This window comes from Streptomyces sp. NPDC029674 (genome assembly GCF_044903205.1).
Lineage (GTDB): Bacteria > Actinomycetota > Actinomycetes > Streptomycetales > Streptomycetaceae > Streptomyces.
Window position 1 is genome coordinate 363,460 of record NZ_JBJDPY010000006.1, and the last position, 54,980, is coordinate 418,439.

The following is a 54,980-nucleotide window of genomic DNA, read 5'->3' on the forward strand; positions in this document are numbered from 1 at the left end:
GCTCGGCAGTTTCTCTTCGAGTCCCATGCTCTTTGACCCCTCAGACCCTTAGTCCCATTCCAGGCCGCCGCGACGCCATACGTACGCGTAGGCGACAAAGACGGTGAGCACGAAGAGCAGCATCTCCACGAGCCCGAAAATCCCCAGCGCGTCGAAGGTGACGGCCCAGGGATAGAGGAAGACGATCTCGATGTCGAAGACGATGAAGAGCATCGCCGTCAGGTAGTACTTGATGGGGAATCGCCCGCCGCCTGCCGGCGTCGGTGTCGGCTCGATGCCGCACTCATAGGCCTCTAGCTTCGCGCGGTTGTACCGCTTTGGACCGATAAGCGTGGCCATGACCACGGAGAAGATCGCAAAGCCTGCCCCGAGGGCTCCCAGCACGAGGATGGGCGCATAGGCGTTCACGCTCCTCGCTCCTCTCAGTCGGCACTGACTGTTGGCGGTTGCGTCGGGCCGGCCCCCTGCTCCCCATCGAAGATCGCTTACATGTGAAGCAGGTCACAAGCCCAACTGCCCCGCATCCTATGCCTGCCGGTCTGTGATCTGCGACACGGGGTGCGACAACGGCTTTGTGATCTCCACCACCTGACGAAGGATCATGAAGTCGGATGAGCGGTGATCTTCGTACGCGAAGCGCCTGAGTGATCACTAGAGGTGACATCTCAGCGCGTCGTGCCTGGTCGAAGGGGTGTCGCCCTATCAAGAAGTGGCGGGTACAAGCAAATTGGCGCTGGACGCGATCACTTGGTAGAGGGCCCGCGTTCACACTTTGGCGGCAGAGGCGTGGACGGATGTGGACACGTGCGCCGATTCACGAGCGGCCGGCCCCTGGGGGCGCGGGGTGCCGAAATATGCGGGAGATCTCAGGGAGGTATCAGCGAGATCTCAGGGAGATCCCCAGGAGGGCCATGCTGTGACCTGCGCCACAGAGGCAACTTCCGTGAATAAGCCGGGCTTGGCCAACGGACTCAACCGGTGGTAGACCGCGGGCAATTCGGGCGTATCGCAGAAAACCCATGATCACAGGCGTGATCATCGCTGTCCGCATTGCCCGTTACGGCGTCAATAAGAAGCGACACGCCCGGGATTCAGGGCCGAAATCCGCAACTGTGGCGCAGCACACGTTTCTTGAAGGGAACCGTGAGTCCCTGATAGCGGTTGTTCTCATGTCCCACACCGCTCACATACCCAGCCACCGGAAGCCCCGTCGCAGCGCCACCAAGGTCGCCCTGCGCGCCGGAGTTGCCGGTGGCGTCCTCAGCACCCTGGCAGTGGCCGCGGCGGCCGGTACGGCGAACGCGGCCGAGCCGGTGTCCGAGACCATCGAGATGCCCACGCTCACCACCGATCTGTCCGCACAGATCGCCCAGTCGGCGGACGCCACCCAGCAGGCCGCCGACACCTACGAGTCGCGCGCCGAGCGTGACGCGGCCGCCTCCAAGGCCGCCAAGCAGGCCAAGGAAGACCTGGCGAAGGCCGAGAAGAAGGCCGAGGCCGAGCGCAAGGCCGCGGCCGCCGCGAAGAAGAAGGCCGAGCAGGAGCGGGCCTCGCGCTCCACCGAGCGCACCACGCTCTCCACGCAGTCCGCCCCCGGCTCCGGCTCGTCCACCGCCTCGGACTCGGTCGCCCCGGCCAGCGGCAGCGTCGGCGCCGTCATCGGCTTCCTCAAGGCGCAGCTCGGCGACGCGTACGTGATGGGCGCCTCGGGCCCGAACGCCTGGGACTGCTCCAGCCTCGTGCAGGCCGCGTTCAAGCAGGCGGGCGTGGACCTTCCGCGCGTCTCGCAGGACCAGTCGACGATGGGCACCGAGGTCGGCACCTCGAACCTCCAGGTCGGCGACATCCTCTACTGGGGTGGCAAGGGCTCCGCCTACCACGTCGGTGTGTACATCGGTAACGGCCAGTACCTGGACGCCGCCAACCCCAGCAAGGGCGTTGTCATCCAGGACCTGTCGGGTTACCCGGCCTCGGGCGCCGTGCGCGTCCTCTGATGGCCTCTTAGAGCAGCGAACGAGGGCCGGACCCCCCCTGGTGGGGTTCCGGCCCTCGGCATGCCCTGAGCGGGCCTCTCAGCCGTTCTTGGGGGACAGCTCCGCCATCGCGGACCAACCGGAGCCCTCGATCTCGGTGTTCACGATCTGCGGCACGGTGGCGATGAGCTCGCCCATCGTCTCCAGGCCGGCCTTGAAGTGGTCGGAACCGACGTGCGCGGCGCCCGCGTCCCCGTCGGCGAAGGCCTCCAGAAGCACGAACTGGTTCGGGTCCTCGACGGAGCGGGACCACTCGAAGAAGAGGTTGCCCGGCTCCGCGCGCGTGGCGGCGGTGAATGCGGCGGTCCGCTCGATCCAGCTGTCGCTGTGCTCGGGGCGGACGGTGAACTTGACGGCGATGAAAATCATGCGGCCAGCGTCCGCCCGGCGGCCGCGCCCGGCAAGCGGGACCCGCCGCTATTCCGACGCTGCCGGAAACCCGTGCCGCGCCGCCCGCGAAAGGACCCGCGTCAACTCGCCCCGCCGCCCGCGGAACCGCTCGGTCGGCAGCGACACCGACAGCGCCCGCGCCCCGTCCGCCAGCGGTACGGCCACGCAGGTGTACGCCGGGTCCGTCTCCCCCACCGACACCGCGACGCCCGCCGTGCGCACCCGGCGCAGCTCGGCCTCGAAGCGGTCCGGGTTCGTGATGGTGTGCTCGGTGAGCCGCGGAAGGCCGTGCTCGTCGAGATAGCGGCGCCGGGCCGCCCGCCCCAGCGTGGCGAGCAGCACCTTGCCGTGCGCCGTGGCGTGCGCGCCCCGGTCGACGCCGACCTCGAACGGATCGCCGTCGCACCCGGACGCCGTGGAGTCGACGACCGCGATCCGGCCGCCCCTGCGGGCGCTGAGATACGCGTGGGCGCCCGCCAGCCGACGTACCGCGTGCAGCATCCCGTACGTCTCCTCGTCCAGGCCCGTGTGCCGGCGGAAGGAGCGGTACAGGGCCGGGACCCGCGGGCCGAGCACATAGCCCTGCGGGGTGCGGTCGACGTGGCCGCGCGCGACGAGCGGACCCATCAGGTGGTACACGGTCGACAGCGCGCAGCCCGCCTCCCGCGCGAGGGACTTGGCGGGGACGGGACGCGCCGACCGGGCGACGGCCTCCAGGAGGTCGAGCGCCCGGTCCACCGAATGGGGCACGCTCACGCCTTCGGTGCCACCTTGCTCAGCCCGTTGATGATGCGGTCCATCGCGTCGCCGCCCATCGGGTCCGTGAGGTTCGCCAGCATCTTCAGCGTGAACCGCATCAGGACCGGGTGGGTCAGGCCGCGCTGGGTCGCGATCTTCATGACCTTCGGGTTGCCGATGAGCTTCACGAAGGCACGGCCCAGCGTGTAGTAGCCGCCGTAGACCTCCTTGAGCGTCTTCGGGTAGTTCTGCAGCGCCAGTTCGCGCTGGGCGGGGGTGGCACGCGCGTGCGCCTGCGCGATGACGTCCGCCGCGATCTGGCCGGACTCCATGGCGTACGCGATGCCCTCGCCGTTGAAGGGGTTCACCAGGCCGCCCGCGTCGCCGACGAGCAGCAGGCCCTTCGTGTAGTGCGGCTGGCGGTTGAAGGCCATGGGCAGGGCGGCGCCGCGGATCGGCGTCGTCATGTTCTCCGGGGTGTAGCCCCAGTCCTCCGGCATCGAGGCGCACCAGGCCTTGAGGACCTCGCGCCAGTCCAGCTCGCGGAACGACTTGGAGGAGTTGAGGATGCCCAGGCCCACGTTGGACGTGCCGTCGCCCATGCCGAAGATCCAGCCGTAGCCGGGCAGCAGCCGGTCCTCGCCGGGGCCGCGGCGGTCCCACAGCTCCAGCCAGGACTCCAGGTAGTCGTCGTCGTGCCGTGGCGAGGTGAAGTACGTGCGGACCGCGACGCCCATCGGGCGGTCCTCGCGGCGGTGCAGGCCCATGGCCAGCGAGATCCGCGAGGAGTTGCCGTCGGCCGCGACGACGAGGGGCGCGTGGAAGGTGACCGGGGTCTTCTCCTCGCCCATCTTGGCGTGCACGCCGGTGACGTGGCCGGTCCGGTCGTCGATGATCGGCTCGCCCACATTGCAGCGCTCGTACAGACGTGCGCCCGCCTTCTGTGCCTGCCGGGCGAGCTGCTCGTCGAAGTCGTCACGCTTCCGTACGAGGCCGTAGTCCGGGTAAGAGGCGAGTTCCGGCCAGTCCAGCTGGAGCCGTACACCGCCGCCGATGATGCGCAGGCCCTTGTTCCGCAGCCAGCCCGCCTCTTCGGAGATGTCGATTCCCATGGACACCAGCTGTTTGGTGGCGCGGGGCGTGAGCCCGTCACCGCAGACCTTTTCCCGCGGGAAAGCGGTCTTCTCCAGGAGGAGTACGTCCAGCCCGGCCTTTGCCAAGTAGTACGCCGTCGTCGAACCGGCGGGGCCGGCTCCGACGACGATCACGTCCGCGGAGTGTTCGGAGAGGGGCTCGGTCACGGCGGGTTCTCCCCAAGGCTCGAAATCTGTGTGCCGGCCGGCACGGGATATGGGCAGTCTATGAGGCGGTACTGATCAGCCAGCCGAAGGGCCACACGTGACCGAGCAGACCGATACCCTGCCCGCGCTCCACCTCCCCGCCGTGGAGTTGCGCGTCCCCACCCACGAGGACGCCTTTGCCTGGCACCGGCTCTTCGACGACCCCGAGGTGATGCGGTTCTTCGGCGGCACCTCGGCGGAGCCCTCCATGTACGAGGAGCTGACCGCCCGGCAGCGCAGACACGACGCCGAACTGGGCTACTGCCTGTGGACGTTGCTCGACGCGGCCGGTGAGCCGATCGGCTTCGCGGGCGCCCAGCCTTGGCCCCGCAGCTACGGGCCGGTCGGCGAGACAGAGATCGGCTGGCGGCTCGGCCGGGCGGCCTGGGGCAAGGGGTACGCGACGGCGGCCGCCCTGGCGACGGTCGACCGGCTGCGCGCGGCGGGCGTACCTAGCGTGGTGGCGGTGGTCGCCGACGGCAACGAACGCTCCGTCGCGGTGACCCGGCGGCTCGGCATGGAACTCGCCGAGACGTTCACCACTCCCCCGCTGGTCCCGGGTGACGAGACGTCGCGGCGCACGTCGCACTGTTACCGGCTCACGCTGTAGCGGGGCTGCTCACGCTGTAGCGGGGGTGCGGGAAGGGTAGGCCCTCAGTCCGTGAGCCGCCAGGTGTCCAGTGCGGTCGTGTGCGTCTTCACGCCCTCTCCGGCGGGCCAGAAGTCCTCGCGCCAGGAGAGCTGGATGGCGTACTCCGTGCCGTTCTCCGCGACGTAGCTCTGGTTGACGGCGTGGATCGTGCGGCCCGCCTCGTCGGTGTACGTGTACTCCCAGATCGCGCCGTCCCGCCCCTGGAAGGTGTTCTCCTCCATCCGAATGCGCTCATAGTCCGACTTGTCCGGAGCCGACTTGGTGTGCTGCTCGATGTCCGTGAAGTTCTCGTACGAGGTGTAGGGGGCATCCGTGACGACGCCGACGAGGAACTCCTCACGTCCGGTCGACCCCGCGTAGGTGATCTGTCCGGGGCGCTCGGGGTTGACGGACTGCCGGGTCCACCCCTCGGGCACGGCGAAGGAGAACCCTTCGGGGTCGGTGACGCGCTCGGATCCGTCGGGGACCTCGGACGTCTTGGAGTTCTCCGAGTCCTCCGGGCTATCCGGGCTGTCCGAGCTCTCCGGGCTCTGTGACGCGAGCGGGGTGGGGGTGTCGTCGTTCGGGCTTCCGGCGGGTTCCTCGGAGCGGCTGACCGAGGGCCTGTCGTCCTTGCCCGCGCCGTCCGCCTTGTCGTCACCGGTGTCCTTCCAGAGCAGGACACCGGCGGTCACCCCGCCGCCGAGGACCAGGGCGCCGACGAGCGTGGCCACCCATACGCCGGCGCCGCCGCGCGGTTGGGGAGTCGTGGGCGGGGGCGCCGGTGCCGCTGGGGTCGCAGATACTGCAGGAGCTGCGGGGGCTGCCGGTGCTGCCGGGGCTGTCAGTGCTGTCGCCGTCGCCTGTGTCGCCTGTGTCGCCGGTGTCGCCGGTGTCGTCGGTGTCGCCGGTGTCTGTGGCGTGACCGGCGGTGCGTACGCCGGCGGGGCGGGCACATCGCCCCCGCCCGTCATCCGGAGCAGATACGGCGCCAGCAGCACGGCCGGGAAGATCCACAACAGGCCGAACAGCAGCATCTCGGGAACGCTCAGCCCGAGCTCCACGTTGCCGCTTCCGCTACTGCTGCCACCGCCTCCGGAACCGTCGAATCCGGACCCCCCTTCGAAGGCCCGGCCGGACAGCTCGACGCCGAAGCCGCTGAACCCGGCGAGCAGCAGGACGAACCCGAAGAAGATGCCCGCGGCGAGGAGCTGCTCGCCACGGCCCACGCAGCGCCGTGCGGCGAGCACGCCGAGGGTCAGCGCGCAGACCAGGCCGAGCGCCAACGCCCCGACGATCGCCCAGTCGTTGGTGACGTCACCCAGTTCGGAGAGGCCGAAGGACTCGCTCTCGCGCCCGCCCCCATACATCGAGCTGCTGCCGCGCACCGAGGCCTCGGCGCTCGCGCCCCATCCGATGCCGAGCGCCGTGACCGCGAGGTTCGGCAGGACCAGGAGTGCGACCAGGAGCGGCGAGATGTCCGCGTCGTCGAGGTCGGTGAGGTCGGCCAGGTCGTCGACCTGGGCGAGGCTGATGAAGGCGACGACCGAGCAGAGCACGAGGACGACGGCGAGGGCGCGCAGCGCGGTGCCGGTGGCCCGGATGACGGACTGGGCACCGGGACGCGCGGTCAGCGTCGCCCAGGCGGACGGCTGGACCTGCCCCTCCGCCCCGTATGCCGCCACGTCCACGCGGTGCAACACCCCGCAGGACACGCCGAGTCCGAGCAGCAGCGCGCCCAGCGCGGCGAGCGCCGGGGACGACGACAGCTCGACGCCCTCGATCTCGGGCTGGGCGAAGAGCGCGAGCGCGAGGACGCCCACGGTGACCAACAGCGCGACGCGGACGGCCGCTTCGAGGCCGGCGGTGCCGCCGCCGGCCTGACCCGCGCCCCGGGCCACGAGGCGGTTGCGCAGTACGCGTACGCCGATGAGGAGAGCCACGATCCACAGCGCGGTCATGGTGAGCGGGACGAGGTGCAGGGAGGCGGTGCCTTCGAGCGCGGTCTCCGTCGTGTCCGACCCCATACCCAGACCGTCGGAGCCACTGGAGCCGCCGAAGCCCGGCCGCTCCTCACGGCCCGTGAATTCGAAGCCGCCGCCGACCGATTGGAGCAGCAGCGCGAGGGCGACCCGGAGTCGGTCGGTGAAGTCGAAGACGGCCTCGTCGTCCTGGCCGTACGCCGGGGCCGCCAGCGAGGCGGCGCCGATCAGCAGCAGCACGACCGGCCAGAGCGCGGCCTGCGCGGCTCCGGCCCAGTCCCCGCGGAACGTACGCCCGAAGAAGGCGCCGACGGGTGAGGGGGCGACGGGGGCGAGGGGCGGGGGTGGGGGTGTGGCTGGGCTTGGGGGTGGGGTGTAGGTGGGTGGGGGTGGTGAGGTGGGGGGTGTGGGGGTTTGCTGCTGGGGCTCGGGAAGGCGTTCGCGCCCGCACTTCATGCAGAAGCGGGCTTCATCGGGGCTGGGTGCCCCGCAGTGTGGGCAGTACGACGCCATCAAGACGCTCCGTGGGACTCAGGAGTTCAGCAGGGAAGCGGACCGGCCCATAAGCGCCGCATAAGTAAACGGCAGGGTCGTATCAACGGACACATCTTGCCCGGTGGCCGGTTCCCTCGGTCCGCGGAATCCGAGTCTCAACTGGAGCGTTATGAAGCGGGCTTGCTCAGCTCCGCTTGAAACCGCGGTGCAGCGCCACGACGCCGCCCGTCAGGTTCCGCCAGGCCACCTTCGACCAGCCGGCCTCCTGCAACAGCGCGGCGAGCGCGGGCTGGTCGGGCCAGGAGCGGATCGACTCGGCGAGATAGACGTACGCGTCCGGGTTCGAGGACACCGCGCGTGCGACCGGCGGCAGCGCGCGCATCAGGTACTCCTCGTAGACCGTGCGGAACGGTCCCCACGTCGCGTGGGAGAACTCGCAGATCACGACCCGGCCGCCGGGCTTCGTCACGCGGTACAGCTCGCTCAGCGCGGCGCCCGTGTCCTGGATGTTGCGCAGCCCGAAGGAGATCGTGACCGCGTCGAAGGTGTCGTCCTTGAACGGCAGCTTCGTCCCGTCGCCCGCCGTGAACGGCATCCACGGGTGTCGCTGCTTGCCGACGCGCAGCATGCCGAGGGAGAAGTCGCAGGGCACGACGTACGCGCCGGCCTGCGCGAAGGGCTGCGAGGAGGTGGCGGTGCCGGCCGCGAGGTCGAGGACCTTCTGCGCGGGGCGTGCGTCGACCGCCTTGGCGACCTCCTTGCGCCAGAGGCGGGCCTGGCCGAGGGAGAGCACGTCGTTGGTGAGGTCGTAGCGTTCCGCCACGTCGTCGAACATCGTGGCGACTTCGTGCGGCTGCTTGTCCAAGGAGGCTCGGGTCACCCGGCCATTGTGTCAGGCCGGTCTTCTCTCTTGACGGCACCCTCTTCCGCCTGCGGCGGGCTTCCTCGCCTGCGGCGGGCTGTCTCGCCTTCGCGTGTGCCGGGGGTGGATTCTTCGCGGGTGCGGGTGCGTGGTGGCTGATCGCGCAGTTCCCCGCGCCCCTAAAAGCCCACCGGCGCCCCGCCCCACTGAAAAGCCGCCCGGCGCCTCGCGTCAGCGGGTTTCTTTGCAGGTGCGGGTCGCGTCGTGGCTGGTCGCAGCGCGCCTGCGGACGCCGGACGGCAGGCGAGGGCAGACGGGGGTGCGCAGAGACCCAGGAGGGGCGGGCCTAGCGGGATCGGTAGACCAGTCTGCCGGTCACCACCGTCGCCACACACGTCCCCGCACCCCGCCGCACCAACTCCCCGCGGTCGGGGACGTCGAAGACCGCGAAGCGGGCGGGGGCTCCGGGGGTGAGGGGCGGGAGGAGGATCAGGGGGGTCGGGGAGAGGGCGGGCGGGCCGGGGAGGCGGGGTGGGCGTTGGCCTACCGCGAGGGTCGCCCTGCGGACGGCGTCCAGGGCGGGGCGGGCGTGGAGTTCGCCCGCCACCGCCACCGTGCCGTGCGCCAGCATCCGCTGTACGCCGCGGCGTGCGCTCGCGCCCAGGCGCGACGGATCGGCGCGGAAGATCGCCCGCGCGCGCTCCCCGCCGATGGGCTCCGTGCCGAGGCGGTCGGCCTCGCGCGGGTCCGGGTGGTAGGTCGCTTCGAGGAGTTCGGGAGCGTACGGATTGAGCAGGCCGGGCGTGAGGATGCCGGGCCAGCGGCGGACGCGGGCCGACGGGTGCGCCGCGGCCAGCTCCTCGTACGGGCCGACGGCGGCGACGGTCGCGCCGTCGACCAGGACCGCCGCCTCCGGTGAGTGTTCGGCGACGTGGAAGGTGAGCAACAGGGCCTCAGTTGGCGGCGAGGAGCTTCAGCTCCGGGTGCGCCGTGCCGCCCTCGATCGCCGTGGACGAGATGTGCGAGGCGACGCGGTCGTCGACGGGGTCGTTCGCCGGGTCGTCGTGCACGACGAGGTGCTCGTACGTGGTGGCGCGCTGCGCCGGGACCCGCTCGGCCGTGCGGATCATGTCGATCATCTCGCGGAGGTTCGAGCGGTGCTTGGCGCCGGCCGACGAGACGACGTTCTCCTCCAGCATGACGGAGCCCAGATCGTCCGCTCCGTAGTGGAGGGTGAGCTGGCCCGCCTCCTTGCCCGTCGTCAGCCAGGAGCCCTGGATGTGCGCGACGTTGTCGAGGAAGATCCGGGCGATCGCGATCATGCGGATGTACTCGAAGATCGTCGCCTGCGTGCGGCCCTTGAGGTGGTTGTTCTCGGGCTGGTACGTGTACGGGATGAAGGCCCGGAAGCCTCCCGTCCGGTCCTGTACGTCGCGGATCATCCGCAGGTGCTCGATGCGCTCGGCGTTGGTCTCGCCCGTGCCCATGAGCATGGTGGAGGTGGACTCCACGCCCAGGTTGTGGGCGGTCTCCATGATCTCCAGCCAGCGCTCGCCGCTCTCCTTGAGGGGGGCGATGGCCTTGCGCGGACGCTCGGGGAGCAGCTCGGCGCCCGCGCCCGCGAAGGAGTCGAGGCCGGCGGCGTTGATCCGCTGGATGGCCTCTTCGACGGAGACCTTGGAGATGCGGGCCATGTGCTCGACCTCGGAGGCGCCGAGGGAGTGGATGACCAGCTGCGGGAAGTTCTTCTTGATGGCGGAGAAGTGCTCTTCGTAGTACTCGACGCCGTAGTCCGGGTGGTGCCCGCCCTGGAACATGATCTGGGTGCCGCCCAGCTCGACGGTCTCCGCGCAGCGGCGCAGGATGTCGTCGAGGTCGCGGCTCCAGCCCTTCTTCGTGTCCTTCGGAGCGGCGTAGAAGGCGCAGAACTTGCAGGCCGTCACGCAGACGTTCGTGTAGTTGATGTTGCGCTCGATGATGTACGTCGCGATGTGCTCCGTACCGGCGTAGCGACGGCGGCGTACGGCGTCGGCGGCGGCACCCAGCGCGTGCAGCGGGGCGTCCCGGTAGAGGACGAGCGCCTCTTCCGGAGTGATCCGGCCACCTGCGGCGGCGCGGTCGAGGACGGACTGAAGGTCGGCCTTCTCGGTCACCGGGGCGTCCCTTTCGTAAGTTTCGTAAGGGTTGTGGACGGACGCTGCCAGCGTACGCCAGGGCCCTCCGGCGCCCGACGCGGGCTGCGAATCGGGGCGGCTGCGACTCAGGCCGCGTACGAACCGAGCAGCAGACCCACGAACGCGCCGCCGATCAGGAAGGGGCCGAAGGGGATCGCCGTCTTGCGCCCGGCTCGGCGGGCGACGACCAGCGCGGTGCCGTACAGGGAGGCGAGCAGGAACCCGGCGAAGGTGCCGAGCAGCAGCACGCCCCACCCGTACCAGCCGAGCACGGCCCCCAGAGAGAGGGCCAGCTTCACGTCGCCGAAGCCCATGCCGTTCGGGTTGATGAGGAAGAGCACGAAGTAGGCGCCGGCGAGCGCGAGCGCCCCGTAGAGGGCCCCGGTCCAGGAGCCGCCCCGCTCCGGCAGCAGCGCGGCGCCCCCGAGCAGCGCGAGCGCGGCACCCGCGAGCGGCAGCGTCAGCACGTCCGGCAGCCGGTGCACGGTGAAGTCGACGAGCGCGAGCAGCACGCCTACGGGGGCGAGCAGCAGCCACACCCCGAGCTCGGGCCGCGCCCCCGTGGTCGCGGCGAGCGCGCCGCAGACGAGGGCGGTGGCGACGACGACGCCGGAGGTCCGTGGCCCGTACCCGCCGCCCTCCGGACACCGGGCGAGCCCCAGCCACGAGGTGAGGGGGTGCCCGTCGGGACACTCACCGCGCCACGTCTCTTCGGGCCGCACGGAGAGCCGGTAGGCGGCCCGCGGCACGAACAGCCCGGTGAGGGCGCCCCAGAGGGCGCCACCGAGGATGAGGATCAGCAACAAGAGTGACGACTCTCAGCCCGCCGCCGTGGCGCCGCTGCGCCAGGCCGGGAGCAGTTCGTCCAGGAGTGCCTCCGTGCGCGGGGGCAGGCCGCGGGCGCCGCTTCGGGCGACGAGGTCGGCCGCCAGCTGCTGGAGCCGGGCCGGGTCCTCCGTCGCGTGGGTGGCGCGGAGCAGTTCGTTCCAGAGCCGTTCGTCGCCGGGCGCGGAGCCCAGCGCCGCGTTGAGCGCCTCGATCGCCTTCTCGGCGCGCCCCTTCTCCAGGTGGAACTCGGAGAGGGCGAGCCCGATGTCGGCGACGAGGAGCGGCAGCTGGGCGTCGATGATCTCGTGCGTGAGCCACCCGTACCGCCCCTGCTGCCGGTCGGCGAGCAGCGGTCCGCGCACCAGGACGAGCGCGTCGGTGAGCATCCGGCCGCGCACCGCGCGGTTGCCCGCGCCGCGGCCCTGCGTCGCCTCGTAGTACAGCGACCGCAGCACGTCCAGGTCGGAGACGACGGACTTGGCGAGCGTGAGCCGCCCGGTCCGGTCGGCGTGCAGCCGGGGCGATCCGTTGGGGTCGGTGCCGAGCCAGTCGCGGAGCCGCTCGACGAGCGCGTCCCGCACGTCGTCGGTGACGCCGCGCGGCCACAGCGCGGAGGCCAGTACACGCGGGTGCACGCCTTCGCGGTGCAGCAGCAGGAGCGCGAGCGCCTCGTGCATCAGCGCGCTGCGTTCGCCGTCCGGCGTCTCGAGGCCGATGATCTCGTACGTACCGACGAGGCGGGCGTAGACCGCGGGCCGCCCCTGCTCGGTGACGTCGACGAGGAACGGCGGCGCGGCGCCCGTGGGGCCGTCGTCCGGCCCTGTCGGGCTGCCGGAGCCCTCCGGGTCGGCCTCCGTGAAGAGCTGGACGACGGCCCGCTGCTGGGCCTCGGGCAGCGTCTGCGCAGCTAGTTCGAGCCCGAGCAGCGGCGCGAGCAGCTTGCCGTCGCGGGTGATCTCCATCTCCCAGGCGGCGCCGGGCAGGTCCCCGGACTCCGTGCCGACCAGGTAGCCGATGCCAAGACGGCTCGCGTCCGCGGCGAGTTCGGCGAGCTTGACCGCGTCCTCGGCGCTCGGCTCGGCGGCGAGCAGGACGAGGTGCGGGGCCCAACGGGTGTGCTGGGCGGGCCCGGTGCGACCGGTGAGCACGGAGTCGTGCCCGGCGGCGCCGAGCGCCCCGCGCCGCTGCCGCGTCTCGGCCTCCATCGTCTCGATGAGCGCCTCGACGTCCTCCAGGTGCCGAAGCCGGTTGGGCGCGAGCGGCGTGAGGTCCTGGCCGAAGCCGACGACGGTGATGGTCATGCGGTCCGACCAGCCGTTGGTGGCGAGCTCGGCGGCGACGGAGGCGAAGACGGCGGCACGGTCGCCCTGGCTGCCGCTCAGCGAGACGATGCCTGGCACCGCCTCCAGGTTGAGGAGCAGCCGCGAGTCGTCCAGGGTGCCCAGGCAGACGAGGCCGGGGTAGGGCGCGGCGGTGTCCACGGCCTCGTACCGCTCGGCGTCGGCGCGCGAAAGGACCCAGAACGTCTGGTCCTGCCCCAACTGCCAGGGCGCGGGCGGCCGCCCGGCGGGCTGGGCGAGCTGCAGGTGCAGGTCGCCGTTGGTCAGCCAGGCCGCGTACACGGTCGGCAGTGCGCGGTTCTCCTCGGCGAGCGACGCGGCGAGCCCGCGCAGCGACAGGTCGAGGAGGCGTACGCCCTCGGGGTCGGCGCCCACGAGCAGCGCGTCCTGCACGTCGGCTGCGGCACCGGTCGGCGTCGGCGGCTGCATGCCGCCGCGCCCGCCGACCGCGCCCATCGCCGACTGCCACAGGGCGTGCCGGCGCCGGCGGCCGAGCGCGCCGAGGAGGCCCGCGGCGAGGAGGGGCGCGCCGAGGAGGGCCTCGGGCAGCCCGAAGTCGAAGCCGTCGGAGTCACTGGCGGCGGACGCCTCGGGAGTGGCCGGGGCCTCCGGCATGGCGGGGGTGGCAGGGGTGGCGGGCCGCTGCTCGGGAAGGACGATGTGCGCGGTGTCGCGATCAACGGAGCTCCCGCTCCCGCGACCGCTGCCACCACTCCCCTGTCCCTGCTCGTGGCCGCCCTGCTCCTGGCCTCCGCTCCCCTGCCGCTGATCGCCGGTCTTGGAGTAGTCGGAGATCTGCTCCTTCACGTCCTCGGAGACCTTGGGCGCCTCGTCGGGCATCTCGACGAGCTCGCCGCCGTACGCGTCCGCGGGCATCTCCATGATCCAGCCCGGCCGGATGAGGCTGGCCTCGGACAGCTTCGAACCGTCGGGCTGCTCACGGTCCTTGTTCAGCTGGTAGATCTCCTTGTACCGGCGGCCGTCGCCCAGGTGCCGCTCGGCGACCTCCCACAGGGAGTCGTGGTGGCGCCCCTCGGGCGGCTGGATCCGGTAGTACTTCGTGTCGCCGTCCTTGGCGGTGCCGCCGTCGGCGCGCGCGGCGGCCTGGTCGGCCTGTGCGGCGAGCGCGTCGGCGGCGGTCGCCGCGGCCTGCTGCTCCTGCCCGAAGAGACCGGGCGTCTGCTGGGCGCTCGCGGCGGAGGCGGGCTTCTGGTTCCCCTCGAGCGACTGCCCGAACTGCGAGAGGCCGGGCGCGAAGCTGGCTGCCGTGGCGCCCACGAGCAGCACGGTGGCGACGAGTTGCCGCGCGAGCAGCTGGCTGCCGCCGGCCCCCGGCACCCGGCCCGGGATCCCGACCCCGGAGAGCGCGGCCTTTATCTCCACGAGCACGCAGGCGGTGAACTGCGCCCAGGCGAACCAGACGACGACGGTCAGTACGTTGATGAACGTACTGACGGTGATCTCCTGCTGCAGCCAGCTCAGCGAGGGCGCACCGCCCGGCAGCGGCCACCCCACGAAGACGGCGAGGGCTCCGGGCACGCCGACGAGAAGCACGGCCAGCGCTACGAACGCGAGGAAGGCCTTGACGAAGTCCCCGAAACTGCGCCGCCGCCGCGGCAACGGCTGCGGCGTCCGGTTCCGCGGAGACTGCGGATCCGGCGGGCTCGTCGAGCGTGAGGTGGTGCGCGCCATGGCAGGTGTCCTGGTGTCCTGTGGGGAGAAGTGGGTGGGCAGAGGGGTCGGGAGAGCCTACTGAGGTGATGGTACGGAAGGGGCCGGAGGTCAGTCAGTGCCGGAGGCCTTGCCTTTCCCGTCGCCTTTCCCGTCGCTCTTGGCACCGCCCTTGCCGACCCTGCCCGCCTTCCCTTCCTTCACCGCGTCGTTCACCTTCTTCGTCAGGTCGTCGTCCAGCTTCTTGAACTCGCGGACGACCGCGTCGGACAGGTCGGCGAGCTGGTCCAGCTGCTGGCCGATGTCTTCGCGGCCGTCCTCCCAGTTGGACTCGAAGTCCTCCAGGGAGTCGTAGACGCCGCCGTCGCCGATGTCGTCCTTGTAGGACTCGAAGGTCTTCTTCGTGCGGTTCATGCGGGTCTTGATGGAGCGCAGCCGGCTGCCGTAGTCCTCCAGGTCGGTGAGTGGGATCGAGAGGTCGCTCTTGCCCTTGCCGCCCATTTCCGATGTCCCCCTGAGTCGTTCTGCCGTCGGATACCGATGCCGTCGGCGTCAGCCGACCTCGTTCTCCGCCACGGCCCGCCCCTTCACCGTCACGTCGCCGCCGTAGAACATGCCGGTGAACACGGGGCTGTACGTCATCTGGACCTCGACCTCGACCTGTTGCGGGTTCGCGGTGACGCAGTGGGTGTTGGCCACGTCCGCGCCCTTGAGGCCCGCTTCCTCGACGAAGGCCTTGACGCGGGCGCCGCAGTTCTCGAAGTTGATCGGCGCGCCCTTCGCGCCCTCGTATATGTCCTCGAGCTGAAGGTCCTGCGCGGCGTAGCGCGCGGCCTGTTCCGCGATGTCCGCGGCACGCTCCCGCTTGGAGATGGAGAGGCCGCCGTCGATGACGAACGCCGCGAGCGCGAGGAAGACGAGGCCGAAGATGATGACGGCGCCGGCACCCGAGCCCCGGTCGTCGAGGCGCGCGCGCCGGGACGCGGCCCAGTCGCACAGGGCACGGCGGGCGGCAGTGCTTGCCGCGGCGTGGCGTCTCACGCCGACCTCCGGTACGGGTCCAGCGGTGAGCTGAAGGTGGCCTCCAGCGTCGTCGGGATGTCCAGGCCGAGCATGGCGAGGCCCCTGACCTCACAGCTGACTTCCACCGTGAAGAACGGGTCGACCTTCTCGTCGAAGCCGGTGCTCTTCTGGACGACCGAGACCGGGCCCGAGCAGACGTCGGCGAGGTTCGCCCGCGCCGCCTTGCGCGCCTCGGCGAGCGCGGTGCCGTGTTCCTTCTGGATCGAGCCCGCGCGTGCCGCGTCGCGGGCCGCGCCGTCGATGGCGCCCCGGCCGTCGACGAGCTGCCCGAAGGCGACCAGGACCAGGATGAAGAGGATCATCACCGGGGCGAGGATCACGACCTCGACGGTCGAAAGGCCCCGGTCGTCGCGCAAGCCCCTGTCGTCGCGCAAGCTCCTGTCGGCACGGAAGTTCCGCATCAGCCGTTCTCCTCCACGAACCGCTCCACAGGCCCCGCCGACCGCGCGTGCACGTTCAGGTCGAGGCCGGGGAAGACTGTGGGGACCCGGGCCGTGATCTCCACGCCGACCGTGTTCTGCTCGGGCTGGATCGTCTTCACGTCCGGGCCGAGGACCAGCTTCGGGCCGAGCTGGCGGATGTACGCGTCGGCCGTGTCACGCGCCTCGCCGCGCCAGCCGCCCGCGTTCTCGTCGGCCGTGGCGCGGGCCTTGCGGGCGCCCGCCTGGGCCGCCGCCTGGGCGACGTGGTCCGCGAAGAAGTACAGCGCGAACTGCACCGTCGCGAAGATCATGAAGAACAGCACGGGGGTGAGCAGCACGAACTCGATCGCGGTCATGCCGGATTCGCCGCGGGTGGAGGCGGCCTCCACCCTGCGGCGCACGAATCCCCGCACTCCCCGCAATCCCCGCACCCCGTCGCCTTTCACCATGCGATCCCCGCGATCCCCCGCGATCCCCTCGCGCCCCGAGAGCAGCCCGTCAGCCGTCAGCAGGTGCTGCCGGCGTCCGCGCCCTCGATGCAGTCGCTGACCTTGTCGGCGCCGCCCTTCAGCGCGGCGTTGATGACCGCGGCGACCACGCCGACGATCGCCACGACGACCGCCGAGATGATGACCCACTCGACCGCGGACGCGCCCCGGTCGAGCTCGCCGGAGCGGGCACGCTGGACGCGCCCCTGGAGGAAGGTGATCATGAAGTCCAGCCCGGGGACACCGGTGCTGAAGTTACGTCCGTTCTGGCTGTCCATGGTGAGTTGTCCTCTCAGATGTGGTGGGGGGAAGAAGCGCCGGCCCCCGTTGTCGCCGACGCCGTCTAGACCTGGAACACGCGCATCGCCGCCGGGAAGATGAGGAAGACCAGGAAGCCCGCGCACAGGAGCAGCTGCGCGACCAGCATCGACTGGGATTTCTCGCCCGCACTGCCCTCGATCTCGGCCAGTTCGCGGTGTCGCATCGTCTCCGCGCGGGAGGCGAGCGACTCGCGCACCTTCGCGCCGTCGTCCGCCACCAGCGCCAGGGACGCCGACAGGTCCTTCAGCTCTTCCACGCCCAGTTCCTCGCCGAGCGAGCCGAGGGCCTGCCACTGGCTGACGCCGGTGATGCGGGCGTCGGCCAGCGCGCTTCGGATACGTTGCGTCGCCCATCCGTCGGAGACTTCCGCCGCCGCCATGAGCGCCTCGGGGAGGCCGCGGCCGCCCGCGAGGCTCATCGACACCAGGTCCAGATAGGCGCCGATGACGCGGCGCAGGTCGCGCCGCTTTTCTGCCGCGTCCCTGCGTACTTCGAGGTCCGGCAGGAAGAAGAAGAGCGCGCCGAACATCAGCGCGAGCCAGACCGGGATGATCGGGCTGCGGCCGACGCCGAGCGTGTAGATCACGGCGAAGAGGAACGGGCCGAAGAACACACCGGCCGCGGCGAGCAGCACCTTCGTCGCGAGGAACTTCTCCCAGCTGCGGTCGAGGACCGCCAGGTCGGCCCGGAGCGAGCGCTGCTCCCAGCCCTGCTGGAGGTAGAAGTCGGCGACCCGCTGGCCCACGCGGCCGCGCATCGTGCCGAAGCGGCCGGGGCTCTCCACGTCCGACGTCGCCCGGTGCGACTCGTACGCCGCGCCGCGCGCCCGCATCGCGTCGATGCGGGCGACCGTCGCGACGGCGCTCCGCTTCGACGGCATCAGGGCGCGTACGAGGGCGAAGACGCCGAGGCCGAGGACCGCGCCGATCACCACCGGCATCGTCAGGCTCATCGACGTACCCCCTCGGACGGGTTGGTGTAGCCGGGCACGACCTGCTGGGCCGCGCCCGGGCGGCCGAACTGCGGCGCCTGCTGCGGGTCACCCGCCGCGGGCGTGCCGCCGGGGCCCCGGGGACGTACGAACTGCACGCCCGGCTCGTCCTTGACCAGGAAGCGGTCCGGCGTCTCCACCGTCGACAGCTTCCGCAGCCACCAGAAGCCCAGCGCGAACAGGGCACAGACCATGGCGAGCACGAGCTGGCCGACGGGTGTGCCGTACGGCTCGACGAACTCGCGGTTGAAGATGGAGAGGCCGAGGACGAAGGCGATGGAGACGGCGACCACGATCTGGACGGAGCGGCGGGTCGAGGCGCGCTGCGCCATGACGCGCTGGCGCATGTCGACCTCTTCGCGCGCCGACTTGGCGAGCGCGCCGAGGACCTGGCGGAGGCCAGGGCCGCGCAGCTTGGCGTTGAGGATGAGCGCCGCGACGATGATGTCCGCGGACGCGTCGTCGATCTCGTCGGCCAGTATCTGCAGGGCCTCCGGGAGCGGGGTGCGGGCGCGGAGGCGGTCCACCAGGGCGTCGAGGTGGGGGCGGAGCACCGGGGCGGCGGCGCGCGCGGACGCGGGGATCGCCTGCTCCAGGCCGACCGCTCCCGCGATGGTGTCGCGCAGCGATTCGGTCCAGGCGGCGAGGGCCTCGACCCGCTTCATCTGGGCGCGTTCCTCGGCGGCGCCGCCGAACAGCTTGTCCCAGAAGAAGACAAGGATGCCGGAGGCGATGCCCGCCACCGCCCAGCGGGTGAGGAGCAGGACGACGAGGCCCACGCCGATCGCCGCCGAGCCGCGCCGGCCGATGAAGCGGACCAGTTCGCTCGCGCGCTCGCTGGCGCGGTGCTTCTCGTGGGCGGGCTTGGGCGGCAGGCCGCGGATCGCGACGGCGAGCAGCGCGATGCCGCCGCCGGCGGCGACGCCGCAGCCGAGTGCGTAGAGGACGGGCAGCGAGAACAGCCCGCCCATGGAGCCGAGGCCGCCCTGAGCGGCGAGTGTGTTCATGTCGTGCTCACCCCCACTGCCCGGCGGGGCGGTAGCCGAACGCGGCCAGGTCGTCCATGCAGGAGATCGGCGCGTGCGCGACGACCCGGCCGTCGGGGGCCTCCGCGAAGACCTCGCTGGACAGGACGCGGCCGTCGACGCCGTTGACCTCGCGGACGGAGGTCACCATGCGCTGGAGCTTGCCGCCGGACTGGTAGTTGTTGCGCCGCTGGATGAAGACGACGAAGTTGACCGCTCCCGCGACGAGCATCTGGCTCGCCTCGATGGGGAGGCGTTCGGAGGCCTGCAGCGCGTACGTCGAGATGCGGTTGAAGACCTCGCTGGAGCTGTTGGCGTGGATCGTGGAGAGCGAGCCGTCGTTGCCCTGCGACATCGCGTTCAGCATCGTCACGATCTCGTCGCCGAGCACCTCACCGACGATGACGCGGGAGGGGTTCATACGGAGGGACCGGCGGACCAGCTCCGCCATCGTGATCTCGCCCTGGCCCTCGGAGTTGGGCAGCCGTTCCTCGAAGGCGACGACGTTCGGGTGCAGGTCGGCGAACTGGTCGAGGCCGAGCTCCAGGGCGCGCTCGACGGTCACGAGGCGCTCGTGCGGCGGGATCTCGTTGGCGAGGGCGCGCAGCAGCGTCGTCTTTCCCGCGTTGGTCGCGCCCGCGATCATGATGTTCTTGCGGGCGCGGACGGCGCAGGCCAGGAAGTGGCCGATCTCCGGCGTCAGCGTGCCGTTGCCCACCAGGTCCGACATGAAGACCTTGCCCATGCGGGCGCGGCGGATGGAGAGGGCCGGGCGGCGCGTGACGTCCATGACGGCCGACAGACGCGAGCCGTCGGGCAGCCGCAGGTCGAGCTGCGGGTTGGCGGAGTCGAAGGGACGCGACGACAGGCCGGAGTACGCGCCGAGCACCTGGATGAGCTCGACGAGCTCCTCGTCGGTCTCGGCGACCGGGTCGGCCTTGGTCTCGCGGCCGTCGGCGTAACCGACGAAGACCTGGTCGCAGCCGTTGATGTCGATGTTCTCGACCTCGGGGTCGTCGAGCAGCGGCTGGAGCCGGCCGACGCCGAAGAGCGCGGCGTGCACGGCGGCCGCGTACTGCTCCTCGGTCTCCGCGTCGAGGGGGGTGCGCCCGGCGTTGATCTCCGCGCGCGCGTACTCCTCCAGGATCTGCGCGATGACGGCGCGGGCGTAGTGCCGCTCGTCCTCGCCCGACATCGGGGTGACGCCGGAGACCTGGTCGAGACGGCGCTGCTCGGCGATGCGGTCACCGGCGTCCTGCCGGAACCGCTTGACGAGCTGGTGATCGACGGGTGCGCTCATCGGCCCGTCCCCGGCTGCTGCGCGACGGGGTTGCTCCAGGCGGCGCCGTACTGCTGGTAGAGGTCGACGGTCACCTTGCGCGCGGAGCGGATGAGCAGCGACTTGTCGAGCCGTCCGCGGCGGCGTCCGGCCAACTGGTCGGAGCCCGCGGGGTCGTCGGCGAGCGTGCCGACGACGCGGGCGCCGGTCTGCGCGGCCATCAGCATGTCGTTGACCTGGTGCACGAGCTTGGCCGACGTCGACGGGTCCGCGATCAGGAGTACGCCGATGAGGGGCTGCGCCAGGGACGCGGCGCCGCGCGGGCCGCCGTGCAGCTTGGCGGCGAGGGCCGCGGCACGGTCCCGTACGCGCGCGATCGCCTCGGGCTCGGTGCGCGAGACGAGCAGCACGAGCGCGGCGTGCGGAAACAGCTCGATGGCCGGTCCGTCACCGCTGATCCGCCCGCAGTCCGCTATGACGTCGGCGGGCGCGTGCGGCGAGTCGGCGAGCTGGGAGAAGGCACGGCCGAGCGTGGGCCAGAGCCCGGCGAGCCCGGCGGCCTGCTCGGCGATGCCGAGCCCGACGAGCACCTCGAGGCCGCCGCTCAACGGCTGGGTGTGGTCCCAGAGTTGATCGGGCACGAGGCCGCGGCGGGCGGTGGCCGCGATGGACAGCATGCCGGTGTTGGGGTTGAGCGGACCGCCGTGCGCGGCGGCACTGCGGTAGACCAGGTCGCCGCCGGCCGGGTCGGTCTCCGCCACGAGCACGCGGCGCGGCCAGACGGCGGCGAGCGCGACCGCGGCGGTGGTGACGCCGGGGGACCCCTTGTCGGCGGCGAGTGCGATGAGCGCCATGTCCCTTGTACTCGCCTTTAGTTGTTGTCGTCGGAGACGCGGGCCACGACGGCCTTGCCCTCGGACGCCGCGCTGGCCAGGGCGGCGGCCTCCTCCTGCGGGACGAGGAGGGTGATGTTCTGGTTGCCGGTGCTCACGGTGGCGTCGCTCTTGGCCGCGATGGTGTTCACCTTGGCGGCGGCGACGAGCGGCGTACCGGAGGCGGAGCCGCTGCTTCCGCTGCTCGATCCCTTGCCGGTGGAGGTGCCGGAGACGACCGGGTAGACGGCGACGGTGTCACCGGGCTTCAGGTCGCTGGGGTACTGGCCCTCCTTGAGGGAGAGGCCCACGGAGGCCTTGCCCGCGGGCAGGCCGCTCTTGGCGCCGAACATCTCGCCGACGGCGACGGCGCCGCCGGGAATGGTGCTCTTCGCCTTGAGCTTGGTGAGGGCCTTGGCCTTCTCCCACGGGACGTAGTTGATGGAGTCGTCCTCGGCGACCATCACGGACCGGATGTTCCCGTCGATGACGGGCGACTCCCCGGCCGGGATCTCCTTGACCACCTTCACGACCTCGATACGGTCACCGGCGCGCAGCACGAGCACGGTGGCGCCGAGGGCGCCGACGAGGATGAGGAGGACGGCCAGCGCGGCCAGCGCCGGTTTGCGCTCGCGAGGCGGCGTAGGAAGGCGCTCACCGACTCCCGGCTGAACCGGCGCGGCGGAACGGTTGCTGCCCGCCCCCGTACGCTCCTGGATCTTCACGCAACTGCTCCCCGCACACCCAAGAAGATTCGGTCAAATTCCGTCATTTGTGACACTCGCGGCTTTCTCGTCGCCGCCTCGGACGGGCTATTCAGCCCATTCAGTCCCAGGCTCAGTGTCAAGTCATCGCACCGTATCAGCAGCACATAAGCCCCTCAAGACGCGTTAAAGATCGCGAACCTCACAGCGCTCATCGTTATCCACGTGCAATCCCCGTCGCCCGGTTTCCACTTGGTTCCTACGTGACGCCTACGTGGCGCCTACGCGGTTCCGCCGCCGGACCCGCGGCTCGGGAGGCGGCATATGTGTGCGTACGCGAAGTGCGGCGCCGAGGGCCAACGGCACCGCGCCGCGCGCCGTGCCATGATCCGTCAGCCCCAAGGATGACGCCTCGGGGGCGGGATCCGGTTCCCGCCCGCATCACATACCGCACCGCTTCGGCAGGGCACTTGCCGCACCACTCGTGAAGGGACACGGCCCACCATGGACACCCCCACCGAACACCCCTCACTCCTCCCCATAACCCACGCAACTCTCGCCGCCGACCCACGTCTTCTGGCGGCCGTACGGGAGGTCGGCACCAGGCACGGCTTCGACTACACGGACGACGCGGCGACGGCGGGGCTCCTGGCGGAACGCCGGAAGGCCGTGCGCGGGGCGGGCCGGGGCGCACCGGCCTGGCTGGGCCTGACGGCGATCGTCGCGGGCGTCTGCTGGCCCCTCGTCTCCGAGGCGATCCCCGACCCCGTCCCCGCCCTGACGGACAGGTCTCCGGGCGTCGTCCTGGCCGGCCCGGCGGTCCTCCTCATCGCGCTGGGCAGCTGGCTCTGGACGCTCGTATGGCGCCGCTGGAAGCGGGAGTTGCGGCATCCGCAGCTCGCCGGGTACCGCGAGGTGCTCGGGCTCGCGCAGGCGTACGGGGCGCCCGTGACGCATGTGCCGGACTGGTTGGTGGGGCGGTCGGACGGCGGGAGCGGGAAGGGGGCGGCGCCGATCCCTTCGTACGGGACGCCGGCCCCTTCGTACGGGACGCCGGTCCCTTCGTACGGGCAGGCGGATGTGACGAGGGCCGACGAGGGGGGACAGGGAGAGGCCCCCATCCCCGTCCCGCACAAATCGAGCGCGGTGTCCGCATACGAGGCGCGGGCGGACGAGGGCGGCTGGCACGACGAGGCGGGGTGCCTGCTGCTGGCCGCGGGCCTGATCGGCGTGGGCTGGGGCGTCACGCAGGACGTCCCCGCGGCGTACCTGGCGGGCGCGCTGGTGCCGCTGGCGGTCGTCACGTGGCTGGCGGGCCACCGCCAGGGCAACGAGAAGCAGGAGCTGCGGGAGGCGGCGGTGGCGTACGTACGGGCGCTTGCGGCCGCGCAGGCGGCGGGGGCGCGGCTGCCGGAACTGTCGCCGGTGCTGCAGAAGTTGCTGGCGGAGGAATCCGCGCGTGCCGGGGAAACGGGGCCTGCGGCGCCACCCGGCTGCACGACGGACTGAACCCGCGCCACGGACTGAACCCGCACGGCACATTCCCCCTCTCTCTTTTCAGCGCGAGGGGAACCGTGCGAGTTCGTTGAACGGCTAACAAATCCCGTCTGACTCAAGGCCGTTGACGGCATTCTGGTCCGGACCTTTCGCGCGTCAAGTGAATACGCAATTCCTGCCGTACGAAAGAGAAGCCACCCCCCATGCGTTTCAAGAGAACCCCCACCACCCCCGCCAACCCCACCAGCTCCGCCCGCCGGACCTCTGTGGCCGCGGGCCTCGCCGCGACGACCGCGGCCCTGGCGATGGTCGCCACCTCCGCCCCCGCCGCGCACGCGATCATCGGCGGCACCGAAGTCCCCAACGACTCCTACCCCTTCATGACGGCGGTCCTGGAGAAGGGCCCGGGCGGCGCGCGTGACCGCCAGTTCTGCGGGGCCGGCCTGGTCACCCCGGACACGGTCGTGACCGCGGCGCACTGCCTGGTCGACGAGGCGGGCAAGCCGGTGAAGCCGAAGACCCTCCAGGTGGCGGTGGGCCGTACGGTCCTGTCCTCGCGGCAGGGCCAGATACGGAACATCGCCAAGGACGGCGTGGTCGTGCACCCGCGCTACCTCAAGGGCAAGGAGGCGTACGACGTCGCCTTCCTCCAGCTGGAGAAGCCGGTCCGCGGCATCTCCGCGGTCGCCCTCCCCACGCAGGGCACCGACGCGCTGATCCGCCCGGGCCAGAAGGCGACGGTCGCGGGCTGGGGCAACACGGACACGGACCTGACCCACACTCCGGACCGCCTGCGCCAGGTGCGGGTCCCGATCCTCTCCCACGCGGAGTGCGGGACGAGCTACAAGGAGTACGACGCGAAGGTCAACTTCTGCGCCGGCGTCGAGACGAAGGACTCCTGCCAGGGCGACAGCGGCGGCCCCATCTTCCGCAAGGTCCCCGGCCGCGAGGCCCCCATCCTGATCGGCGTCGTCTCCTACGGCGACGGCTGCGGCGCACAGGGCGCCCCCGGCGTCTACACGTCCCTCAGCTCGGACAAGCTGTGGAAGACGCTGGACGAGTCGCGGTCGGGCAAGAAGATCAAGCGGGCGTTGAACCGCCGCTGACGCTCGGCTGAGGCAGGCGGTCGGCCCGGGGCGTGAACTCCCACGGCCCCGGGCCACTCGGCATACATCGGCATGCCGGCGAATTCAGCGCCATTCGGCAGAATCGAGCGCAGCCGCCACGAACCCGTCCCCCGCCGTGACGATCAGGTCGGGCTGCCGAACCCTGAGCGCGATCTCCTCCGGGTCGAATTCATTGAACTCGAAGACGAAGTGCTCGGCGATGGCGGGGCGGTCCAGGGGGTCCCCGTCGAGGTCGACCGCGGAATTTGCGCGGTCCGCTCCTTGACAGAGGACCGATACGAACAAGGGGAAATGGTCCGCCTCAAGCAGTACGTCCGCGTCGCGGATGACACCCACCACACCGACACCCCGCGTGACCGCCCCGCACAGGTCGTCCAGGCAGTCCACCAGGGCGTCCCAGTTGTTGCCGTAATACCCGGGGAATCGGAAGGACTTCGCGAAGGCGCGGTGGATTTCTTGCTCGGTGAGCAGGTCGGCGGCGGAGAAGTGGTGCACGGTGCCACCCGTCGTCTCCAGGGTGCGCAGCTGCCGTTGGACCTCGGCCGTCCGCTCGGGTACGAAGACGACCCAGGGGCCGGAGGTCCCCCTGATGTCGAACCCTCGCCGGAGCCGCACGCTCATCTGCCCTGCCGTATTACCCACGCCGTCACCCGGTCCACGGCCCCGGCGAACTCTCCCGCGTCGGCCAGGCACAGACGCTGCTCGGCGACGTGACCGTCGGCTAGGTCGCCGAGGGACGCGGCCTGCTTGGGCCGGTCGGAGGCGGGCCCCTGCCAGACGACCTCGTTCTCCGAGGTGGCGAGCCGGGCCGACAGCCGGTCGTACAGGGTGCGCAGCTCAGTCGGATCCACCGGTGAAGCCTCCTTATTGCTCGTGCCCGTAGGAGTGGTGGGTCGGTGCCGGAACGAGGCCGAACCGCTCAGGACACAAAGCGGAACGTAGAGGTCACCGCGTCGAAGATGTCGAAGAACGCGTCCGCGAGGTCGAGGACCTGGCTGCTGCCCGAGACGAGGGCGACCTTGCCCTCCTGGCCGGGGACCGGGATGAACGTCTGCATCAGGACGACGCGGATCGTGCGGTCGTCGCCGTCCACGGAGATGTCCTCGATGCCGTGCGTGCGGGCCGCGAGGCCGACGCCCGGGATGTCGACCGTCGTGACCTTGCGCCACGCGTCGCCCTCCCGCTTGGCCTCGCGTACGCCGAGCTGGGCGACGATGCGCTCCGGGTCGGTGGGGAGCACGTCGCCGTTCGGCGTGCGGGCGCCGACCAGGGAGACGGTCACCGAGCCCGTGACCGGCGTATCGCCGCCGAAGCTCTCCGCCATGCAGCCGCAGTACAGCGCGCCGGACTGCCACGCGTCCTTCGACGCCTTGCGCAGGAACGCCTCGAAGGTCTCCCGGTGCGGGGCCAGCTCCGGGCGGGCGCGGACGCGGTCGTTGATCATCTGCCGGATGGCGGCGTCGCGCGACTCGGGCCGCACGTCGAACTCCCACCACGTCTCGGGCACCTTGATGCTGAAGCCGCCGCGCGCGATGGTCTGCGGTGGTGTGTAGCGGGCCATGGCTGGCACTCTCCCCGTCCCCCGGTACGTCTGTTTCCGGCCGCCAGCCTACGGGGGCTACTCGCCGGTGGCTCCGTCGATCCGTTCCCTCAGCAGGTCTGCGTGGCCGTTGTGGCGGGCGTACTCCTCGATCATGTGCGTGAGGACGTAGCGCAGCGAGTACGTGTCGCCGCGGAAGTCGACGGTGACGTCGAGGGAGTCGAGGGCGTCCACGATGGCGCGGGAGCGGGCGCACTCCGCGTGCCAGCGCTCGAACGCCTCGTCCGGGTCGGCATCCGCCACGTCGAAGTCGGCGGGCTCACCGGGGACGCGGCCCTGCCAATTGGCGCCGACCGCCTCGCCGTTCAGAACGTTGCGGAACCAGCTGCGCTCGACCTCGGCGAGGTGCCGCACCAGCCCGAGCAGCGACATGTCGGACGGCGGCACGGCCCGCTCCTTGAGCTGCTCACCGGTCAGCCCCGCGCACTTCATCGCGAGGGTCTCGCGCTGGTACTGGAGGAAGGCGGTGAGGGAGGTGCGTTCGTCGGTGGGGGCGTGCGGGGGTTCGGTGCGGGGGTGGGGGGCGGGCGCGGAAGGTGCGGAGGGCGCGGTCTGCGTGGGCGACGCGGGGGGCACGGGAGTGGGGGTCTTGTCGGGCATGGAGTCATCATGCCGACGGCGGGCGGGCGGCGCTCGGGGATTACGGCCGAGGACTATGGCCGAGGCTTATGGCCGGGCCTTCGCGTACGCCCCGTCGGCACACTCCGTCAATTCCCGGCAAAGAAGTTGCACAGTACACGCTAATGGGTTCAAAGATCTCGCCAAGTCCTCGGCTCGGACTTGGATCAAGGCGGATCGGCAGCCGACGATCGACGGATCCACGCGCGCCCGTGCCGTCGCCCGCACCGGCTTCGCCTCGCCTCGCCTCGCTCCCAGCGATTACACAGGGAAACCGGTTCAACACATGAGTGACCTGCGGCTCGACGGAACGGTCTTCGAGGAGCTCAAGAGGACGTTCTCCTCGGTCAGCGACCGGATGGATGCCGCCCGCCGCACCCTGAAGAACACCGACGGCTCGGCCGTCGGCGCGGGCAAGCTCGTCGAGGACGTGCACGAGTTCGCCGACGAGTGGGGGTACGGGATCAAGCAGCTCGGCAAGCACACTCAGGGCGCCGTGAAGATGATCGACAAGATCGACGAGGAATTCAGCAAGCTGGACCAGGCCCTCGCGGAATCACTCAAGGCGGCCCAGAAGAAGTCGGCCAAGGAGAAGTCGGCGCAGAAGAAGGGCGACTGACGTGGGTACCAAGCGGCCCGCGTTCCCCCACATAGGCTGGGACCCCACTCCGGGCGATGTCGAGGACACCCGCGAACTGGCGAAGAAGCTGGGTGGGCTCGCATCGGAACTGGGCACAGCTGTGCGGGATCTGGAGCGGATCGAGTGCGGTGCCTGGAAAGGCAAGGCAGCACTCGCCTTCACCGAGTACATAGGTGAGGACGTCACCCCGCTCATCCGCAAGAGCCACCAATCCTTCGACAAGGCCTCCCGCGCACTGCACCGCTGGGCGCGGCAACTCCAGGAATTCCAGGACGAGGCCGACCGCCTGGAGAAGAAGGCGGGCGACAAGCTGGACGCCCGCTCCGAGGCGAAGCCCAACAGCAAGGAGTCCGCCAAGGCGTCGGGCGACGTCGACGGAGTCATCGGCGACGTCCACGACCTGGAGGACCGCTACAGCAGAGCCGCCGGGGCGATCAGCAAGGAGCTCGACAAGGCCGGCGACATCGCCCCGAACGAGCCCGGCTTCTGGGACAAGCTGGGCAAGGGCATCGCGGACGCGTGGGACGCCACCGGGGAGTGGTTCGAGGACCACGCCGACATGATCAAGGAAATCGGCGACGTGCTGAGCCTGATCAGTAATGCCCTGGGCGTCCTGGCCATCATCACCGCCCCCTTCGAACCCCTCGGCGCCATCTTCGCCGTCGGCGCCATGGCGACCAGCGGTGCGGCGCTGCTCACCCACCTGACGGCCAAGACGGCCGGGGCCGACGTCAGTTGGACGTCCATGACGTTCGACGCTCTCGGCGTCCTGCCCGGCGTCAAGGGGCTCACCGGAGGGGCCGCGCTGGCCAAGGGCACGAGTGCCGCGGCGCGGGCCGCCCAGCTCGGTTCCGGCTATCGCGGGGTGACGAGCGTCGGCAAGGCGTACAAGCTCTTCGGGCCGCTGAAGGCCACACCCGTCGTCAAACTCGGAGAGGGCGGCAGCCGCCTGAGGCTTGCCGCGGAGAGCGGTCTGCAGAATTTCCGTGGCGGGCAGCTGGCCGGCACCAAGACGCTCAACACGCTCGGCTCCAGACTCCCCTTCGTCAAGAGCGACGAGTTGCTCGCTCCGATGAGTAACGGCGGCCGCGCCTTGGATGCGGCCATCAAGAGCGGCTTGACGGGCTACAAGGGGTACACCATCGCGCACACCGATTACGGAAACTGAGGGCCGGCTCCATGAACGACACGGCATCAGTGGGGTCAGTCCCTGTCGGGTCGGTCCCTGTCGGGTCGGCCTCCCTGCCGCCCATGACGTTCGACCTGCCCGAAGGCATGCACGCGATCGAGGTGTCCCTCGACGCCGACGAACGCGCGGAAGCCGTCCGCCACTTCGTGCGTGCCATCTATCCTCGGGGCGAAGAGCCGCTGTGGGAGGCTCTGAGCGCGTTGTACGGCGAGACGGCGGACGGCATGCTGGCCGGCGGTGTCGCCTTCTTCGGACTCGGGTTGTACGAGGTCGACGACGGCGGCATCGCACACTGCTCCCTGACCTTGTCGGTCTTCGAATCCGGCTCCGCCGATCAAGAGGTGACAGCACAAGGAATTCGGGCCACCTTCGCCTCCGGCCCCCTGTACGACGTGACCTGGCTGGACCTGCCCTGCGGCCCCGCCGTTTCGGTGATCTCCACACGCCGCCTCGTCATTGACGGCGAATTCACGCGGAGCGGTGCGGACGAGGAACTGGTGATGGGCCAGTTCCAGGTGCACATCCCCTTTGGAAACGGCCCTTACACCGCGGTTTTCACGCTGGATACGGCGGCCGTGGAACAGTGGGAGGAATTCACCCATGCCGTCGCGGGCATCGTCGGATCCGTGGCGTTTCCCACTGCCACTGAGAACAGAGAGAGCCGAGAGAGCCGAGAGAGCAGAGAGATGACGCGCTGATGGACTGGTACCCGAACGCCGACGAGCAGCTGCTCCTGCGCACCACGGCCCGGTTCGCCACTGGCCTGGCTCCCGCGGTCGCCGGCTCGCGGTGGTTCCGGGACACCGGTCGCCGCGACGTGCAGGGCGAGTTGGAGCTGGCGGGGTGGCCTTCCGGACCGACGTACGAGCTGCGTTCCACCGGCGACAAGGCGGCCCGTCGCACCGGCCGCGCCCTGCTGGTGGGCATCCCGCTGGTCGCGAACCTCATCGCGAACCTCGGCGGAGCGGCGGGCACTCCCCTGGGAGAGGTTCCGGGCCGGGGCAGGCCCGACGAGCCCGAGAACGAGGTACGGGACTTCCCCGTCATGTGGGCCGAGCCCGGGACCCTCGCCAGGACCGTCCCCTGGCAGCTCGACCCCGGGCGGCGTCCCGGGGACTGCGTGACCGATCTGGTCCTGACCGACCGCCGTCTGCTGTTCCTCGCGACCCGCAGGGGCAGCCTGGACGAGGCCGACGTGCTCGCTGAGTACGCACGCGATTCCGTCACCGAGGCCCGCCGCATGAAGTTCAGCGAGCTCAACGCGGATGTGCGCGTCACGTTCGCCGACGGTTCGTGGGTGCGGCTGGCGGTCGGCAATCCGGACGACGCCGAGCGGCTCGGCCAGGTACTCGACGGTGCTGTCCGCATGCTCACGGAAAGCGAGTTGTCCGAGGGCCAGCGGGACCGGGTGACGCGCTTCATGGCCGACCTCCCGAAGACCGCTCACCCGCCGACGTACAGCCGCCTGCGCAGTGGCGTCACGCTGGTCGAGGCGCGGGTCCCGGTGAAGGCCGGGACGGGCCTCTTCGAGACTCACTCGATCCTGATGGATGAGTCCGGGGGCCCGGCGGAGCCGGCACCGGGCGACCTGTGAGACGGGACTCCGTGCGACCTGCTGCCTGTTGCCTGGCTGCCTGTTGCCTGTTGCCTGTTGCCTGTTCCCTGCTGTCTACCGTCTACCGTCTGGGACCGCCGTCTGCCGCCCACGTCTGGCGCCGGTCGGACCGCAGGCCGTCAAGCGCACGGGTGAGCCGCGCATAGCCGCCGCCTCAGGGCGCCGTACCGCGTGCGTCGCCCCAGTCACCCGCGAAGTAAAGTGCCGCGGACGCTCGCCGAAGCCGCCGACGCCCGCCCACCGACAGGAGCCTCAGCCCTCATGATGCGGACCCGAACTGCCCTGGCTGCGCCCGTACTTGCTCTTGTGTCCGTCGTGGCCCTCGCCGCATGCGGAAGCTCCGACTCGGATTCCTCTTCCTCCTCCTCTTCCTCTTCTTCGGGCGGCTCCGCCGACAAGCCGAAGGGATCTCCGGACAAGCCCGCCGACCCGGTCGCCGAGCTCCGCCGCGCCGCCCTCGCCAAGAGCGAGGTCAAGGGGTTCACGGTGAAGAAGCCCGACCAGGAATACGCGTTCGCCACGTCCCAGGACGAGGTCAAGCTCGACAAGGCTGTCTGCGCCCCGCTCGCGTACGCGACCAACCAGCTCCCCCTCGGTACGCCGAAGGCCGACCTGGTCCGTCTCGCCACGGGAGCGAAGGGGCCCGGCGACTTCACGTACATCACGCTCGCCACCTACTCGAACGGTGAGGCGAAGACCACTCTGGCCGGCCTCTCCAAGGCGATCCGTTCCTGCGGCTCGGGCTTCGCGGCGAAGGCGAACGGCAACACGGGCTCGTACGCCTCCGTCATCACCGAGTCCGCCCCCACGCCGCGCGGCGCCGACGAGTCGGTCGCCTTCAGGGTCACGACGGAGTACAAGGGCGTCACCCACACCATGCGCGCCCGGGCGGCCCGCCACGGCGACACCCTCGCCCTCTACTACGCGGTGGACGGCATGGCCTTCACCCAGGCGCGCCCCGGCAACGCGAAGGTCGGCGAGGCGGTGGTGGAGGCGCAGAGCGCGAAGCTGTCGTAGGAGCCATACATACGCTCCCTCTTCCTCAGCAGCCTCTTTCGCTCGCGTCCGCCGCCTTCGGCCCGGGGCCTTCGCGGCCTCAGCCGGCTGCGTGGGTGGAGGGTGACTTGTCGCGGTAGCGGGATGGCACGGAGCGGCTGGTTCTCGCGGGGCGCGGCTGGTTCTCGCAAGGCGCGGCCGAGAGCGGACGCGGGGTTTCGGACACTCGGACACGGGGCGGGCCCAATCCGTGACTGGACCCCCTCCGTCCCTCAACCGATCGGCCCCCAATCCCTCCGCGGCCGCTCAACCTCCCCCGTGGTCCCCCTCGCGGGAGCAGCCGTACGCTGCCGCCCGGCCCGCGCATCGCTGACCAGGCCGTACAGCACCCCGGTCAGCGCGCCGATCGCGGGCATTCCGAAGAGCCCGGCGACACCGATCGAGAACCAGCCCTGGCTGTCACCGGCGTACAGATCGCGGATGCCGGTGACGGCGAAGGACGTCACCACAACGGCCCAGGGCAGCAGCCACGGCCAGAAACCGGGCTCGGGGACCGGCTCCTCACGGCGGCCCTCGCAGTACGCCGCGTACCAGTACCGCACGCACCACCAGGCCACCGTCCAGACAGACACCGCCCCGGCCCCGAGCCCCACCCGCATCAACCGTCCGACGCCGTCGCCGAACGTGGCGAAGGTCAGCGCCGTACCGATGCACAGCGTGAGCAGGAAGAGCATCGTGCCGACGGCGAGACGGTGTCGGCGGCCGCCTTCGAGAGCGCGGGGTGAGATGTACATGCAGCCACCCTAGGGAGCGGCCGGCCGACTCCGGAACGGTCGCCTCCAGGGCTCCCCCACTTCCCCAGGACATCCACAGATCAGGCCCTGAAGGCGAGGCGTGATCATGGCAAAGTAGTGGCCCGTGCAATGCGGGCCCTCGCTTAAGTACCGTATGGATCGCGCCAACGAGGCCGAGACGCGACACAAATCCGGCAAGCGGGGCAAGCACGGCAGACAGTGAGAACGGGGGAGACATGTCTGGATCCGACCTGGTCGTCGACTTTCAGCTGCTCAACAAGTCGGCCGGCCAACTGAGCGCCATCGAGACCGAGTTCAAGAACCTCGGTGAATGGAAGGACGACATCAAGTCGGCGGTCGGCGCATCCGACATCAAGGACGCGATGGGCGACTTCGTCGACAACTGGGACAAGAACCGCAAACGCCTTCTCGAGTCCCTCGGCGAGGTCGGGAAGATGGTCGAGAACACGCGGGACGCGTTCAAGAAGCTGGAAGACCAGTTGTCGAAGTCGGGCAAGAAAAAAGAGAAGTGAAGTAAGAAAAGTGAAGAAAGAGAAGTAGCGCCCGGCTCGGGATCTTTCAGGAACATTCGGGGGAGAAAGAAATGGCACGGCCCAAGGACTGGCAACCACTGCGCGAGAGCGACCCCGTACCGGGCGACCCCGTGGCGGTGCGCGAGCAGGTCAAGCACATGAAGAAGATCGCCGAGTACCTGCGTACGCAGGCCGAGGCGCTCAACGCCATGGCGGACGCGGACAACCTCAAGGGCAAGTACGCGGAGAAGCTCGGCGAGGACTCCCGCGCCCTCGGCCGCAAACTCGACGAGGCCGAGGACCGCTACCGCGAGGTGAAGGGCCACCTGTCCGGCTGGGCCGAGGATCTCGAGGGGTTCCAGAAGCGCGCGGACAAGGCGCTCGGCGACGCCAAGGAAGCCCAGCGCATCATCGACGCCCACGAGAACAAGCCCGACGCCGACAAGAAGGCGAAGGACGGCGACGACAAGGACAAGAAGGGCGACAAGGGCGACAAGGGTTCCGACACCGAGGATCCGGCCCTGAAGAAGGCCAAGGAGGACCTGGCGGACGCCCGCGGGCGCCTCAACTCCGCGGCCGGGGACTACGACGAGCGCGCCGGCCACTACGCCGGCAAGATCCGCAAGTCCATCGACGACGACATGAAGGACAGTTGGTGGAACGACTTCAAGGCCTGGGTCGCCGACGCCGACTGGATCGGTGACTGGGCGGACAAGCTCAGCTGGCTCGCCACGGTCGTCGGCGTGGCCGCCATGTTCTTCCCCGCGCTCGGCGTCATCGCGCTCGCCCTGACCATCGTCGTGGCCGCCGCCCACCTCCTGATGGCGGCGACAGGCAACGGATCATGGTTCGACGTCGTCATGGACATCGGCGCGCTCAAGATGGCACGCAACGGCGTGAAAGCCGCCAAGGCCATCAAGGCGTTGCAGCAGAGCTCCCGCAAGACCGCCGCGGGGGTGGCGAAGGAGGGCGCCGAGTCCAGCGCGGCCGCGACCCGCAAGAACGCCATGAAGAACGCGGCCAAGGGCGAGAAGAAGGGCGGCGGCAGGTCGGGCGGCGACCGCCAGCGGAACCGGGCCCGCCGCCTCAAGATGGAGCAGAAGAACCGCACGGCCGGCAAGAAGGCGGGCGAAGAGGTACGCGAGGCCGAGATGCCCCAGATCACCGCGCAGGAGAAGGCCGGCGTCCTCGGCGACGCGAAGCTCGGCCAGCAGATGAAGGACATCAACAAGTGGCGTGACACCTACCCGGACAACACCAAGCTGGCGGACAACGCCCGCGAGGCCGCACGCCAGAAGGACGTGCTCCGGGGGTCGTGGGCGGTCGGCACCGGCCTCGACACCGCGGACAAGAGCGGCGACGCGGTCTCCGACGGCGAGTACGGCAGGATGAAGGACCGTATGACGCAGCCGGTGGGCTCGCGGTGGTGAGGAAGACGGCAGGTTGATGGCCAAGAAACGTTCCGCCGGGGCGGATGGCTCGCGGGGGGCCGCCGGTGGTGACCGGCAGGAGACCACCGGTGCGGACCGGCACGCGACCACCGGTGCTGACCAGTGCGCCACCACCGGTGCTGACCAGCGCGCCACCACCGGTGCTGACCGGCACGACGACGCCACCGCCGAACGGCGCCTCGCCCTGCGCCTCGGCATCTTCCGGTGGGTCTTCCTGCTGTCCATGCTGCGCATGTTCGCCGCGCCCGCGAGCAAGGACTTCTTCGACGAGCAGCTGGTGCCGTGGCCGACGTGGGACTGGGTGCTGTGCGCACTCGTACCCGTACTCCTGATCTACGTCTCCCGGCGTCCGGACGACTGGCACGACCTGCGGGGCGACCACAGCCTCATCAAGTGGGCCCTCGTCCTCTTCCTCTTCTACGCCCTCCTGGGCGCCATCGGCATGGGCCACGCCGTTCTCTGGATCGCCGTCGCCACGTCCCTCGCCGGCCTGGCCGGAATGTGGCATCTCAACCGCAAGGAACAAGCACGTGCTGCCTGACCAGTCCGCACCGTCCCCGGACCCAGTTCCGGACCCAGTTCCGGACCCAGTTACGGACCCAGTTACGGACCCAGATACGACGCCGGCCACCGGCTACCGCATCCTCCTGCCCTCCGAATGGGCCCAAGTCCCCCTGCGCCACGGCACGGAGGACGCTGTCCGCCGCATCCTGGAGGAGGCGTACTCCCGCATACCCGCGAACGCCCCGCAGGACAAGATCGGCCCGTACAAGCGCGAGCTGGAGCGCCGCTTCCGCGCGTCCGTCGACGAGGCCCGCCAGAGCAAGGCCCTGGACCTCTACCTGCCGGTGAAGCCCATGGGGGGTGACTTCACCATCGGCGCCTCGATCCTGGTGTCGGAGTCGGTCGTGCCGCGCCGCCCCGGACAGCGCGAGGCCGCCGCCGAACCCACCGAGGTGGCCGTGCAGTTGCTGTCCCGCGACGGCGTCGAGGACGCCGACCTGAGCTCGGGCGACATCGACGGAGCGCTGGCCGTACGGCGGGAACACGTGGCGGACGCCGCCCCCGGCAAGGGGGCCGAGCTCGCCTCGCGGCGGGTCGAGTACATCCTGTCCGTGCCGGGCGACCCGGACCGCTGGTTCGTGGCCGCGTTCTCGACGGTCGGCGGCGGGGATCCCCGCGACGAGCTGGCCGAGGCCCTCGTCGAGTGGTTCGACGCCGTGATGGCCAACTTCCGCTGGAGCCACGCATGAGCGAGCTGTTCTGGCCGATCATCGACATCGACGACGTCGACGACGACGCCTGGGTCATGGTCCCGCCCCGCACCGGGCGCGCGGCGCCCTTCCCCGAGTGGGACGACATCGGCGCGTGGGCCCGCGAAGTCGCCGAGGACCTGTGGACGGACAGCGACCTCGACCCCGGCCCCAAAGGCGTCGACTTCGTCGCCGGCACCCTTCAGCGCACCGCCGAGGCCCTGTCCCCGCCCGGCTCGGACCACTGGCTCTTCCTCCACCTCGACCACCCGGCCGACGTACCGCTCCCGGTCTGCGCGGCACTCGGCCCGGCCTCGGGCCCCCGCGAGAAAACCCTCCGCGCCCTCACCGAGGCCGACGACAAGACGGCCGTCGAGCCCCCTGTCGTCAAGCCCATCAAGTCCGACAAACTCGGCAAGGGCATGACCACCTTCCGCTACGTCCCCCAGGAGGACTCCCCGCACCTGCTCGCCTGCGTGCGGTACGCGTGGCAGGTCGAGGAACACGGGGCGGACGTCGTCATCTGGACGGCGTCCGAAGACATCGCGCACGTCATGCGGGCGGCGGAGGACCTGGAGGCGCTGGCGCGGGCGCTGGGGGTCTGGGCGCCCTGACCGACTCCGCGGAATCCGCACTGAGCGTCACCTTCCGCGTCACGACACGGTGACAGTCGGCCAGGATGCGGCGCCTTGCCCCGCTATGAACCCTGGCGGAACCCGCAACCCCACGGTTAACGTCGGCTCGCTGGAGACACCCCTCGCCCCACCGGGAGCCGACCGTGAACCGCCGCACCATGCCCGTCACCGCCGCGCTCGCCGCGACCGCTGCCCTGCTTCTGACGGCCTGCGGCAGTGGGGACGACGGCGACTCGAAGGACAAGGACAAGATCGCCGGAGCCGATGAGGCCCCGGCGAAGCCGAAGAAGTCGGCGGACCCGTCAGGCGCCCCGGCCGCCGACAAGCCGGACGGCGTCGACGTGTCGCTGCCGAAGAGCATGAACCTCGTCTTCGACTGGGACAGGCCGAAGGACGCGGATGAGGCGGCGGCGATGAGTGACGCCGCGAACTTCTTTCGCGCCATCTACCGAGGTGTCGACAAACGTACGACGAAGGACGCGTCCTTGACCGTCTACGCCACCGGCGACGGCCTCCACTACGCCAAGGTCCAGATCGACAGCTGGATCGACGGCGGGTGGACGGCTGACGGAACCCTGCGCCATTACCGCGCAACCACTCGGTCCGCGCCGAACGGCAAGTCGGTCGAGGTCGCGTTCTGCGCCGACGCGAGCAAGTTCTACGGCAAAGAGATCAAGTCGGGGAAGATCCTGAAGACCGAGAACAGCATCAAGGACTTCGACTACTACAAGCTCGTGATGGTCAAGTACCCGACAGGGCGGGACATGTGGCAGGCGTCCAAGGTGTTCGTCGAGACAAAGGCGGGGAAGTGCCAGTGATCAATTCGCGCCGTGCAGCCTTCACCACCGCAGCCCTGACCCTCGCGATCAGCGCCCTCGTCCTCACCGAAGCCGCTTACGCGGGGAAACCGGTGGGGTCCGGCAAGGGCGCCAACGCGAAAGAGGAGGGCGGCACCGACAAATCAGGCACCGGCATCTACGCCGCCGCCCAAGTCAGGTACTCCGGAGCGGTCGCCAAGGGTGGCGGCAGCGGCAACGTCGCCTCGGCGGACGTCAACTGGAATCCCCCGCCCTGCTGGTACGCCCCGACCTACGGCGCCAAGGAATTCAAGAAGAAGATGTCCAAGGAGCTCAAGGACGCCGCGAACGCCCCCGGGATGACCGGGCACGCGGGCGCGGCGATCAACGAGCTCCAGCGCCACTACGAGGACGACTACGGCTGGACGGACACCCCCGGCTACAAGGACTACAACGTCGACAAGGACGGCGAGGGGATGTTCTGGGCGGCCGTCGAGAACCCCAACGAGCCGGACATCCTGAAGCGCTCGTCTTGTAGCGAGATCCCCTTCTGGGTCGAGAACGGCGAGACGCCCCCGCCCCAGTACGAGGAAGCCATCTCCCCGGAGATCCTGGCCGCGCTGGCCTACCAGCACATGGAGCTCCCGAAGACCAAGGTCACCCTCGCGCCCGACGGCAACACGAAGGTGAACCTGCCCACTTGGGCGTGGCTCGACAAGGCCACCTTCGACGAGGTCGAGGCGACCGCGGCGATCGACGTCCCCGGTTTCAACATCCAGGCGACGACGACGGCCAAGCCCAAGTCGCTGACCCTGGACCCCGGCACAGAGGACGCGACCACTTTCCCCGCGAACGGCGAATGCCCCATCGACGGCGACAAGATCGGCGAGCCCTACGCGAAGGGCAAGTCCAAGGAGACCCCGCCCTGCGGCATCACCTACGGCCGCTCCTCCGCCGGCGCCACCTTCCCCCTGAAGGCCTCCCTCACCTGGGAGATCAGCTGGACGGGCACGGGCCAGGACACCGCTGTGGGCATGCCCGACGGAAAGATCGAGGCAGTACAGGACATCACGGTCGAGGAAGTCCAGGCGATCAACCGTTGACGGAGAACACACCGGCTCAGGGCCGCCGGACCACTCGGCACCGCTCTGCCCCCGTCGGTTCCCGTTCCGCCGGTTCCAGGAGCAACCAGCGCATGATCACCGACCGCCTCGGCATCCGGGCCGAGGCGGCGGGCTGGTGCACCATCGACAAGATCCCCGACCCTCCGGCCGAGGTGCTTCGGGCAGCCGGTGATCCGCGGCTGCGCCCGGCGACCATGCCTCCGTTGGGCATGCTCGGCACGGCACTGGCCATACCGCTCCTGCCGTTCGTCACGCTGCTGGCCCTGCTGGACCAACTTCGGGAGTGGTTGTTCGAGAACAAGGGAGCGGAGAACCGGCGAGCGCGCGAGGACGAGGCGCGGCTCAAGGAGCTTGCCGCCGAGCAGGGCCTCGACCGTGTCTTCGACGGCGACTGGCAAGGCGAGGCGGGCCGGTTCCTGCTGGGCTGGTACGGCCACTCCTCGCACCATCAGCGATTCGTCGTCGTGACCCACGACGAGATCGTCCTGGCGGCTCCGCCGCGTCGCGTTTCGATGGGGCGGGAGAAACACATGGAGATCGTCGCCCGCCTGCCCACCGGGACAGCCGAGCTCGTCGACCCGTTCCACGGTGAGTTCAGGTCCCAGCTGCTGGTCCTGAAGTTCCCTGACGCGTCCTGGCTCAGGCTCATGACGGAGGAGTTCCGCAGTCAACTACACATGCATGCGCTAAGGCGTTCCTCATCGACCGACAACGGCCGGGCGAGATAACAGGGTTGGCCCGTCGGCCTCATCCGCCTCCGTCGTTAATCCTGGTCCGCTGCTTCGGCCACGTTGCCCGTACCTGGGTCCGCGGGGACCGGCAGGAGACGCATGGTGGTCATGAGGCGGTCCACGAGCTGCGTCAACTCGTCCGTACGGAAGGACTGCAGCCACCCCGCCTCGACCACCAGGATCTCCTCCGTCCCGTCCGGCCAGACCCCGTATCGGAGGGAAAAGCTGCGCTTCTTGCCCCACCAGAAGCGGCGCCTCTCGGCCAGCGCAGCCTGTACGCGCACTGCCTCCCCGATCGGGAGTCGGACGTCGGAAACCTGCGGCTGACCGTCCACCTCGGTGTAGGTCCACTTCGTCAGCCGGGGAAGGTACTCCTGCGGTGACGGGCGCTGGACACCGTCCTCGCCGTAGGCGTAGACCGCCAGGTCCGCCATGACAATGCCGCCCACCGTATACATGACCGATGCCAGGACCGGACCGCTCTCGAACGCAGTGAGGGCGCGGTCCTCCAGGTCCTGCTGCAGCGCCGCCTTGCTGACGCCGAGACGCGACGCGTCGAACTGCTCGACAAGGTCCGCGGCGATCTGTCGCGCCTCCGCCCGAGTGCCTTCGTGGAGCGTCAGTCCGAGCCAGTCGCCCTCGAAGTCGAAGTCGACGACGTAATCGTCCTCGGGGGCGAGTGGGCTCTCAGCAGACACCATCTGCTCACGCTCCATTGATCGGTTCACGCCGGCCGAAGCCAAGCATCCGTTTCATCTCGAGCATCGCCTGGACGCGGACGGCAGGACCGGCCGACAGGTTCAGGTGCGTCACGGCGGGCTCGCCCCTGACCTTTGCGTTGCCCCAGTCGAGAAGCATCGGCTGGACCTCTTCAGGTGTCGGCCGGGTCACCCCCGCTACACACGCCTCTCTCCCGTTTTCCCTCCGTGCCCGGACGCGAGAGCGGGGCGGCAAGAAGCACCCGCTCCCCGTCACCCCGCTCCCCAACCAGCCACGCCCGTCAGTAGCTCCCGCTCCCGCTACTTCCGCGCCGCGCGGCCCAGCTCGTCGTCGATCTGCTCGTACTTGTCCGCGGCGTTCGTCAGGTAGTCGCCCATGCCGTCCAGGCCCTCGAGGGTCTTCTTCGCACCCTCGACGAAATCGTCGAAGTTCTCGTCGAACGCCTTCGAGGCGCTCTTCGTGACGAATCCCGTCTCGACGAGGTTCTTGATGTACTTCTTCAGGCCGTCCAGCTTCTCGTTGAGCTTGTCCTTCTCCTTGACGACGTGCTTCGCCGCGTCACGCATGTCCTGATATGTGACGTCAAGGTCCTTGGCCATGAGGCTCTCTCCTATCAACTGGCCGCAGGGCCAACCCCCGTGGCTCCACTTTGCGGATGGTGCGATCTTCCGCTCTTGCGCCAGCAGCTTACGGGTGGGGCTGATGGGAACGCAGCCCGGTTGAGTCACAGGTCTGCTATGAGCAAGTGCGAAGCGGTGCCGGCCGCGGCGTGTGCGGTTCCGGCCGCGGCGGGTGCGGTTCCGCCATGAGACCGGGTACGGGCCGTTGCCCGTGGGAAGGGGGGAGCGGATATCGTCAGGCGCATTGTTCAGCTCCGGGGAGGACGATCGTGCGCCTGACTCTGACCGTCGTCGATCCGTTCGGCGGGGACTCCGCCGACGTGGTTCTCGACGCCGATCCCGAGTCCACCGTGCAGGACATCGCGGTGGAACTGGCCCGGCAGGTCGGGCACAGCGGCGCGCAGATCATTCCGATCGGGCAGGGGCAGCAGGCCCCGGGCGGCGGTGCTCCGATGATCTACGTCGACGGGTACGCCGTCGATCCCACCGCCACCGTCGTCACCTCGCCGCTCCGCGAAGGCGCCGTCGTCAGCCTCAACGACCCGGCAGGATGCCTGCCCGGCGAGCCGTCCGGGCTGGTCGAGCTGCGCGTCGCGAGCGGGGCCGCGGCCGGTGCCGTGCACCGGCTCGGCATCGGGCGGTACGACATCGGGAGTGGGCCCGCCTCGTACATCCGGGTGGATGACCCGGAGATGCCTGCCCGCGCCCTGACGTTGTCAGTTGCAACCGATGGGACCTGTCAGGTCACCCTGCACGGGAGCAGCGAGGAGAAGGAAGGTGTGACCCTCGACGGCGTCCCCTTCGGGGAAGAGAAGGAGGAGGCCGAGCCGGCCGCGGGCGTCCCGCCCGAGGGGGAGTCCAAGAAGGACAGGAAGGCACGGGAGAAGAGGGAGAAGCAGGAGCGGAAGGAGTGGAAGGAGCGGAAGGAGGCCCGGGCCAAGGCGCGGGCCGCGGGGCCGCGTGACACCGTCGCCTGGCCGCTCGGCGCCCAGATCGCCCTCGGCAACACCCTCTTCGAGCTCGTCAGGTACACCCCGCCGAACGCCGCGTTGAAATGGTCCGAGGACGGCGCCGGGCTCGACTACAACCGGCCACCGCGGCTCCGCCCGCCCGAGCGGCAGACCACCTTCCGGCTGCCCTCCCCGCCGCGGGAGTTCGAGGCGCGGCCGCTGCCCTGGCTGATGGCGCTGTTTCCGCTCGTCGGTGCCGTCGTCGCCGCCATGATCTTCAATCGCTGGTACTACCTGATCATGGCGGGGCTGAGCCCCATCATGCTCTTCGGCAACTACTTCATGGACAAGAAGCACGGGCGCAAGTCCCATGCGAAGCAGGTCAAGGAGTACAAGGAGACCAAGGCGCGGATCGAGAAGGACGCGCAGGACGCGCTCGTCGCCGAGCGGCTCGACCGGCGCAACGCCGTGCCCGACCCCGCCGCCGTCCTCGCCCTGAGCACCGGTCCCCGTACGCGGCTGTGGGAGCGGCGGCGCACGGACGGCGACCACCTCCTCATGCGCTTCGGTACCGGTCGGCTGCCCTCCGAGGTCGTGCTCGACGACCCGGAGAAGGACGAGCACCGGCGGCAGGTGACGTGGCACATCGAGGACGCGCCCGTCGCGCTGCCGCTGAAGGGGCTCGGCGTCATCGGCATCGCCGGCCCCGGCGACTCGGCCACCGCGCTGGGCCGTTGGGCCGTGGCGCAGACGGCGACGCTGCACAGCCCGATGGACGTCCAGTTCTACGTCCTGACCGAGAACGGTTCCAGGGAGAGCTGGGACTGGGTGCGGTGGCTGCCGCACGCCAGGCCCTCGGGCGGCCAGGACATCAACGTACTCATCGGGACGGACGCCGAGACCGTCGGCGCCCGCATCGGTGAGCTGACGCAGATCCTCGACGCGCGGGTGAAGGCCGCGGAGGAGAACAAGGGGCAGGGCGCCAACTTCAGCGACCCGGACATCGTCGTGGTGTGGGACGGGTCGCGGCGGTTGCGGTCCCTGCCGGGTGTGGTGCGGATCCTGCGCGAGGGCCCCGCCGTGCACATGTACGCCCTCTGCCTCGACACCGAGGAACGGTTCCTGCCCGGTGAGTGCCAGGCCTTCGTGGTCGCCGAGCCGAAGCCCGACCCGAATGTCTACGGCCAGGCCCAGCAGCGGCCCATGAACGCGCCCGCGCCGCCCCAGCAGGCCCCCGGCGCCTTCCCCTCCTTCCAGGCCTGGCACACCGCCGCGCCCGACACGGAGCAGGCCAACACCCCGCGTGAGCTGCGGCTGCGCGTCGAGATGACCGGTGCCGAGCGGCTCAGGGACGTACGGCCCGACTTCGTGACGCCCGCCTGGTGTCTGCGTCTGGCACGGTCCATCTCGCCGCTGCGCGACATCAGCGGGGAGACCGAGGACTCCGCCCTTCCCGGGTCCAGCCGGCTGCTCGACGTGCTGCAGCTGGAGCCGCCGACGTCCGGTGCGATCACCGCCAGGTGGCAGGCGGGCGGGCAGTCGACGATGGCCGTCATCGGCGAGTCGTACGACGGGCCGTTCGGCATCGACATGCGCAAGGACGGCCCCCACGGCCTCATCGCCGGTACGACCGGTTCCGGTAAGTCGGAGCTGCTGCAGACCATCGTGGCCGCGCTCGCCGTGGCCAACACCCCCGAGAACATGACCTTCGTCCTCGTCGACTACAAGGGCGGCTCCGCGTTCAAGGACTGTGTGAAGCTGCCGCACACCGTCGGCATGGTCACCGACCTCGACGCGCACCTCGTGGAGAGGGCCCTGGAGTCCCTCGGCGCCGAGCTCAAGCGGCGCGAGCACATCCTCGCCGACGCCGACGCCAAGGACATCGAGGACTATCAGGATCTCGTGCGGCGCGACCCGTCGCACGCGCCCGTGCCCCGACTCCTCATCGTCATCGACGAGTTCGCGTCCATGGTGCGCGACCTGCCCGACTTCGTGACGGGGCTCGTCAATATCGCTCAGCGTGGTCGTTCGCTGGGCATTCACCTGCTGCTCGCCACCCAGCGGCCCTCCGGTGTCGTGTCGCCCGAGATCCGCGCCAACACCAACCTCCGCATCGCGCTGCGCGTGACGGACGGCGGCGAGTCCACCGACGTCATCGACTCTCCCGAGGCCGGGCACATCAGCAAGAACACGCCAGGTCGCGCCTACGTCCGGCTCGGGCACGCCTCGCTCGTGCCCTTCCAGTCGGGGCGCGTCGGTGGGCGCAGGCCCGGCGCCGCCGACCCGACGCTGCTCGCGCCCTGGGTCGACGCCCTGGACTGGTCGGCGCTCGGCCGCGCCTCGCTGGTGAAGCCGAAGGCGGAGGCCCGCGAGGAGGAGGAGATCACCGACCTGAAGGTTCTTGTCGATGAGATCATCGAGGCCAACCGTGTCATGGGCATCCCCGCCCAGCACAGCCCGTGGCTGCCCGCGCTCGGCGAGACCGTGCTGCTCGACGAGATCCCGGCGCCCGCGCCGCGCACGGCTCCCGGGGCGCTCACGCCCGCCCCGTACGGCGTCGAGGACCTGCCCGCCGACCAGGCGCGCCGCCCGGTCGTCGTGGACTTCGCGAGCTTCGGCCACCTGATGATCGGCGGCGCCCCGCGCTCCGGCCGCTCGCAGGTGCTCCGTACGATCGCGGGCTCCCTGGCGCGCACGCACTCCTGCGCCGACGTCCACCTGTACGGCATCGACTGCGGCAACGGCGCGCTCAACGCGCTGACGCGGCTGCCGCACTGCGGCGCCGTCGTCGGGCGTAACCAGACCGAGCGCGTGGTGCGCCTCATCAACCGGCTCAAGGGCGAACTCTCGCGCCGCCAGGACCTCCTCGCCGACAAGGGGTACGCGGACATCGGCGAGCAGCGGGCCGACGCCGCCGAGGACGAGCGGCTCCCGCACCTCGTCGTGCTGCTCGACCGGTGGGAGGGCTGGCTGCCCACGCTCGGCGAGATCGACCACGGCTCGCTCACCGACGAGATCACGACGATCATGCGTGAGGGCGCGAGCGTCGGCCTCCACATGGTGATGACGGGCGACCGGCAGATCCTGGTGGGCCGCATCTCCTCCCTCACCGAGGACAAGTACGGCCTGCGCCTCGCCGACCGCTCCGACTTCTCGATGCTCGGCATCCCGGCCCGCAAGGTGCCCGAGGAGATCGCGCCGGGCCGCGCCTTCCGCAACGAGAGCGGTACGGAGACGCAGTTCGCGCTGCTCTCCGAGGACTCCACGGGTCAGGGCCAGGCCGCGGCGATCGCCGCGATCGGCGAACAGGCGGCGGCCCGCGACGCCGACGTGCCGCGCCACCGCCGCCCGTTCCGCGTCGACACGCTGCCGAGCCGCATCTCCTTCGAGGAGGCGTGGGAACTGCGCGACCCGGACGCCTCGCGCTCGAAGCTGTGGGCGCTGGTGGGCATCGGCGGCGACGAGGTCATGGGGTACGGCCCCGACCTCGCGCAGGGTGTGCCGGCGTTCGTCATCGCGGGCCCGGCCAAGTCGGGGCGTTCGACGGTCCTGATGAATATGGCGCGTTCGTTCCGGGCGCAGGGTGTACGTCTCGTCGTCGCCGCCCCGCGCCAGTCGCCACTGCGCGAACTGGAGGGCAGCGAGGGTGTGTTGAAGGTGTTCACCGGTGACGACATAGACGAGGACGAGTTCGAGGAGCTCATCGACGAGGCGGACGCGTCGCCGGAGGAGCCCGTCGTCGTACTCATCGACGACGCCGAGATCCTGGAGGACGCGGACGCGGCGAGCCAGTTCAAGCGCATCATCCAGCGCGGCGCCGACCAGGGCCTCGCGCTGGTCCTCGCCGGTGACGAGGAGGACGTCTGCAGCGGCTTCTCGGGCTGGCAGGTCGACGCGAAGAAGGGCCGCCGCGGCATTCTGCTGTCGCCGCAGGACAGCTCCAGCGGCGACCTGATCGGGCTCAGGATCTCGCGCAGCGTGGTCGGCGGCCCGGTGACGCCCGGCAAGGGCATGCTGCACCTCGGCAACGGCGAACTCGCCACGCTGACCACGCCGTTGTAGAGGGGGGCAGGTCATGGGCGGTTCGACGCGGAGGCCCCGGCGGCGGGCGGCAGGGCCCGCGCTGCGGTACGAGCATGTGCCGGGGGCGCGGACCTCGGGCCGGGCGACGGGGCGCGAGGGGAAACGGGTCGGGTGGCGTGCCCGGCTGCGCTCCGTCGGCTTCGGCTGCACGGTGGCCGCCTGCCTGGTGGTGGGCTCGGCGGCGCTCATCTTCGGGCCCGTCAACTGGGCCGGCCAGATGTGGCACGAGCTCGCACCGGACTGGCCCGGCGGGGGTTACGGCTTCGCGGCGACGACCGGGCTCTTCCTTCCGCTGGCCGGCGCGTGGATGATCGCCGCGCTCTTCCGCACGAACTGGCGGAAGGAGAAGGCCCGGTCGGTCCTCTGGGCCGTCGTCGCGCTGCCGGGGGCGTGCGGGGCGCTCATGGCCATGGCCATCGCGGCACAGACGATCCGGCCCAAGCACAGCCGCCGCCACGGATCGTGCTCGGCGGCCGGTGAGTACTGCTGGGTCAGCAGCAACTACCCGTACGTCTGGGTGGTGGGCCTCACGGCGACCGTCCTCGGCGTCGCGGGCGTCCTGGGCGCGTACGACTTGCGCAACATGAGGCGCAGGCGGCGGCTCACCGCACCGGAGACAGCCGCGCCTTCGGATCCCCCGCCCCCGGATCGTCCGACGTGTACATGAGCTTCTTGCCGTCGACGCGCAGACGGACCGCGTGGGACGTCTGCGAGCACTGACCGCCGTTGCCCGCCGCCCCCTTGCCCGTCGCCACGAGCCGCTCGGGCGTGACCGACTTGAGGGTGAGGACGTCCGTGCAGGTGTTGCCGATCGGGTCGCGCTGCAGGACCGTGCCGACCCGTTCGCCGGGCTTCGCCTGGCGCAGGGTCACCGTGAACGTGCCGAGCGGGATCGTGCCGTCGCTCGCGTCGGCCTTGCCGCGCCAGGTGCCGAGGTAGGCCTCGGGAACCTTGCCCCCGGTGGAGTCACTGGGCGCACCCGTCGCCGCCGGCGGCTGCGCGGCCCCGTCGTTGTCGCCCGACTGCTCGTCCTTCGGCAGCATCCCGAAGACGAACACCGAGCCGACGGTGACGGCGGCCAGCGCCCCGGCCACGGCGAGCGCGACCGTGCAGCTGACTCTGCGGCCCCGCCCGTTCGGCCCCTCGGGCACGGAGGTGGCGGCCACGGACAGCGAGAGCTTTCCGGGAGGCGGGCCGGGGCTGGGTTCCGGCGCCGGGGCGGAGTAGCCGTACGAAGGGTCGGGAGGCCCGAACGAACCCTCCACGGAGGGCGTGCTGAACGGCACCGGACCGGAGGATGCGCTGAACGGCACCGGACCGGAGGGCTCGGCCACGGCCGCCCCCGCCCCCGCCCCCGTGTCCAGGTCAAGGAGCCGCACCGCGCTCCGGCTCACCCGCTCCACGACAGGACCCGGCAGCCAGCCCGCCGCCACCAGTGCCGCCGCGCCGTCCGGGGCGAGGCGGCGGGCCAGCTCCGCCGGGGCGGGCCGTGCGGCCGCGTCCTTGGCCAGGCAGGCGGCGGCGAGGTCGCGCATGTCGCCCGTGAGCGCGCCGAGTTCGGGCTCCTCGTGGACGACCTTGTAGAGCAGCGCGGCCGACGAGTCGCCGGGGAAGGGTGACTCGCCCCGCGCCGCGTAGACGAGGACGGCGCCCAGGGAGAAGACGTCGGCCGCGCCGGTGACGCCCTTGCCGAGGATCTGCTCGGGCGACATGTAGCCGGGCGAGCCGATGGAGACGCCGGTGGCGGTGAGCGACGCCGTGCCGTCCGTGGCGCGGGCGATGCCGAAGTCGATGAGGCGCGGCCCGTCGAGCGTGAGCAGCACGTTCGACGGCTTGACGTCGCGGTGGACGAGCCCGAGGCCGTGCACGTGCACCAGGGCCTCGGCGAGACCCGCGCCGAGGACGCGTACGGAGTGCTCGGGGAGCGGCCCGCCGTCCCGCACCGCCTCGGTCAGCGAGGGCCCGGCCGCGTACCCCGTGGCGATCCACGGCACGGCCGCGTCCGGGTCCGCGTCCAGGACGGGCGCCGTCCAGTCGCCGCCGACCCGGCGCGCCGCGTCCACCTCGCGGCGGAAGCGGGCCCGGAACTCCTCGTCGAGCGCGAAGTGCGGGTGCACGACCTTGACCGCGACGGTACGGCCGCCCGCGCTGCGCCCCAGATAGACCCGGCCCATTCCGCCCGAGCCGAGCCGGCCGAGCAGCCGGTAGGGCCCGATCGTGGTGGGTTCGCCGGCTTCGAGCGGATGCATGGTCGTGGCCCTCCCCCAGGCGGTGCCGTCGGGACACCTCGCGCGCCTTCGGCACTCCGGATCAGCGTAGTGCGGCCGTCCCGGACAATTGCCGTCGTCGGCCATGCGCGTGCCCTATTCGGACTGCCGCGGACTGCCCCGGAATATCGCCGACGTCGCAATAGCGCATTGCGTCCGGATTGATCACGGACATCACTTCGCGCCGCCCACCACGCCCCAGGCTTCACGGGCGACTCCCCCGATATCGGCGTGCGCATTGGTGCGCATTGGTGCGCATTACACACGGGCTCTCAGGACTTCAGCAGCTCCACGTGTACGTCCGCGGGGAAGCCCGTCGTCGGGCCGACCCGGCGGGCGAACTCGGTGACGCCCTCCAGTTGCTCGGCGCCGAAACGGAAGTCGAGCGTCGTGAAGTACCGCTCCAGGACTTCGGCGTCGAAGGACTCCCAGCGCGCGGCCTGCTCGGACACCTTCCCCACCTCCTCCAGGGAGAGGTCGCGGGAGGAGAGGAACGCCTTGTGCACCGCGCGCACGACCTCCGGCTCGCGCGCCGCGTAGTCGCGCCGGGCGGCCCAGACGGCGAAGACGAACGGCAGGCCCGTCCACTCCTTCCACATCTCTCCGAGGTCGTACACGTCCAGGCCGAGCCGTGGCCCGTCGATGAGGTTGGCGCGCAGCGCGGCGTCGCCGATGAGGACGGCGGCGTCCGCCTCCCGCATCATCAGCCCCAGGTCGGGCGGGCACGTGTAGTAGTCGGGCCGCACGCCGTGCCGCTCCGCGAGCAGCAGTTGGGCCAGTCGCACGGAGGTACGGGAGGTCGAGCCGAGGGCCACCCGGGAGCCGTCCAGCTGGTCCAGCGGGACCTGCGAGACGATCACGCAGGACATCACGGGGCCGTCGCAGCCGACCGCGAGGTCGGGGAAGGCGACCAGGTCGTCGGCGTTCTTCAGGAACTCGACGAGGGTCACGGGCGCGATGTCGAGATCGCCTGCGACCAGCTGCTCGCTGAGCTTCTCGGGGGTGTCCTTGGTCAGCTCGAAGTCGAGGAGCGTCCCGGTCCGCGCGAGCCCCCAGTACAGCGGGAGGCAGTTCAGGAACTGGATGTGACCGACGCGCGGCCGGGGAATGCGGCGGGAGTCGTGCGGCTGTTCGGCGCCTGCCCCCGCGAAGGCGTTCAGGGGAGAATTGTCCACATCGGCGAGGCTAGCCCTCGTGCGGCAGGGGCCGGGCGCCGGGTCCCCGGCGCGCCCCGTCAACCCCGTCCGGGGCCCCGTCAAACATCCGGGTGACGTGATCTTGCCCCCTATTGCATTCCCGGGTCTGCGTGCTAAGCTCGCCGCAAGTTGCAGTTTGGTTTCCCTTGCAGTACAGAGCCTGCGGAGCATGTAACCCGCAGGCTCTCGTCGTTTTCAGACTTATGCAGTTGTTTAAACAATCGCTGGTTCTGGAGCAGGGCAACCCTTTGGCCCAAGGAGGGCTTATGGCTACCGGAACCGTGAAGTGGTTCAACGCTGAAAAGGGCTTTGGCTTCATCGCCCAGGAAGGCGGCGGCCCGGACGTCTTCGTCCACTACTCCGCGATCAACGCGAACGGCTTCCGCTCCCTCGAGGAGAACCAGGCCGTTTCCTTCGACGTGACGCAGGGCCCGAAGGGTCCGCAGGCGGAGAACGTCACCCCCCAGTAATCAAACGCCTCACGTGAGTGAGGTGTGTGATTCCTCCGGTGACTTGATCCGGACATGGATGCAGTACCCAAGGAGCCCTGCTCCTCCGCTTCGGCGGGGGAAGCGGGGCTCCTGCCTTTTCCGGCCCCTCGGCCTTGGCGGCGCGGCCTCAGGTGTGCTGCATGATCATCACGAACGTGGTGCCGGGCTCCAGCGCCTCGTAGGAGTGCGGGACATCCCCGCGGTACGACATGTAGTCGCCCGGCGCGAGCTCGACCGCCTCCCCCTGCGGCCCCGCGAGGAGCCGTCCCGTGCTGATGACCAGGTGCTCCACCGAGCCCGGGATGTGCGGGTCGGACTCGCGGGCCGCGCCCGGCTCCAGGGCGCCGTGGTAGATGTCGCGCCGCACGCCGGTCGGCCCTGCGGAGAGCAGCGTGCCCGCGTAGGAAGAGTTCTCGGCGTGCATGGTGGGGCCCTCACCGGCCCGGATCACCGTGACGGCGGGCGCGGGTGACTCCACGAGCACGCTGAACGGCACGCCGAGCGCGACGGCCAGCGCCCAGAGCGTCTCGATGCCGGGGTTGCCGGTGGCCGCCTCCAGCTGGGAGAGCGTGGACTTCGCGATGCCCGCGCGCTTGGCCAGCCCGGAGAGGGAGAGTCCGGCTCTGGTGCGCTCACGGCGCAGGGCCGCGGCGACCCACTCGCGCGGCATACGGGACTTGTCGGTCATCACGCCTGCTCCTGAACCTCTCCCCCGCCCATCGTTCGGTACAGCGGAAGATTCGTTCGCCTTGACGAACGACGCCCGCTCCGTTCATTCTACGACGCATGCGTTCGCCACACCGAACAGATGACCCGTCCGACCGAACGGACCGCACGCGGGGGCTCGTCCGTTTCTCCGACCTTCCGCCCGGCGTTCTGCGCGACATCGCGCTCGTCTGGCTCGCCGACGCCGTCGTCGGCGTCTCCTTCGGCGCCATCGCCGTCGGCGGCGGGCTCCCCGTGTGGGTGCCGGTGCTCATGTCGCTGCTCGTGTACGCGGGCTCCGCCCAGTTCAGCGCGGTCGGCATCCTCACCGCGGGCGGCGGCCCGGTGGCCGCGGCGGCGACCGGACTGCTGCTCAACTCCCGTACGGCCGCGTTCAGTCTGGCGCTCGCCGACGACCTCGGCCGGTCCTGGGCGGCCCGGCTGATCGGCGCGCACCTCGTCACGGACGAGACCGCCGCGTTCGTACTGGCACAGGAGGGCCGCGAGCGGCGCAGGGCCGCCTTCTGGATATCCGGCGTCGGCCTGTTCGCCGCCTGGAACCTCAGCGTGCTCGCGGGCGCCCTCGCCGGGTCCGCGCTCGGCGACACCGACCGGTTCGGGCTCGACGCCGCGTTCCCCGCGGTGCTGCTCGCGCTGGTGCTGCCCGCGCTGCGCGGTGACGGTGCGGCGCGGCGGGCCGCGGCGGCCGGTGCGGTCATCGCGGTCGTCGCGGCGCCGCTGCTGCCCGCGGGCGTGCCGGTCCTGCTCGCCCTCCTCGGCCTGCTCGCGGCCCGCCGCCCCACCCCTTCGAGGAGCACCTCATGAACGCCACACTCGCCTGTGTCCTCGCCCTGGCGGCGGGCACGTACGTCTTCCGCCTGGCCGGTCCCGTCCTGCACGGCCGCGTAGAACTCCCGGCCCGAGTCCAGGAGTTGCTGGCCACCGCCGCCACGGTCCTGCTCGTCGCCCTGCTCGCCACCGGCGCACTCACCGAGGGCCAGGACTTCGCGGGCTGGGCGCGTCCGGCCGGGGTGCTGGCGGGCGGGCTCCTCGCGTGGCGCAGGGCACCGTTCGTGGTGGTCGTGGTGGGGGCGGCGGCGACGGCGGGGCTGTTGCGGCTGCTGGGGGTGGAGTAGAGCCCCTCAAATCCCGGCGTCTGCCTCCGGGGCCGGGCCCCGCTCGTACAACTCCTCCACCACCTTCGCGTACCGCTCCGTCACCGCCTTCCTGCGCACCTTCAGGCTCGGGGTGAGGAGGCCGGTCTCCACCGTGAAGTCCTCGTCCAGGAGGGCGAACGCGCGGATGCGGGCCGGGCGCGACACCTTGGCGTTGGCGGCGGTCACGGCCTCCTGGACGAGGGCGCGCACGCGCGGGTCGCGGGACGGCGGGTCCGACAGGGACACGCCCTCGCGCTCGGCCCAGCCGGCCACCTCCTCCGCGTCCAGCGTGATGAGCGCGACCGGGTAGGGGCGGTGGTCGCCGACCATGACGGCGCGGGAGACGAAGCGGGAGGTCTGGAGGGGCAGTTCGGTCAGTGACGGGGTGAGGTTCTTGCCGGCGGAGGTGATGATGAGGTCCTTCTTGCGGCCCGTGATGGTGAGGAAGCCGTCCTCGTCGAGCGCGCCCAGGTCCCCCGTGTGCAGCCACCCCTCGTCGTCGACGGTGTCGCGGGTGGCCTGCGGGTCGTTGTGGTAGCCGGCGAAGACCATGGCGCCCCGGGCGAGGACCTCGCCGTCGGGTGCGATGCGCAGCTCGACGCCGTCGACGGGGCGGCCGACGGTGCCGTGGCGGACGGAGCCCGGGTGGTTGAGGGTGAGGACGCCCGCCGACTCCGTCATCCCGTACCCCTCGTACACCTCGATGCCGCAGGCCCGCAGGAAGTCCAGGGTGTCGGGGGCGATGGGCGCGCCGGCGGTCAGCGCCCACCGGACGCGGCCGCCGAGCGCCTGCCGGACCGGGCCGTAGAGCGCCTTGTCGGCGGCTTCGTGCGCCTCGGCGAGCTCGGCGGGCAGCTTCCCTCCGGCCGCGAGGACCCCGATGCGGACGGCCTCCTCGAACCGTTCGCGCCCGCCCTCCTGCGCCTCGGCGAGGGACAGCACCACGGACCGCACCTTCTCGAACAGGCGCGGCACGGACGGCAGATGGGTGGGCCGCGCCTCGGCCAGCTCGGTGACGACGTTCTCGACGCGCCCGCCGAAGAACGTGAGCGTGCCGCCCCCGACGAGGGTCGTGAACTGAATGAGCTGCGCGAGGAGGTGGGCGAGGGGCAGGTAGAGGTACGTCGTGTCGCCCGGACCACCGTCGACCAGCGGCACCGTGGCGGTCTGCACGGCCAGCAGGTTGCCGTGCGTGAGCAGACAGCCCTTGGGCGGTCCCGTGGTGCCCGAGGTGTAGATGATGGTGGCCAGGTCGTCGCCCCGGCGGGCCGCCGCGCGGGCCAGGAGGTCTTCCAGCGGCGCGAGTTCGGTGGGTTCCCGGGTCATGAGGACCACGTGCCGCAGGCCGGGCAGCCGCCCCGCTTCCCGCAACCGCTCGATCTTCGCCGCCTGCGCCTCGTCCTCGCAGATCATCACCGTCGCGCCCGAGTCGGTCACGACCCAGGCCACCTCGTCGTCGCCCGCCGTCGGGTAGACCGGGACGGCGACGGCGCCCGCCGCGAGCACGCCGAAGTGGGTGCGGGTCCACTCGGGGCGGGTCTCTGCGAGGACCGCCACGCGGTCGTCCGGGCGCACGCCGAGCGCGAGCAGGCCCCGGCCCACCCGGCGCGCGGCGTCCCGGAGCTCCACGTACGACGTCTCGGCCCACGTCTCCCCGCGCCGGAAGCGCAGGGCCGGCAGCCGGTCGTGCCGCTCCGCCGCCCACTCCGTCAAGCGGGCGAGCGTCGGCGGGAGTTCGGCCGGCCGCACGGGGTCCTTCCGCGTCTGCTGCATGCGTACGACGCTAGGGACCGCGCCCGGCTCCCGGGATGACGCGAAACGTCAGCAGCACTGGCCGGTCCGCTCAGCCGTCACTAACGTCGTGACATGGCCAGGCGGACGATCACCGTGCACCATGTGCGGGCCGTGCTGCGCGGCGCCGAGCGGCGCGGCGTGGACACCGTGCCGCTGCTGCGGGGAGCGCAGATCCCGCCGCTGCTCCTCGGCGACGACCGGGCCCGGGTCACCGAGCCCCAGTTCGCCCGGCTCTTCCGGGAGCTGTACCGCGTCACGGAGGACGAGTTCCTGGGCCTGGGCTCCGCCGTCAGCAGGCCGGGAACCTTCGCGATGATGTGCAGGGCCTCGCTGGGCTGCCGCGATCTGGGCGCCGCCGTGCGGCGGGGCGCCACCTTCTACGGCCTGTTCCCGGGCGGCCCCGACCTCGTCCTGGAACGCCACGGCGACGACGCCGTCTTCCGCGTACGCAACGATCTCGAACAGGACTACTTCCTCGCCGAGTGCCTCGTGATCATCTGGCACCGCCTGTGCAGCTGGCTGATCGGCCGCCGCATCCCGCTGCGCTGGGCCGAGTTCGGGCATTCGCCGCCTCCGCACATGGACGAGTACGAGCTGCTCTTCGGCTGTGCCGTGCGGTTCGGCGCCGAGCGGACCGGGGCCGGCTTCGACCCGCACTGGCTCGACGCGCCGCTGGTCAGGGACGAGGACGCGCTGGACGAGATGCTGTGCCGGGCGCCCTTCGAGCTGCTCTCCCGGCGGGAGTACGACACGACGGTCGCCGAGCAGGTGCGCCGCGTCCTCGTCCGCGCGCTGCGCTGCTCGCCGCGGCTGCCCTCGCTGGGCGAGATCGCGGCGCGGCTCGCGGTGAGCCCGGCGACGCTGCGCCGCCGTCTCGGCGACGAGTCCACCTCGTACCAGCAACTGAAGGACGCGGTGCGGCGGGACGCGGCGATCGCCGGTCTCGCGGAGGGCCGGGAGCCGATCGCGGAGCTCGCGGCGCGGCTCGGCTTCTCCGAGGACACGGCGTTCCACCGGGCGTTCCGGCGGTGGACGGGGACGACGCCGGGCGCGTACCGGACGGAGACGGAACGCCCCGGCGGCCCGGTCCGCTACGACTCCTTGCCGCCCGCCGAGCCGTCCGACTCCGGGTCGTCCGGCCCCGGAGTGTCCGAAGGCGCCGCCCGCGGCTGATCCCCCGGCTCGTCGAACACCGCGCCGTTGACCACCGCGCCGTCGCCCCGCACCGTCGTCTCGCCCTCCAGCTTGCCGAGCCGCCGGCTGACGCGGCCGAGCGCGATGAGCACGGTGATCAGTGACGTCGACGTCCCCTCGATGCGCCGCGTGTACCGCACGGCCTCCTCGTAGGCGGCGTGTGCCTGTGCCACCATGTCCTGCGCGTCGTAGGCGTCCCCCATGTCCTTGAGTACGGAGGCGTACCAGCCGGGGTCGGTCTCGCCGTCGACGAGGGCGAGCACGGCCTGGCAGGCGGCGACCCCGTCGGCGTAGGCGCCCTCGACGCCCAGCCGCCCCAACTCCTCGTACGTGAGCGCCATGTTGTGCAGGACGGCGGCCCGCCGCTCGGTGTCCGGGATCTTCGGGACCTCCGCGCCGAGCCGCTCCAGGACGTCCCGTGCCTCGGTCCGCTCGCCCATCGCGACCAGCGTGTTGGCGAGCGCGGTCATCGTCGTCGCCAGGTCGCCCGGGTTGTCGGCCTGCTGCTTGTACGAGACGGCCTGCCGGAAGTGCTCGACGGCCTCCTTGTAGTCGCGGGCGTCGCGGTAGGTGTCGGCGATGTCGTGCAGGATGATCCCGTAGACGCCCGGCGACTCCTCCGGGTCCGTCAGGCCGCGGGCCTCGTAGAAGCAGGCGAGCGCCTGGTCGAGGCGGGCGGGCCGCGGCTGGCTGGTCTCTTCCGGCATGACGGTTCTCCGTTCGGTGTCGGATGGTGGGGTGCTGATCTCGTCGCTCAGCTGCCGTCCGCGCTGGACCAGCGCGTGGGCCAGGTTCGCGGTGTCGGCCACCGTCTCGGCGTGCTCGGCGCCGAACGTCTCGCGCAACTCGTCGACCTGCTGCCGGAAGGCGAGGACGGCTCCCGCGGCGTCACCCGCCTGCTCCCAGCAGAAGGCGAGGCTGCGCAGGACGGCGAACAGTTCGATGTGGCACGGTCCCAGCACCCGCTCCAGGTCGACGACGAGCCGCTCAAGGGCGAAGAGCGCCGCCCTGTTCCGGCCCGACTCCCTGAGCCAGTGCGCGTGTTCGGCGCGGCTGGCCAGTGTGTCGGTGTGGTCGGGGCCGAGGACCCGCTCCCGGTCGGCGAGCAGCTCCTCCGACGCCGTCACGGCACCGGCGGGGTCACCGGCGCGCCCCCGGTAGCCCGCGAGGTTGTGACGGGCCCAGAACAGCTCGGAGTGGTCGCGGCCGAGTACCTCCTCCCGGTCGGCGATGAGGTGTTCCAGTGCGGTGATCGCGCCCGCCGTGTCCCCCGCCTCGCCCCACCACAGGGCGAGGAAGTTGCGGGCGCTCAGCGTCTCGGGCGCGTCGTCGCCCAGCTCGCGCTGGAAGTCGATCAGCACCTGCTCGAACGCCACGAGCGCGCCGGGCACGTCCCCCGCGAGCGCCCGCGCGTGGGCGAGGGAGTGCCGGGCACGCAGCGTGTCGGGGGAGTCCACCCCGCAGACCCGCTCGGCGTCGTCGACCAGGTCGCGCAGTTCACCGAAGGCCACCCGCGGATGGCCGGACATCGCCC

57 protein-coding genes (2 of these 57 only partly in view) are annotated in these 54,980 nt (G+C 70.8%); 23 read left to right on the forward strand and 34 right to left on the reverse strand.

Features of this window, described 5'->3' with window-relative positions:
- Positions 1-27 carry the 5' end (the start) of an NADH-quinone oxidoreductase subunit B family protein gene (locus ACI2L3_RS17325; RefSeq protein WP_362994283.1) on the reverse strand. Its footprint begins 528 nt before the window's first position, so the window shows 27 of its 555 coding nt (coding positions 1-27); it begins with the start codon at positions 25-27; the stop codon falls past the left edge of the window.
- 21 nt (positions 28-48) lie between these two features.
- Positions 49-408 carry an NADH-quinone oxidoreductase subunit A gene (locus tag ACI2L3_RS17330; protein WP_003992243.1) on the reverse strand — a complete coding sequence of 120 codons (360 nt, stop codon included), beginning with the start codon at positions 406-408 and terminating at the stop codon, positions 49-51.
- Positions 409-1,169: 761 nt separating this feature from the next.
- Between ACI2L3_RS17330 and ACI2L3_RS17335 the strand changes: the two genes are divergently transcribed.
- Entirely contained in the window at positions 1,170-1,994 is an 825-nt protein-coding gene (locus tag ACI2L3_RS17335) for a C40 family peptidase (RefSeq protein WP_404753183.1), read from the forward strand.
- Positions 1,995-2,072: 78 nt separating this feature from the next.
- Here the strand turns inward: ACI2L3_RS17335 and ACI2L3_RS17340 are convergent, their stop codons facing one another.
- From ACI2L3_RS17340 to ACI2L3_RS17350, 3 genes are read right to left on the reverse strand one after another with little or no spacing between them, the layout of a single operon-like run.
- Positions 2,073-2,402, reverse strand: coding sequence for a putative quinol monooxygenase (locus ACI2L3_RS17340; protein ID WP_404753184.1), 330 nt, complete (start codon positions 2,400-2,402; stop codon positions 2,073-2,075).
- 48 nt (positions 2,403-2,450) lie between these two features.
- Positions 2,451-3,179, reverse strand: a complete 729-nt coding sequence (locus ACI2L3_RS17345) for an IclR family transcriptional regulator (RefSeq protein WP_404753185.1) — start codon at positions 3,177-3,179, stop codon at positions 2,451-2,453.
- On the reverse strand, positions 3,176-4,462 hold the full coding sequence (locus ACI2L3_RS17350) for a geranylgeranyl reductase family protein (protein ID WP_404753186.1): 1,287 nt from the start codon (positions 4,460-4,462) through the stop codon (positions 3,176-3,178). Before ACI2L3_RS17350 ends, ACI2L3_RS17345 begins: the two co-directional genes overlap by 4 nt.
- Positions 4,463-4,559: 97 nt before the next feature.
- Between ACI2L3_RS17350 and ACI2L3_RS17355 the strand changes: the two genes are divergently transcribed.
- Positions 4,560-5,111 (forward strand): GNAT family N-acetyltransferase, encoded by a 552-nt coding sequence (locus ACI2L3_RS17355; protein WP_404753187.1) that lies wholly within the window; start codon positions 4,560-4,562, stop codon positions 5,109-5,111.
- Positions 5,112-5,155: 44 nt separating this feature from the next.
- On the opposite strand, the gene ACI2L3_RS17360 is transcribed toward ACI2L3_RS17355, so the two are convergent.
- From ACI2L3_RS17360 to ACI2L3_RS17435, 16 genes are all read right to left on the reverse strand, one after another.
- Positions 5,156-7,627 carry a zinc ribbon domain-containing protein gene (locus tag ACI2L3_RS17360; RefSeq protein ID WP_404753188.1) on the reverse strand — a complete coding sequence of 824 codons (2,472 nt, stop codon included), beginning with the start codon at positions 7,625-7,627 and terminating at the stop codon, positions 5,156-5,158.
- Between the two features lie 166 nt (positions 7,628-7,793).
- The gene (locus tag ACI2L3_RS17365) at positions 7,794-8,489 is read right to left on the reverse strand and encodes a demethylmenaquinone methyltransferase (protein ID WP_404753189.1); all 696 of its coding nucleotides are present in this window, start codon (positions 8,487-8,489) and stop codon (positions 7,794-7,796) included.
- A 328-nt stretch (positions 8,490-8,817) separates the two neighbouring features.
- Positions 8,818-9,417, reverse strand: coding sequence for an imidazolonepropionase-like domain-containing protein (locus tag ACI2L3_RS17370; protein WP_404753190.1), 600 nt, complete (start codon positions 9,415-9,417; stop codon positions 8,818-8,820).
- Positions 9,418-9,424: 7 nt separating this feature from the next.
- Positions 9,425-10,624: a cyclic dehypoxanthinyl futalosine synthase gene (gene mqnC, locus ACI2L3_RS17375; protein ID WP_404753191.1), complete on the reverse strand. Its 1,200-nt coding sequence runs from the start codon at positions 10,622-10,624 to the stop codon at positions 9,425-9,427.
- 107 nt (positions 10,625-10,731) lie between these two features.
- A complete protein-coding gene (locus ACI2L3_RS17380) occupies positions 10,732-11,451 on the reverse strand; it encodes a prepilin peptidase (RefSeq protein WP_404753192.1) in 720 nt (239 codons plus the stop codon).
- 12 nt (positions 11,452-11,463) lie between these two features.
- Entirely contained in the window at positions 11,464-14,505 is a 3,042-nt protein-coding gene (locus ACI2L3_RS17385) for a BTAD domain-containing putative transcriptional regulator (protein WP_404753193.1), read from the reverse strand.
- Between the two features lie 90 nt (positions 14,506-14,595).
- The gene (locus tag ACI2L3_RS17390) at positions 14,596-14,985 is read right to left on the reverse strand and encodes a hypothetical protein (protein WP_404753194.1); all 390 of its coding nucleotides are present in this window, start codon (positions 14,983-14,985) and stop codon (positions 14,596-14,598) included.
- 51 nt (positions 14,986-15,036) lie between these two features.
- Positions 15,037-15,525, reverse strand: coding sequence for a TadE/TadG family type IV pilus assembly protein (locus ACI2L3_RS17395; RefSeq protein ID WP_404753195.1), 489 nt, complete (start codon positions 15,523-15,525; stop codon positions 15,037-15,039).
- Positions 15,522-15,968 carry a TadE/TadG family type IV pilus assembly protein gene (locus tag ACI2L3_RS17400; protein WP_404753196.1) on the reverse strand — a complete coding sequence of 149 codons (447 nt, stop codon included), beginning with the start codon at positions 15,966-15,968 and terminating at the stop codon, positions 15,522-15,524. Before ACI2L3_RS17400 ends, ACI2L3_RS17395 begins: the two co-directional genes overlap by 4 nt.
- Positions 15,968-16,345, reverse strand: a complete 378-nt coding sequence (locus tag ACI2L3_RS17405) for a TadE family protein (RefSeq protein WP_404753314.1) — start codon at positions 16,343-16,345, stop codon at positions 15,968-15,970. Before ACI2L3_RS17405 ends, ACI2L3_RS17400 begins: the two co-directional genes overlap by 1 nt.
- Before the next feature lie 149 nt (positions 16,346-16,494).
- Positions 16,495-16,755, reverse strand: coding sequence for a hypothetical protein (locus ACI2L3_RS17410; RefSeq protein WP_362996635.1), 261 nt, complete (start codon positions 16,753-16,755; stop codon positions 16,495-16,497).
- 65 nt (positions 16,756-16,820) lie between these two features.
- Entirely contained in the window at positions 16,821-17,750 is a 930-nt protein-coding gene (locus tag ACI2L3_RS17415) for a type II secretion system F family protein (RefSeq protein ID WP_404753197.1), read from the reverse strand.
- On the reverse strand, positions 17,747-18,796 hold the full coding sequence (locus ACI2L3_RS17420) for a type II secretion system F family protein (RefSeq protein WP_404753198.1): 1,050 nt from the start codon (positions 18,794-18,796) through the stop codon (positions 17,747-17,749). Before ACI2L3_RS17420 ends, ACI2L3_RS17415 begins: the two co-directional genes overlap by 4 nt.
- A 7-nt stretch (positions 18,797-18,803) precedes the next feature.
- Complete coding sequence (locus ACI2L3_RS17425) at positions 18,804-20,114, reverse strand: CpaF family protein (protein ID WP_404753199.1); 1,311 nt, start codon at positions 20,112-20,114, stop codon at positions 18,804-18,806.
- Positions 20,111-20,947: a hypothetical protein gene (locus tag ACI2L3_RS17430; RefSeq protein WP_404753200.1), complete on the reverse strand. Its 837-nt coding sequence runs from the start codon at positions 20,945-20,947 to the stop codon at positions 20,111-20,113. The genes ACI2L3_RS17425 and ACI2L3_RS17430 overlap by 4 nt, the downstream gene beginning before the upstream one ends.
- Positions 20,948-20,964: 17 nt before the next feature.
- Positions 20,965-21,690, reverse strand: coding sequence for a hypothetical protein (locus ACI2L3_RS17435; RefSeq protein WP_404753201.1), 726 nt, complete (start codon positions 21,688-21,690; stop codon positions 20,965-20,967).
- A 483-nt stretch (positions 21,691-22,173) separates the two neighbouring features.
- Between ACI2L3_RS17435 and ACI2L3_RS17440 the strand changes: the two genes are divergently transcribed.
- Both ACI2L3_RS17440 and ACI2L3_RS17445 read left to right on the forward strand, forming a co-directional pair.
- Positions 22,174-23,178, forward strand: a complete 1,005-nt coding sequence (locus ACI2L3_RS17440) for a hypothetical protein (protein ID WP_404753202.1) — start codon at positions 22,174-22,176, stop codon at positions 23,176-23,178.
- A 191-nt stretch (positions 23,179-23,369) separates the two neighbouring features.
- Positions 23,370-24,272 (forward strand): S1 family peptidase, encoded by a 903-nt coding sequence (locus tag ACI2L3_RS17445; protein ID WP_404753203.1) that lies wholly within the window; start codon positions 23,370-23,372, stop codon positions 24,270-24,272.
- Positions 24,273-24,356: 84 nt separating this feature from the next.
- Here ACI2L3_RS17445 and ACI2L3_RS17450 read toward each other — a convergent pair whose 3' ends face one another.
- The 4 genes from ACI2L3_RS17450 to ACI2L3_RS17465 all read right to left on the reverse strand — a co-directional run bounded on the left by ACI2L3_RS17450 (position 24,357) and on the right by ACI2L3_RS17465 (position 26,493).
- Positions 24,357-24,914 (reverse strand): barstar family protein, encoded by a 558-nt coding sequence (locus tag ACI2L3_RS17450; protein ID WP_404753204.1) that lies wholly within the window; start codon positions 24,912-24,914, stop codon positions 24,357-24,359.
- Positions 24,911-25,144, reverse strand: a complete 234-nt coding sequence (locus tag ACI2L3_RS17455) for a hypothetical protein (RefSeq protein ID WP_404753205.1) — start codon at positions 25,142-25,144, stop codon at positions 24,911-24,913. The genes ACI2L3_RS17450 and ACI2L3_RS17455 overlap by 4 nt, the downstream gene beginning before the upstream one ends.
- A 68-nt stretch (positions 25,145-25,212) precedes the next feature.
- The gene (locus tag ACI2L3_RS17460; protein WP_404753206.1) at positions 25,213-25,854 is read right to left on the reverse strand and encodes a hypothetical protein; all 642 of its coding nucleotides are present in this window, start codon (positions 25,852-25,854) and stop codon (positions 25,213-25,215) included.
- 57 nt (positions 25,855-25,911) lie between these two features.
- Complete coding sequence (locus ACI2L3_RS17465) at positions 25,912-26,493, reverse strand: DinB family protein (protein ID WP_404753207.1); 582 nt, start codon at positions 26,491-26,493, stop codon at positions 25,912-25,914.
- 304 nt (positions 26,494-26,797) lie between these two features.
- On the opposite strand from ACI2L3_RS17465, the gene ACI2L3_RS17470 reads away from it, so the two are divergent.
- The 5 genes from ACI2L3_RS17470 (at position 26,798) to ACI2L3_RS17490 (ending at position 30,972) form a co-directional block, all read left to right on the forward strand.
- The gene (locus tag ACI2L3_RS17470; RefSeq protein ID WP_404753208.1) at positions 26,798-27,130 is read left to right on the forward strand and encodes a hypothetical protein; all 333 of its coding nucleotides are present in this window, start codon (positions 26,798-26,800) and stop codon (positions 27,128-27,130) included.
- Between the two features lies 1 nt (position 27,131).
- Entirely contained in the window at positions 27,132-28,319 is a 1,188-nt protein-coding gene (locus ACI2L3_RS17475) for an enoyl-CoA hydratase/isomerase family protein (protein ID WP_404753209.1), read from the forward strand.
- A gap of 83 nt (positions 28,320-28,402) precedes the next feature.
- Complete coding sequence (locus tag ACI2L3_RS17480) at positions 28,403-29,038, forward strand: hypothetical protein (RefSeq protein ID WP_404753210.1); 636 nt, start codon at positions 28,403-28,405, stop codon at positions 29,036-29,038.
- Complete coding sequence (locus ACI2L3_RS17485; RefSeq protein WP_404753211.1) at positions 29,038-29,934, forward strand: hypothetical protein; 897 nt, start codon at positions 29,038-29,040, stop codon at positions 29,932-29,934. Before ACI2L3_RS17480 ends, ACI2L3_RS17485 begins: the two co-directional genes overlap by 1 nt.
- A 336-nt stretch (positions 29,935-30,270) precedes the next feature.
- Positions 30,271-30,972: a hypothetical protein gene (locus ACI2L3_RS17490; protein WP_404753212.1), complete on the forward strand. Its 702-nt coding sequence runs from the start codon at positions 30,271-30,273 to the stop codon at positions 30,970-30,972.
- Between the two features lie 251 nt (positions 30,973-31,223).
- Here ACI2L3_RS17490 and ACI2L3_RS17495 read toward each other — a convergent pair whose 3' ends face one another.
- Complete coding sequence (locus ACI2L3_RS17495) at positions 31,224-31,745, reverse strand: hypothetical protein (RefSeq protein ID WP_404753213.1); 522 nt, start codon at positions 31,743-31,745, stop codon at positions 31,224-31,226.
- Positions 31,746-31,981: 236 nt separating this feature from the next.
- Between ACI2L3_RS17495 and ACI2L3_RS17500 the strand changes: the two genes are divergently transcribed.
- From ACI2L3_RS17500 to ACI2L3_RS17535, 8 genes are all read left to right on the forward strand, one after another.
- Entirely contained in the window at positions 31,982-32,278 is a 297-nt protein-coding gene (locus ACI2L3_RS17500) for a hypothetical protein (protein ID WP_404753214.1), read from the forward strand.
- Between the two features lie 71 nt (positions 32,279-32,349).
- Entirely contained in the window at positions 32,350-33,708 is a 1,359-nt protein-coding gene (locus ACI2L3_RS17505) for a putative T7SS-secreted protein (RefSeq protein WP_404753215.1), read from the forward strand.
- 16 nt (positions 33,709-33,724) lie between these two features.
- Entirely contained in the window at positions 33,725-34,270 is a 546-nt protein-coding gene (locus ACI2L3_RS17510) for a hypothetical protein (protein WP_404753216.1), read from the forward strand.
- Positions 34,260-34,982: a hypothetical protein gene (locus tag ACI2L3_RS17515; RefSeq protein ID WP_404753217.1), complete on the forward strand. Its 723-nt coding sequence runs from the start codon at positions 34,260-34,262 to the stop codon at positions 34,980-34,982. Before ACI2L3_RS17510 ends, ACI2L3_RS17515 begins: the two co-directional genes overlap by 11 nt.
- Positions 34,979-35,596: a hypothetical protein gene (locus tag ACI2L3_RS17520; protein ID WP_404753218.1), complete on the forward strand. Its 618-nt coding sequence runs from the start codon at positions 34,979-34,981 to the stop codon at positions 35,594-35,596. The genes ACI2L3_RS17515 and ACI2L3_RS17520 overlap by 4 nt, the downstream gene beginning before the upstream one ends.
- 164 nt (positions 35,597-35,760) lie before the next feature.
- On the forward strand, positions 35,761-36,435 hold the full coding sequence (locus ACI2L3_RS17525) for a hypothetical protein (RefSeq protein WP_404753219.1): 675 nt from the start codon (positions 35,761-35,763) through the stop codon (positions 36,433-36,435).
- Positions 36,432-37,517 carry a hypothetical protein gene (locus ACI2L3_RS17530; protein ID WP_404753220.1) on the forward strand — a complete coding sequence of 362 codons (1,086 nt, stop codon included), beginning with the start codon at positions 36,432-36,434 and terminating at the stop codon, positions 37,515-37,517. The genes ACI2L3_RS17525 and ACI2L3_RS17530 overlap by 4 nt, the downstream gene beginning before the upstream one ends.
- 92 nt (positions 37,518-37,609) lie before the next feature.
- Complete coding sequence (locus ACI2L3_RS17535) at positions 37,610-38,266, forward strand: hypothetical protein (protein WP_404753221.1); 657 nt, start codon at positions 37,610-37,612, stop codon at positions 38,264-38,266.
- A gap of 35 nt (positions 38,267-38,301) precedes the next feature.
- Here ACI2L3_RS17535 and ACI2L3_RS17540 read toward each other — a convergent pair whose 3' ends face one another.
- From ACI2L3_RS17540 to ACI2L3_RS17550, 3 genes are all read right to left on the reverse strand, one after another.
- A complete protein-coding gene (locus tag ACI2L3_RS17540) occupies positions 38,302-38,970 on the reverse strand; it encodes a hypothetical protein (protein ID WP_404753222.1) in 669 nt (222 codons plus the stop codon).
- A 4-nt stretch (positions 38,971-38,974) separates the two neighbouring features.
- On the reverse strand, positions 38,975-39,127 hold the full coding sequence (locus ACI2L3_RS17545) for a hypothetical protein (protein ID WP_404753223.1): 153 nt from the start codon (positions 39,125-39,127) through the stop codon (positions 38,975-38,977).
- A 161-nt stretch (positions 39,128-39,288) separates the two neighbouring features.
- The gene (locus tag ACI2L3_RS17550) at positions 39,289-39,588 is read right to left on the reverse strand and encodes a WXG100 family type VII secretion target (protein ID WP_127910200.1); all 300 of its coding nucleotides are present in this window, start codon (positions 39,586-39,588) and stop codon (positions 39,289-39,291) included.
- A 290-nt stretch (positions 39,589-39,878) separates the two neighbouring features.
- Between ACI2L3_RS17550 and ACI2L3_RS17555 the strand changes: the two genes are divergently transcribed.
- Both ACI2L3_RS17555 and ACI2L3_RS17560 read left to right on the forward strand, forming a co-directional pair.
- Positions 39,879-44,621: an FtsK/SpoIIIE domain-containing protein gene (locus tag ACI2L3_RS17555; protein ID WP_404753224.1), complete on the forward strand. Its 4,743-nt coding sequence runs from the start codon at positions 39,879-39,881 to the stop codon at positions 44,619-44,621.
- A gap of 13 nt (positions 44,622-44,634) precedes the next feature.
- On the forward strand, positions 44,635-45,309 hold the full coding sequence (locus tag ACI2L3_RS17560; RefSeq protein ID WP_404753225.1) for a hypothetical protein: 675 nt from the start codon (positions 44,635-44,637) through the stop codon (positions 45,307-45,309).
- Here the strand turns inward: ACI2L3_RS17560 and ACI2L3_RS17565 are convergent.
- A complete protein-coding gene (locus tag ACI2L3_RS17565; protein WP_404753226.1) occupies positions 45,245-46,891 on the reverse strand; it encodes a protein kinase in 1,647 nt (548 codons plus the stop codon). The genes ACI2L3_RS17560 and ACI2L3_RS17565 overlap by 65 nt on opposite strands.
- Positions 46,892-47,181: 290 nt before the next feature.
- On the reverse strand, positions 47,182-48,018 hold the full coding sequence (locus ACI2L3_RS17570) for a menaquinone biosynthetic enzyme MqnA/MqnD family protein (RefSeq protein WP_404753315.1): 837 nt from the start codon (positions 48,016-48,018) through the stop codon (positions 47,182-47,184).
- A 353-nt stretch (positions 48,019-48,371) separates the two neighbouring features.
- Between ACI2L3_RS17570 and ACI2L3_RS17575 the strand changes: the two genes are divergently transcribed.
- A complete protein-coding gene (locus ACI2L3_RS17575; RefSeq protein WP_018528239.1) occupies positions 48,372-48,575 on the forward strand; it encodes a cold-shock protein in 204 nt (67 codons plus the stop codon).
- A gap of 148 nt (positions 48,576-48,723) precedes the next feature.
- Here the strand turns inward: ACI2L3_RS17575 and ACI2L3_RS17580 are convergent, their stop codons facing one another.
- Positions 48,724-49,284, reverse strand: coding sequence for a helix-turn-helix domain-containing protein (locus ACI2L3_RS17580; protein WP_404753227.1), 561 nt, complete (start codon positions 49,282-49,284; stop codon positions 48,724-48,726).
- 98 nt (positions 49,285-49,382) lie between these two features.
- On the opposite strand from ACI2L3_RS17580, the gene ACI2L3_RS17585 reads away from it, so the two are divergent.
- A complete protein-coding gene (locus ACI2L3_RS17585; protein WP_404753228.1) occupies positions 49,383-50,126 on the forward strand; it encodes an AzlC family ABC transporter permease in 744 nt (247 codons plus the stop codon).
- Positions 50,123-50,437: an AzlD domain-containing protein gene (locus ACI2L3_RS17590; RefSeq protein ID WP_404753229.1), complete on the forward strand. Its 315-nt coding sequence runs from the start codon at positions 50,123-50,125 to the stop codon at positions 50,435-50,437. Before ACI2L3_RS17585 ends, ACI2L3_RS17590 begins: the two co-directional genes overlap by 4 nt.
- A 6-nt stretch (positions 50,438-50,443) precedes the next feature.
- On the opposite strand, the gene ACI2L3_RS17595 is transcribed toward ACI2L3_RS17590, so the two are convergent.
- Positions 50,444-52,231 (reverse strand): AMP-dependent synthetase/ligase, encoded by a 1,788-nt coding sequence (locus tag ACI2L3_RS17595; protein WP_404753230.1) that lies wholly within the window; start codon positions 52,229-52,231, stop codon positions 50,444-50,446.
- 93 nt (positions 52,232-52,324) lie between these two features.
- Here ACI2L3_RS17595 and ACI2L3_RS17600 point away from each other — a divergent pair, with 93 nt between their 5' ends.
- Entirely contained in the window at positions 52,325-53,425 is a 1,101-nt protein-coding gene (locus ACI2L3_RS17600; RefSeq protein ID WP_404753231.1) for an AraC family transcriptional regulator ligand-binding domain-containing protein, read from the forward strand.
- Here the strand turns inward: ACI2L3_RS17600 and ACI2L3_RS17605 are convergent.
- Positions 53,344-54,980: the 3' portion of a tetratricopeptide repeat protein gene (locus ACI2L3_RS17605; RefSeq protein ID WP_404753232.1), read on the reverse strand. Its footprint extends 1,510 nt past the window's final position; the window shows 1,637 of its 3,147 coding nt (coding positions 1,511-3,147); its start codon lies beyond the right edge, outside the window — the gene reads right to left on this strand; it ends in the stop codon at positions 53,344-53,346. The genes ACI2L3_RS17600 and ACI2L3_RS17605 overlap by 82 nt on opposite strands.

What these genes read in the sequence shown, in the direction of transcription:
- ACI2L3_RS17335 (WP_404753183.1), top strand. Translation starts at nt 1,170, where the DNA reads ATGTCCCACACCGCTCACATACCCAGCCACCGGAAGCCCCGTCGCAGC.
- ACI2L3_RS17340 (WP_404753184.1), bottom strand. Translation starts at nt 2,402, where the DNA reads ATGATTTTCATCGCCGTCAAGTTCACCGTCCGCCCCGAGCACAGCGAC.
- ACI2L3_RS17360 (WP_404753188.1), bottom strand. Translation starts at nt 7,627, where the DNA reads ATGGCGTCGTACTGCCCACACTGCGGGGCACCCAGCCCCGATGAAGCC.
- ACI2L3_RS17385 (WP_404753193.1), bottom strand. Translation starts at nt 14,505, where the DNA reads ATGGCGCGCACCACCTCACGCTCGACGAGCCCGCCGGATCCGCAGTCT.
- ACI2L3_RS17390 (WP_404753194.1), bottom strand. Translation starts at nt 14,985, where the DNA reads ATGGGCGGCAAGGGCAAGAGCGACCTCTCGATCCCACTCACCGACCTG.
- ACI2L3_RS17400 (WP_404753196.1), bottom strand. Translation starts at nt 15,968, where the DNA reads ATGCGGAACTTCCGTGCCGACAGGAGCTTGCGCGACGACAGGGGCTTG.
- ACI2L3_RS17405 (WP_404753314.1), bottom strand. Translation starts at nt 16,345, where the DNA reads ATGACCGCGATCGAGTTCGTGCTGCTCACCCCCGTGCTGTTCTTCATG.
- ACI2L3_RS17410 (WP_362996635.1), bottom strand. Translation starts at nt 16,755, where the DNA reads ATGGACAGCCAGAACGGACGTAACTTCAGCACCGGTGTCCCCGGGCTG.
- ACI2L3_RS17415 (WP_404753197.1), bottom strand. Translation starts at nt 17,750, where the DNA reads ATGAGCCTGACGATGCCGGTGGTGATCGGCGCGGTCCTCGGCCTCGGC.
- ACI2L3_RS17420 (WP_404753198.1), bottom strand. Translation starts at nt 18,796, where the DNA reads ATGAACACACTCGCCGCTCAGGGCGGCCTCGGCTCCATGGGCGGGCTG.
- ACI2L3_RS17425 (WP_404753199.1), bottom strand. Translation starts at nt 20,114, where the DNA reads ATGAGCGCACCCGTCGATCACCAGCTCGTCAAGCGGTTCCGGCAGGAC.
- ACI2L3_RS17430 (WP_404753200.1), bottom strand. Translation starts at nt 20,947, where the DNA reads ATGGCGCTCATCGCACTCGCCGCCGACAAGGGGTCCCCCGGCGTCACC.
- ACI2L3_RS17440 (WP_404753202.1), top strand. Translation starts at nt 22,174, where the DNA reads ATGGACACCCCCACCGAACACCCCTCACTCCTCCCCATAACCCACGCA.
- ACI2L3_RS17445 (WP_404753203.1), top strand. Translation starts at nt 23,370, where the DNA reads ATGCGTTTCAAGAGAACCCCCACCACCCCCGCCAACCCCACCAGCTCC.
- ACI2L3_RS17450 (WP_404753204.1), bottom strand. Translation starts at nt 24,914, where the DNA reads ATGAGCGTGCGGCTCCGGCGAGGGTTCGACATCAGGGGGACCTCCGGC.
- ACI2L3_RS17460 (WP_404753206.1), bottom strand. Translation starts at nt 25,854, where the DNA reads ATGGCCCGCTACACACCACCGCAGACCATCGCGCGCGGCGGCTTCAGC.
- ACI2L3_RS17465 (WP_404753207.1), bottom strand. Translation starts at nt 26,493, where the DNA reads ATGCCCGACAAGACCCCCACTCCCGTGCCCCCCGCGTCGCCCACGCAG.
- ACI2L3_RS17470 (WP_404753208.1), top strand. Translation starts at nt 26,798, where the DNA reads ATGAGTGACCTGCGGCTCGACGGAACGGTCTTCGAGGAGCTCAAGAGG.
- ACI2L3_RS17480 (WP_404753210.1), top strand. Translation starts at nt 28,403, where the DNA reads ATGACGTTCGACCTGCCCGAAGGCATGCACGCGATCGAGGTGTCCCTC.
- ACI2L3_RS17485 (WP_404753211.1), top strand. Translation starts at nt 29,038, where the DNA reads ATGGACTGGTACCCGAACGCCGACGAGCAGCTGCTCCTGCGCACCACG.
- ACI2L3_RS17495 (WP_404753213.1), bottom strand. Translation starts at nt 31,745, where the DNA reads ATGTACATCTCACCCCGCGCTCTCGAAGGCGGCCGCCGACACCGTCTC.
- ACI2L3_RS17500 (WP_404753214.1), top strand. Translation starts at nt 31,982, where the DNA reads ATGTCTGGATCCGACCTGGTCGTCGACTTTCAGCTGCTCAACAAGTCG.
- ACI2L3_RS17505 (WP_404753215.1), top strand. Translation starts at nt 32,350, where the DNA reads ATGGCACGGCCCAAGGACTGGCAACCACTGCGCGAGAGCGACCCCGTA.
- ACI2L3_RS17510 (WP_404753216.1), top strand. Translation starts at nt 33,725, where the DNA reads ATGGCCAAGAAACGTTCCGCCGGGGCGGATGGCTCGCGGGGGGCCGCC.
- ACI2L3_RS17520 (WP_404753218.1), top strand. Translation starts at nt 34,979, where the DNA reads ATGAGCGAGCTGTTCTGGCCGATCATCGACATCGACGACGTCGACGAC.
- ACI2L3_RS17535 (WP_404753221.1), top strand. Translation starts at nt 37,610, where the DNA reads ATGATCACCGACCGCCTCGGCATCCGGGCCGAGGCGGCGGGCTGGTGC.
- ACI2L3_RS17540 (WP_404753222.1), bottom strand. Translation starts at nt 38,970, where the DNA reads ATGGTGTCTGCTGAGAGCCCACTCGCCCCCGAGGACGATTACGTCGTC.
- ACI2L3_RS17545 (WP_404753223.1), bottom strand. Translation starts at nt 39,127, where the DNA reads ATGCTTCTCGACTGGGGCAACGCAAAGGTCAGGGGCGAGCCCGCCGTG.
- ACI2L3_RS17550 (WP_127910200.1), bottom strand. Translation starts at nt 39,588, where the DNA reads ATGGCCAAGGACCTTGACGTCACATATCAGGACATGCGTGACGCGGCG.
- ACI2L3_RS17560 (WP_404753225.1), top strand. Translation starts at nt 44,635, where the DNA reads ATGGGCGGTTCGACGCGGAGGCCCCGGCGGCGGGCGGCAGGGCCCGCG.
- ACI2L3_RS17565 (WP_404753226.1), bottom strand. Translation starts at nt 46,891, where the DNA reads ATGCATCCGCTCGAAGCCGGCGAACCCACCACGATCGGGCCCTACCGG.
- ACI2L3_RS17575 (WP_018528239.1), top strand. Translation starts at nt 48,372, where the DNA reads ATGGCTACCGGAACCGTGAAGTGGTTCAACGCTGAAAAGGGCTTTGGC.
- ACI2L3_RS17580 (WP_404753227.1), bottom strand. Translation starts at nt 49,284, where the DNA reads ATGACCGACAAGTCCCGTATGCCGCGCGAGTGGGTCGCCGCGGCCCTG.
- ACI2L3_RS17585 (WP_404753228.1), top strand. Translation starts at nt 49,383, where the DNA reads ATGCGTTCGCCACACCGAACAGATGACCCGTCCGACCGAACGGACCGC.
- ACI2L3_RS17590 (WP_404753229.1), top strand. Translation starts at nt 50,123, where the DNA reads ATGAACGCCACACTCGCCTGTGTCCTCGCCCTGGCGGCGGGCACGTAC.
- ACI2L3_RS17595 (WP_404753230.1), bottom strand. Translation starts at nt 52,231, where the DNA reads ATGCAGCAGACGCGGAAGGACCCCGTGCGGCCGGCCGAACTCCCGCCG.
- ACI2L3_RS17600 (WP_404753231.1), top strand. Translation starts at nt 52,325, where the DNA reads ATGGCCAGGCGGACGATCACCGTGCACCATGTGCGGGCCGTGCTGCGC.